47 protein-coding genes and 3 pseudogenes are annotated in these 48,863 nt (G+C 57.1%); 27 read left to right on the forward strand and 23 right to left on the reverse strand.

Going from position 1 to position 48,863, the window contains the following annotated elements; all coding sequences use genetic code 11:
- Nucleotides 1–16 precede the first annotated feature (16 nt).
- On the forward strand, nt 17–997 hold the full coding sequence (locus HEP89_RS29245) for a murein L,D-transpeptidase family protein (RefSeq protein ID WP_209171781.1): 981 nt from the start codon (nt 17–19) through the stop codon (nt 995–997).
- Nucleotides 998–1,036: 39 nt separating this feature from the next.
- Here HEP89_RS29245 and HEP89_RS29250 read toward each other — a convergent pair whose 3' ends face one another.
- Together HEP89_RS29250 and HEP89_RS29255 are read right to left on the reverse strand one after the other, a co-directional pair.
- Nucleotides 1,037–1,789, reverse strand: a complete 753-nt coding sequence (locus HEP89_RS29250) for a heparan-alpha-glucosaminide N-acetyltransferase (RefSeq protein ID WP_168693788.1) — start codon at nt 1,787–1,789, stop codon at nt 1,037–1,039.
- Between the two features lie 350 nt (nt 1,790–2,139).
- Nucleotides 2,140–4,323 carry a heavy metal translocating P-type ATPase gene (locus HEP89_RS29255; protein WP_168693789.1) on the reverse strand — a complete coding sequence of 728 codons (2,184 nt, stop codon included), beginning with the start codon at nt 4,321–4,323 and terminating at the stop codon, nt 2,140–2,142.
- A gap of 606 nt (nt 4,324–4,929) precedes the next feature.
- Here HEP89_RS29255 and HEP89_RS29260 point away from each other — a divergent pair.
- Both HEP89_RS29260 and HEP89_RS29265 read left to right on the forward strand, forming a co-directional pair.
- Nucleotides 4,930–5,490, forward strand: a complete 561-nt coding sequence (locus tag HEP89_RS29260; protein WP_197923324.1) for a L,D-transpeptidase — start codon at nt 4,930–4,932, stop codon at nt 5,488–5,490.
- Between the two features lie 234 nt (nt 5,491–5,724).
- Nucleotides 5,725–6,393: a L,D-transpeptidase gene (locus HEP89_RS29265; protein WP_209171670.1), complete on the forward strand. Its 669-nt coding sequence runs from the start codon at nt 5,725–5,727 to the stop codon at nt 6,391–6,393.
- Nucleotides 6,394–6,570: 177 nt separating this feature from the next.
- Here the strand turns inward: HEP89_RS29265 and HEP89_RS29270 are convergent, their stop codons facing one another.
- The 3 genes from HEP89_RS29270 to HEP89_RS29280 form a co-directional block, all read right to left on the reverse strand.
- Nucleotides 6,571–7,512, reverse strand: coding sequence for a cation diffusion facilitator family transporter (locus tag HEP89_RS29270; RefSeq protein WP_168693790.1), 942 nt, complete (start codon nt 7,510–7,512; stop codon nt 6,571–6,573).
- Nucleotides 7,502–8,263 carry a transglutaminase family protein gene (locus tag HEP89_RS29275; protein ID WP_168693791.1) on the reverse strand — a complete coding sequence of 254 codons (762 nt, stop codon included), beginning with the start codon at nt 8,261–8,263 and terminating at the stop codon, nt 7,502–7,504. Before HEP89_RS29275 ends, HEP89_RS29270 begins: the two co-directional genes overlap by 11 nt.
- Nucleotides 8,264–8,596: 333 nt before the next feature.
- Nucleotides 8,597–9,025 carry a helix-turn-helix domain-containing protein gene (locus tag HEP89_RS29280; RefSeq protein ID WP_168693792.1) on the reverse strand — a complete coding sequence of 143 codons (429 nt, stop codon included), beginning with the start codon at nt 9,023–9,025 and terminating at the stop codon, nt 8,597–8,599.
- Nucleotides 9,026–9,267: 242 nt separating this feature from the next.
- Here HEP89_RS29280 and HEP89_RS29285 point away from each other — a divergent pair, with 242 nt between their 5' ends.
- From HEP89_RS29285 to HEP89_RS29960, 14 genes and pseudogenes are all read left to right on the forward strand, one after another.
- On the forward strand, nt 9,268–9,507 hold the full coding sequence (locus tag HEP89_RS29285) for a hypothetical protein (RefSeq protein ID WP_168693793.1): 240 nt from the start codon (nt 9,268–9,270) through the stop codon (nt 9,505–9,507).
- A 4-nt stretch (nt 9,508–9,511) separates the two neighbouring features.
- Entirely contained in the window at nt 9,512–9,934 is a 423-nt protein-coding gene (locus tag HEP89_RS29290) for a disulfide bond formation protein B (RefSeq protein ID WP_168693794.1), read from the forward strand.
- On the forward strand, nt 9,931–10,590 hold the full coding sequence (locus tag HEP89_RS29295; protein ID WP_168693795.1) for a thioredoxin domain-containing protein: 660 nt from the start codon (nt 9,931–9,933) through the stop codon (nt 10,588–10,590). Before HEP89_RS29290 ends, HEP89_RS29295 begins: the two co-directional genes overlap by 4 nt.
- Nucleotides 10,591–10,617: 27 nt before the next feature.
- Nucleotides 10,618–11,082 carry a copper chaperone PCu(A)C gene (locus HEP89_RS29300; protein WP_168693796.1) on the forward strand — a complete coding sequence of 155 codons (465 nt, stop codon included), beginning with the start codon at nt 10,618–10,620 and terminating at the stop codon, nt 11,080–11,082.
- A complete protein-coding gene (locus HEP89_RS29305) occupies nt 11,082–11,708 on the forward strand; it encodes an SCO family protein (protein WP_168693797.1) in 627 nt (208 codons plus the stop codon). The genes HEP89_RS29300 and HEP89_RS29305 overlap by 1 nt, the downstream gene beginning before the upstream one ends.
- A 183-nt stretch (nt 11,709–11,891) precedes the next feature.
- Nucleotides 11,892–12,347, forward strand: coding sequence for a DUF411 domain-containing protein (locus tag HEP89_RS29310; RefSeq protein WP_168693798.1), 456 nt, complete (start codon nt 11,892–11,894; stop codon nt 12,345–12,347).
- A 22-nt stretch (nt 12,348–12,369) separates the two neighbouring features.
- Nucleotides 12,370–12,843 (forward strand): signal peptidase II, encoded by a 474-nt coding sequence (gene lspA, locus HEP89_RS29315; RefSeq protein ID WP_168693799.1) that lies wholly within the window; start codon nt 12,370–12,372, stop codon nt 12,841–12,843.
- Between the two features lie 283 nt (nt 12,844–13,126).
- Nucleotides 13,127–13,648 (forward strand): annotated as a pseudogene (locus HEP89_RS29320) (helix-turn-helix domain-containing protein); the annotation flags it as partial.
- Nucleotides 13,649–13,726: 78 nt separating this feature from the next.
- Nucleotides 13,727–14,164, forward strand: coding sequence for a transposase (locus HEP89_RS29325; protein WP_168693800.1), 438 nt, complete (start codon nt 13,727–13,729; stop codon nt 14,162–14,164).
- Nucleotides 14,161–14,508, forward strand: coding sequence for an IS66 family insertion sequence element accessory protein TnpB (gene tnpB, locus HEP89_RS29330; RefSeq protein ID WP_168693801.1), 348 nt, complete (start codon nt 14,161–14,163; stop codon nt 14,506–14,508). The genes HEP89_RS29325 and tnpB overlap by 4 nt, the downstream gene beginning before the upstream one ends.
- A gap of 96 nt (nt 14,509–14,604) precedes the next feature.
- On the forward strand, nt 14,605–16,185 hold the full coding sequence (locus tag HEP89_RS29335) for an IS66 family transposase (RefSeq protein ID WP_286201100.1): 1,581 nt from the start codon (nt 14,605–14,607) through the stop codon (nt 16,183–16,185).
- Nucleotides 16,146–16,826 carry a plasmid pRiA4b ORF-3 family protein gene (locus tag HEP89_RS29340; protein WP_353622323.1) on the forward strand — a complete coding sequence of 227 codons (681 nt, stop codon included), beginning with the start codon at nt 16,146–16,148 and terminating at the stop codon, nt 16,824–16,826. The genes HEP89_RS29335 and HEP89_RS29340 overlap by 40 nt, the downstream gene beginning before the upstream one ends.
- 25 nt (nt 16,827–16,851) lie before the next feature.
- Nucleotides 16,852–17,663 (forward strand): annotated as a pseudogene (locus HEP89_RS29345) (ISNCY family transposase); the annotation flags it as partial.
- Nucleotides 17,605–17,946 (forward strand): annotated as a pseudogene (locus tag HEP89_RS29960) (integrase core domain-containing protein); the annotation flags it as partial. The pseudogenes HEP89_RS29345 and HEP89_RS29960, both read left to right, overlap by 59 nt.
- 111 nt (nt 17,947–18,057) lie before the next feature.
- Here HEP89_RS29960 and trbI read toward each other — a convergent pair.
- The 11 genes from trbI to trbB all read right to left on the reverse strand — a co-directional run bounded on the left by trbI (nt 18,058) and on the right by trbB (nt 27,634).
- Nucleotides 18,058–19,401 carry an IncP-type conjugal transfer protein TrbI gene (trbI, locus tag HEP89_RS29360; protein WP_168693804.1) on the reverse strand — a complete coding sequence of 448 codons (1,344 nt, stop codon included), beginning with the start codon at nt 19,399–19,401 and terminating at the stop codon, nt 18,058–18,060.
- Between the two features lie 11 nt (nt 19,402–19,412).
- The gene (locus HEP89_RS29365) at nt 19,413–19,880 is read right to left on the reverse strand and encodes a conjugal transfer protein TrbH (protein WP_075284010.1); all 468 of its coding nucleotides are present in this window, start codon (nt 19,878–19,880) and stop codon (nt 19,413–19,415) included.
- A 2-nt stretch (nt 19,881–19,882) separates the two neighbouring features.
- Complete coding sequence (gene trbG, locus HEP89_RS29370) at nt 19,883–20,680, reverse strand: P-type conjugative transfer protein TrbG (protein ID WP_139314253.1); 798 nt, start codon at nt 20,678–20,680, stop codon at nt 19,883–19,885.
- Nucleotides 20,681–20,745: 65 nt separating this feature from the next.
- Nucleotides 20,746–21,408 (reverse strand): conjugal transfer protein TrbF, encoded by a 663-nt coding sequence (trbF, locus tag HEP89_RS29375; protein WP_168693805.1) that lies wholly within the window; start codon nt 21,406–21,408, stop codon nt 20,746–20,748.
- 15 nt (nt 21,409–21,423) lie between these two features.
- Nucleotides 21,424–22,578: a P-type conjugative transfer protein TrbL gene (trbL, locus tag HEP89_RS29380; RefSeq protein ID WP_168693806.1), complete on the reverse strand. Its 1,155-nt coding sequence runs from the start codon at nt 22,576–22,578 to the stop codon at nt 21,424–21,426.
- Nucleotides 22,575–22,769 (reverse strand): hypothetical protein, encoded by a 195-nt coding sequence (locus HEP89_RS29385; protein ID WP_168693807.1) that lies wholly within the window; start codon nt 22,767–22,769, stop codon nt 22,575–22,577. Before HEP89_RS29385 ends, trbL begins: the two co-directional genes overlap by 4 nt.
- A 3-nt stretch (nt 22,770–22,772) precedes the next feature.
- Entirely contained in the window at nt 22,773–23,564 is a 792-nt protein-coding gene (gene trbJ / locus HEP89_RS29390) for a P-type conjugative transfer protein TrbJ (protein ID WP_168693808.1), read from the reverse strand.
- Nucleotides 23,542–25,989, reverse strand: a complete 2,448-nt coding sequence (locus tag HEP89_RS29395) for a conjugal transfer protein TrbE (protein ID WP_168693809.1) — start codon at nt 25,987–25,989, stop codon at nt 23,542–23,544. Before HEP89_RS29395 ends, trbJ begins: the two co-directional genes overlap by 23 nt.
- Before the next feature lie 2 nt (nt 25,990–25,991).
- Nucleotides 25,992–26,288: a conjugal transfer protein TrbD gene (locus tag HEP89_RS29400; RefSeq protein WP_075284017.1), complete on the reverse strand. Its 297-nt coding sequence runs from the start codon at nt 26,286–26,288 to the stop codon at nt 25,992–25,994.
- Nucleotides 26,281–26,640, reverse strand: coding sequence for a TrbC/VirB2 family protein (locus tag HEP89_RS29405; RefSeq protein ID WP_075284018.1), 360 nt, complete (start codon nt 26,638–26,640; stop codon nt 26,281–26,283). Before HEP89_RS29405 ends, HEP89_RS29400 begins: the two co-directional genes overlap by 8 nt.
- Complete coding sequence (trbB, locus tag HEP89_RS29410) at nt 26,630–27,634, reverse strand: P-type conjugative transfer ATPase TrbB (RefSeq protein ID WP_075284019.1); 1,005 nt, start codon at nt 27,632–27,634, stop codon at nt 26,630–26,632. The genes HEP89_RS29405 and trbB overlap by 11 nt, the downstream gene beginning before the upstream one ends.
- 779 nt (nt 27,635–28,413) lie before the next feature.
- Here trbB and HEP89_RS29415 point away from each other — a divergent pair.
- Nucleotides 28,414–29,436 (forward strand): GSU2403 family nucleotidyltransferase fold protein, encoded by a 1,023-nt coding sequence (locus HEP89_RS29415; protein ID WP_075284020.1) that lies wholly within the window; start codon nt 28,414–28,416, stop codon nt 29,434–29,436.
- Between the two features lie 118 nt (nt 29,437–29,554).
- On the opposite strand, the gene HEP89_RS29420 is transcribed toward HEP89_RS29415, so the two are convergent.
- Nucleotides 29,555–30,004 carry a MucR family transcriptional regulator gene (locus HEP89_RS29420; RefSeq protein WP_075284021.1) on the reverse strand — a complete coding sequence of 150 codons (450 nt, stop codon included), beginning with the start codon at nt 30,002–30,004 and terminating at the stop codon, nt 29,555–29,557.
- 1,736 nt (nt 30,005–31,740) lie between these two features.
- On the opposite strand from HEP89_RS29420, the gene repA reads away from it, so the two are divergent.
- The 3 genes from repA (at nt 31,741) to repC (ending at nt 35,488) form a co-directional block, all read left to right on the forward strand.
- Nucleotides 31,741–32,964 (forward strand): plasmid partitioning protein RepA, encoded by a 1,224-nt coding sequence (repA, locus tag HEP89_RS29425; RefSeq protein ID WP_075284022.1) that lies wholly within the window; start codon nt 31,741–31,743, stop codon nt 32,962–32,964.
- Nucleotides 32,961–34,013, forward strand: a complete 1,053-nt coding sequence (repB, locus tag HEP89_RS29430; RefSeq protein WP_083660788.1) for a plasmid partitioning protein RepB — start codon at nt 32,961–32,963, stop codon at nt 34,011–34,013. The genes repA and repB overlap by 4 nt, the downstream gene beginning before the upstream one ends.
- Nucleotides 34,014–34,231: 218 nt before the next feature.
- Nucleotides 34,232–35,488 (forward strand): plasmid replication protein RepC, encoded by a 1,257-nt coding sequence (gene repC / locus HEP89_RS29435; RefSeq protein WP_075284023.1) that lies wholly within the window; start codon nt 34,232–34,234, stop codon nt 35,486–35,488.
- A gap of 127 nt (nt 35,489–35,615) precedes the next feature.
- Here repC and HEP89_RS29440 read toward each other — a convergent pair whose 3' ends face one another.
- Together HEP89_RS29440 and HEP89_RS29445 are read right to left on the reverse strand one after the other, a co-directional pair.
- Entirely contained in the window at nt 35,616–36,539 is a 924-nt protein-coding gene (locus HEP89_RS29440; RefSeq protein ID WP_075284024.1) for a recombinase family protein, read from the reverse strand.
- Nucleotides 36,540–36,986: 447 nt separating this feature from the next.
- Complete coding sequence (locus HEP89_RS29445) at nt 36,987–38,123, reverse strand: site-specific integrase (RefSeq protein ID WP_168693825.1); 1,137 nt, start codon at nt 38,121–38,123, stop codon at nt 36,987–36,989.
- Nucleotides 38,124–38,247: 124 nt separating this feature from the next.
- Between HEP89_RS29445 and HEP89_RS29450 the strand changes: the two genes are divergently transcribed.
- Both HEP89_RS29450 and HEP89_RS29455 read left to right on the forward strand, forming a co-directional pair.
- Nucleotides 38,248–39,201, forward strand: coding sequence for a DUF1403 family protein (locus tag HEP89_RS29450; RefSeq protein ID WP_168693810.1), 954 nt, complete (start codon nt 38,248–38,250; stop codon nt 39,199–39,201).
- 13 nt (nt 39,202–39,214) lie between these two features.
- A complete protein-coding gene (locus HEP89_RS29455; RefSeq protein ID WP_168693811.1) occupies nt 39,215–39,910 on the forward strand; it encodes an SMC-Scp complex subunit ScpB in 696 nt (231 codons plus the stop codon).
- On the opposite strand, the gene HEP89_RS29460 is transcribed toward HEP89_RS29455, so the two are convergent.
- From HEP89_RS29460 to HEP89_RS29470, 3 genes are read right to left on the reverse strand one after another with little or no spacing between them, the layout of a single operon-like run.
- Nucleotides 39,828–40,928 carry a TniQ family protein gene (locus tag HEP89_RS29460; protein ID WP_168693812.1) on the reverse strand — a complete coding sequence of 367 codons (1,101 nt, stop codon included), beginning with the start codon at nt 40,926–40,928 and terminating at the stop codon, nt 39,828–39,830. The two genes, HEP89_RS29455 and HEP89_RS29460, sit on opposite strands and share 83 nt — an antisense overlap.
- The gene (locus HEP89_RS29465) at nt 40,925–41,803 is read right to left on the reverse strand and encodes a TniB family NTP-binding protein (RefSeq protein ID WP_168693813.1); all 879 of its coding nucleotides are present in this window, start codon (nt 41,801–41,803) and stop codon (nt 40,925–40,927) included. Before HEP89_RS29465 ends, HEP89_RS29460 begins: the two co-directional genes overlap by 4 nt.
- 6 nt (nt 41,804–41,809) lie before the next feature.
- Nucleotides 41,810–43,462 carry a Mu transposase C-terminal domain-containing protein gene (locus tag HEP89_RS29470; protein WP_168693814.1) on the reverse strand — a complete coding sequence of 551 codons (1,653 nt, stop codon included), beginning with the start codon at nt 43,460–43,462 and terminating at the stop codon, nt 41,810–41,812.
- A 68-nt stretch (nt 43,463–43,530) separates the two neighbouring features.
- Between HEP89_RS29470 and HEP89_RS29475 the strand changes: the two genes are divergently transcribed.
- The 4 genes from HEP89_RS29475 to HEP89_RS29490 all read left to right on the forward strand — a co-directional run bounded on the left by HEP89_RS29475 (nt 43,531) and on the right by HEP89_RS29490 (nt 48,136).
- Nucleotides 43,531–44,616 (forward strand): RHE_PE00001 family protein, encoded by a 1,086-nt coding sequence (locus HEP89_RS29475; RefSeq protein WP_168693815.1) that lies wholly within the window; start codon nt 43,531–43,533, stop codon nt 44,614–44,616.
- 103 nt (nt 44,617–44,719) lie between these two features.
- Complete coding sequence (locus tag HEP89_RS29480; RefSeq protein ID WP_075284026.1) at nt 44,720–45,637, forward strand: hypothetical protein; 918 nt, start codon at nt 44,720–44,722, stop codon at nt 45,635–45,637.
- Nucleotides 45,627–46,115, forward strand: coding sequence for a hypothetical protein (locus HEP89_RS29485; RefSeq protein WP_075284027.1), 489 nt, complete (start codon nt 45,627–45,629; stop codon nt 46,113–46,115). The genes HEP89_RS29480 and HEP89_RS29485 overlap by 11 nt, the downstream gene beginning before the upstream one ends.
- Nucleotides 46,112–48,136 carry a hypothetical protein gene (locus HEP89_RS29490; protein WP_075284028.1) on the forward strand — a complete coding sequence of 675 codons (2,025 nt, stop codon included), beginning with the start codon at nt 46,112–46,114 and terminating at the stop codon, nt 48,134–48,136. Before HEP89_RS29485 ends, HEP89_RS29490 begins: the two co-directional genes overlap by 4 nt.
- 65 nt (nt 48,137–48,201) lie before the next feature.
- On the opposite strand, the gene HEP89_RS29495 is transcribed toward HEP89_RS29490, so the two are convergent.
- Nucleotides 48,202–48,831, reverse strand: coding sequence for a TIGR02391 family protein (locus HEP89_RS29495; RefSeq protein WP_228873471.1), 630 nt, complete (start codon nt 48,829–48,831; stop codon nt 48,202–48,204).
- Nucleotides 48,832–48,863: the final 32 nt, after the last annotated feature.

Genomic DNA, 48,863 nt, shown 5'->3' on the forward strand with positions numbered 1-48,863 from the left:
GATCCTGAGTGTGAGCATGACAATTTTCATGCTTCTGCTCGCGGGATGTGTAGGTTCGTCAATTGAAATGGAATCGCGCGGAGAAATTGCAATTCCACATGAGGTCAAGGCGTTGATGCGCAACAAAGGGGTCGAGGGATCAGATCCCGTCTTCATCCGAATTTTCAAACAGGAAAGTGAGCTTGAGGTTTGGAAAAAAAGGCGCGCCGGTGATTATGTTCTTCTAAAAACATACGAGATGTGTCGTTGGTCCGGCGATCTGGGTCCCAAACGAGCCGAGGGTGATCGCCAGGCACCTGAAGGCATATATGAAGTCACGCTGGGGAGGCTTAATCCCAACTCCAAGTATTTCCTTTCATTTGATTTGGGGTATCCGAACAAACTTGAACGCGCGAAGGGTTACTCTGGAACTGCGCTCATGGTCCACGGAGCCTGCTCGTCTTCCGGGTGCTTCGCAATCACAGACGAGCAAATCACCGAAGTGTATGCTCTAGTTCGGGACGCATTGCGCGCCGGGCAACCTTCCGTGCAGGTGCAATCACTCCCTTTTCGTATGACACCTGAAAATCTTGCGAGGCACTACGACAATCCAAACCTCAGTTTCTGGCTGGATCTCAAAGAAGCTTCCACCACGTTCGAAGTCCTGCGGCGTCCGCCAGAATTCCGGTTTTGTGAAGGAAGATATCGTTTTGGCGCAGCAAAAAACCCAGGAGCTGACTACGGCCCCCTTGGACAGTGCCCGCAGTTGGAACCACCACCGCAAAAAGTTTCAGAAAAGATCGCTGCTGACCTAAGCTCAGTTGAACAACTTCGGGAAGGGGGCGGCAATATCGTAAGTTCTTACGCCGACGGTGGAATGCACTCTAGGTTTCGAAATGTTCTTTTGGAAAAGGGAGCTGAATTCCTCGCGAGGAAAACATCGAGTAGCGCCGTACCGGTTAGCAGACCAAAGGCAGCACTGTCCGACCCATACAGACCTTTGCTGTCGCAGCAATGACTTTTTGGTGTTGTGAAGGACGTAATCGGAGCCTCGGCCTTAGCGAAGCATTCGCGCAACGGGCAGAATGATAACGAGGAGCAATGGCTGGTGAACCAAGTATATCAATAAACTGTTTCGCCCCATCCAAGACAGGATCCTGGTCAGTTTGGTATTGTGCAGATCAGGAAATGAGCGTGAATCGCCGTTTTTGTTATAAATAATCTTGGCTAGAAAAATGCCGATCAAGGTCAATCCGGCCCATGGCAGAATTGGAACGAAATCGTTGCTGGGTGGGGGGGAACTAGACACGCCAATCCATGCGAGCCACCGGGTGTTGAACAGTTCCAATTTTACGAACTGCGGCAGGATGAGTAAGCCGGTTCCCGAGATTAGTGAGAGCAGGGCGGGCAAATTTAGAAATAAAACACCAAAAAGAGAAGAAACCGCAATCGCGTGCAAGATGCCGAAAAAAATGTAAGTCTGCGGAAACGCGATCCACGTGACCAATGAAATCGAAATCGCAGCTGCACCGATCATCGTCACACGTCTTACAAATCTGCTAAACTTGAGCCCTTTTTTGTGCGCAAGGACAAGGCTCACGCCGACCAGAAACATGAAGGTTCCGGCGAGCAAGCGGCCGAATGCAAGCCATACAGGATGGAACGCGAATCCGTCGATTAATCCCGAAAACTCCAGATCCCAAACAATATGAAAAAGCACAACGCCAAAAATAGCGATACCTCGCACGGTATCGATCAGCAAAACTCGCTGATTTGATAGACTTTCGTAATCATTGTCTGGACTAATCATTTCGCTCGTAGTTAAACCTTTTTCGGCCTCATAAAACGTGCGTAGTTAATCATTTTTCCTAACCGGCAAGACCTGCAATCCCAGTTTGGTGGACCGACTCAGAATCCCAAGTCAACGAGTGGTGCTGAAAAACCCCGATCAATTTTGGCTACGATTGCTTAACTATTCTGGGTCGTCAAAGTCCACCAAGCACCTGACGATGGCCAAAGATACAGTTATGTCGCAAAGTTTTCTTCGGCGATTTTGATTGGTCTGATATCCTGCATGGCGCCTATTTAGTCTAGACAATATCGGTTAGAGCTGATTCAGTCGTCCAAAATGCAGCGCATCCAGCTCCAGCTCGCTCGAGTTCAGGTTTCCCCTTTCCATGCCAGAAGCCGCATAGCATTTGCGGTGACGAGTACTGTTGCGCCTGTGTCGGCAAGGATTGCTGGCCAAAGACCGGTTACACCTGCGACGGTCGTCACCAAAAACAACGCTTTCAGGCCCAGAGCCATCCCCACGTTCAGTTTAATGTTCCTCATCACCGCATGAGACAGGCTTATCATCTGGGCAACGTCCATCACCCGCCCATGCAATATGGCTGCGTCGGCAGTTTCAAGTGCCACATCCGTGCCGCCTCCCATGGCGATACCGATATCCGCGGCGGCCAGAGCCGGCGCGTCGTTGATGCCGTCTCCCACCTTGGCAACTTTTAGGCCGTCCGCGCGTAGTTCATCGACGATCCGTTGCTTGTCCTGCGGTAGAAGGTCCGCGCGCGGCTCGATGCCGAGCGCGTCTGCAATTGCCGTGGCCGTTCGGGTGTTATCACCCGTCAGCATCAGCGTGCGAATTCCCCGCGCCTTTAAGGAAGCGAGACCGTCTATCGCATCTGTCCTTGGTTCGTCACGCATGGCGAAAAGAGCGGAAACCTTGTTGTCTACAAGCAGCACTGAAACAGTTTTGCCCTCGGCATTGAACGCATCGGCAACCGCAATCTGATTGTCAGTCATGCTGACCCGGTCGCGAGCAGCGGTCGCGGATCCAAGAAAAACCGACACACCGCCGACTCGACCTTCGACGCCCTTTCCGGGAACCGCGCGTGCTTGGGTTGCAGGCGGAATGGGTGCCTTCTCGGAGTCAGCCTTTTGCAGAATTGCGAGAGCAAGCGGATGGTTCGATCCTTGCTCCAACGCGGCTGCAAGGCTCAGCGACTGCTGATCGCTGCTCCCAAACGACCTGATGTCAGTAACCACAGGCCGGCCTTCTGTGAGGGTTCCGGTTTTGTCGAAAGCCACCGCCGTTATCGCTGAAAAACCCTCAAGCACGGCGCCGCCTTTCATCAGCAGGCCGCGCCGGGCCCCGCTCGCCAGACCGGCGGCAACCGCCGCAGGGGTGGAAATGACCAGGGCGCAAGGGCAGCCAATCAGGAGAATGGCGAGCCCCTTGTAGATCCAGTCGCTCCAGTCGGCGCCGGCCAAGACCGGCGGCACCGACGCAATCAACGCTCCCAGGACAAGAACTCCTGGCGTGTAGTAGCGCGAGAAACGCTCAATGAACCGCTCGGTCGGCGCCTTGCTTTCCTGCGCCTGCTCGACCAGCCGGACCACCCGGGCGATCGTATTGTCCTCGGCGGTGGCGGCGACCCTGACGCGCAACACTCCGTCAATGCTGATCGTGCCAGCAAAAACCATGTCACCCTCCGCCTTCCGCCCGGGCACACTCTCGCCGGTAACCGGCGCCTCGTTTATCTCGGACGAACCCTCAAGGATTTTCCCGTCTGCGGGAATTCGATCGCCTGGCCTCACAACGATGACGTCGCCAACCGAAAGACTATCTGCGGGCACTTCCGAGATCGCATTGCCCTGTTCGAGTTGGGCAGTCTTCGGCACCAAATCGGCGAGGTCAGCGATACTCGCGCGCGCACGCCCGGCGGCAACGCCCTCCAGCATCTCACCGACCAGAAACAACAAGACGACAACGGCAGCTTCCTCGGTGGCCCCAATCAGCACCGCTCCAACCGCCGCTACAGTCATCAGCGTTTCGATTGAAAACGGGCTGCCCAAGGTCGCGGCCACATACGCACGGCGCGCCACCGGGACGAGGCCGACTAGCATGGCCAGCAGGAAAACCCAGGGCCCCGCTGCCGGTATGAGTCGCCCGATAGAAAAAGCGGCGACAAGGAGAATGCCGCAGGCCATCGTCAGCAAGGCCTTGCGCGTCCGCCACCATGGCCGCTCTGTGTTGTGGCTCGCATGGTTCCGCGAAACGGCTTCTACCGTCGGCGCCTCGGGGTCTACGTCCCTTAAGGCCGGGGATTCGTCAAACGGCGTGATGCCGTAGCCGAGGCGTCTCACTCGTTGCATGACCTGATTGTCGGAAACCGTGCCGTCATGGCTGATCACCAAACTTGCTCCAGGCACGGACACGGCCACCTCCCCGATGCCGGGCAAGCGGCGTAAAGCGGTGTCGATCTTTGACGCACACGAGGCACAATCCATGCCCTCGACTCGGAAACGGGTTATCAGATTTGAACTGTCGGGGGTAATAGTCATTTTCGACCTCTTGCATTTTCGCTCTACAAGATAGTCTCTCTAGTAGCTAGAGCTTCAAGAGGTGTAGACGGACTTTTCTCAATCAGTCAGCTTTGTCGTAGTGCAAGCGTCAAAGTGCCAGCATTTCAACCTTCATTTTCCGTTTTCGCAATTATGGATTTCTTGAGAATTTTTCTGTACACACCTCGGATGCGTAAATGGGTGTTAACCTTCCTAATCGTGATATACGCGGCGCTTCATTCCGTTGCCGTAATTGGTGCTGCCCAGGCTGCCGGGGAGCTAGTGCTTCCAGACCAAAAAGCAATTCAAACCGCCTCGATCGTGTCCGAAACACTAACGTCGCATAACATCAGGTGCTGCAATCACACGAGCAAGCAAGCAAAGTCCCAAAAACCCGCCAAGTGTGGAGCCGATTGCGTGTCAATTGCGGGTCCGTTGGAGGCGAGATTTCTGAAGTTGGAATTGGCATTGGGAGATACTGAGTTGCTTGGCCCTTTTTCCAGAGATCCAAAGCCTGAAAACAGGCCTCCAAGAAGTTACTGACACAAGGCAGCTACTTCGCTGCAAAGCTTCCTGCAATCGTCAGTATCACTCTGGAGAAAAGAGATGATTTCCCGTCGTAATTTACTTATTGGCTCCATCGGAGCAGTTGGAGCCGTTGTCGTACCTGCTTATGCACATGACAAAAAACCGTTCAAGATTGACCCCAAATTCGAACCGCAATCCGTACGATACTTTTCCTATCCTTCTGGGACGATAGTTGTCGATACGAAAAATCATTTCCTCTACCTCGTTCAGAGTTTCGGCAGGGCGAGACGCTATGGAATTGGTGTCGGCAAAGCGGGGTTGTCGCTGAAAGGAGAGGCAATTATTAGACGTAAAGCGGAGTGGCCTAGCTGGCGTCCAACCGCAAACATGATAAGCCGTGATCCCGGTAAATATCGGAGATACGCAAATGGGGTCCCTGGTGGGCCGAACAATCCCCTTGGATCAAGGGCGCTTTATCTTTATCGAAACGGTCGGGACACCATGTACCGGATCCATGGAACCACCGAACCTTCCTCGATCGGGCGATCCGTCTCTAACGGCTGCGTTCGGATGATCAATGCTCATGTTGAAGATCTCTATGAACGCGTTCCTTTAGGCACAAGAGTGGTCGTTTTGTGAGCACCCAATAGCGGCAAACTCCGGTCAGGCACGCGGCTGCATCCGGCGCGTGCCTTCACAAATGAGGGCTGCATTGGCCCAAGAAGACAGAAACCCAAGTGCGAGCTTTGGACGATCATGTGTCGAGCGTTTCATCTGACCGTTTTGATCGGCTTTTACGTATGGATAGAAAAGCCTTATTCGGTTGATCTGAAATGTCTTGGCTATTTCCCAAAAAGGACAAGTAGTATCTGAATGACTTACCTCTCAAGAAGATCCTTTCTTTCAGGATCGGCATGCTTTGCTAGCGTCGTTGTTAGCGGATGTGCCTCTGACAGGGCACAAATAAAACCAGTGCCTTATTCTGATGACCCAGCCTACATATCGATGTATGGCGCTATGCCAACCGAGCGGTTTCCGCTACCGGCAATTAACTTGAAAAAAGTTCCAAAGCGTTTCTACCGCCAGCAAGTTGATTACAACACTCCTGAAAAAGTGGGCACACTTGTTGTCGATACGCAAAACTTTTATCTCTACCTGGTTCAGGAAAACAAAAAGGCAATGCGATATGGAGTGGGGCTAGGTCGGGCCGGATTCGAATGGTCAGGACGGGCTCGGATTGCGCGCAAAACTGAGTGGCCCAAATGGACGCCGCCGGACGAAATGATCGAGCGGGAACCGGAACTCGAGAAATGGAGTTGGCAGAATGGTGGCATGCCTCCCGGGTTGGAAAATCCTCTAGGTGCACGCGCGCTTTATATTTTTCAGGGAAACCGCGACACGCTCTATCGCCTACATGGAACTGCGGAATACTGGACAATTGGCACGGCGGTTTCCAGTGGATGCGTCAGATTGATGAACCAAGACATTATCGATCTTTATGGACGCGTACCGGTTGGCTCACCGATTGTAGTTTTGTCGTGAAATGACAACCGACAAGCAATCCAGGATACCGGGGGCAATTTATGACAAATTGTCAGATTGTCCCTGATTACTTTGGGATCCGTTGTTCAGCCGCATGGCCTTAACACCTCACTAAGCCGCGGTTGCTAAACATCGCGGCGACCCGATTTAATTGCACGATGCGTTCACTGCGGAATGTCACGTTTCTTTAAAAGATTGATCATGCCCAAACAACGGAACATCCACTTCGCACACGCCCTCGCGCTCAAACTCCAGAGTGGTATGAACGATGCCGAAGGAATCTGATAGTTTTTCTTTCAGCTCCAACTTGATTGCCTCCAATTGGTTCCACTCAACTTCTTCGACGACTACATGAGCGTCCAGAGCTGGAGCGTTCTCTTCCATCTGCCATAGGTGTACATGATGTACCTCGCGAACCCCAGATGTTGCGCGCAGTAGATCTACGACATCATGTCCTGCGATGTCCAGGGGACTACCCAACATCAACGTTCTGACCGGTCCGCCAATCTCCGCCACTGCCAGATAGAGGATGTAGCCCGCAATACCGATGGTAACAGCGGGGTCGACCCATCGCATATCGAATAGGATGATCAAGGTCCCGCCGACGATTACCGCGACGGACGCCAGAGCATCCGATAAGTTGTGCAAGAACAGGGCACGAATGTTCTGACTTCCCTTTTGCATCGACCAGGTCAGTGCTGCTGTCAAAGCATCTACGCCGAGAGCAAACCCTGCGATAATCACGACCGTCCAGCCCTGGACGTCTGGTGGTTCAATCAGGCGCATTCCTCCTTCATAAATTAGGTAAAGGCCGACGATAATAAGGGTCGTATAATTGATGAGCGCAGCTACTGTTTCTATGCGTCCGTAGCCGAATGTCATACGCTCATCCGCAGGGCGTCGCGCAATCTTGCGGGCAGCGAAGGCAATAATCAGCGCGGCCATGTCTGAAAAATTGTGCAAGGCGTCTGCAATCAGTGCAAGGCTTCCGGCAAGGAGGCCGCCCACTATTTGTGCGATCGTCAGAAGGCCATTTGCCCAAATTGCCACGCCGACTCTGCGGTCGCCGCTTTGAGGATCGAGGTGCACGTGACTATGCCCGTGGTGGTCATGCGGCATCTGCGATACCTCCGTGATCATGGATTGCAGATCTACTGGGCTTTAATCGTCCTGATCGAATGGCACGGACGCGAGTGTTCATCCAGTGACGTATGATGAACCGGTAAAGCAAGCCTCTCACTCGTCCGAATTTTTGCATGTGCTCTGAATAGAATTGATCCGGCGTTTCAAACACACCAAAGTCCTGCTCGATGCCCGTCTCTTGAATGTAGGTGTCATGCCCCTCCCAGCGAACCGGTGGCGCGTCAAGGCAATCGGTGCCCGCACCGAAGCCACACAGGCTCTTGGTTCCGGAAAAGTTTTGCTGGAGAACGCTCAAGAATTTGTCATCTAGAATGAAGCCTTCGAGATTAATCCATTTCCCGTCGAACTCGACCTCGACCCAGGAGTGAAGGATTTCTTGCGGTGCGATCGGAAAGATCAAATCCGGGACGACACCACGTTGCAGCTCCTTGTGAATCATGAACCCTCGCAGGCGGCAAGTGATACCAACACCGCGCAATAGCGCCATTAGGAGCGTTCCCTTGGTGTTGCACTGGCCGTATCCATCTCGAAGTACTTCAGACGCGGGAATGTTGTCCGCCCGATTGTAGCCGAAGGCGATTTCGTTTCGAACAAAGTCGTAGATCGCGCCTATGCGATCGTACTGAGGCAAACGACGCCAGCTCCGATCTTCAGTCAGACGGACAATGGATGGTGCCCTGTAATCGAGTAACTGCGAGGCGGCAAGAAGGGGGGCAGCATCGGGCATATGATTGTTCCTCGTATCGACTGAGGATGAATGTAATTTCTATAGTCACTATAGGTTCAAGAGGTGATCACAAAAAAATCTAGGCTCTAAGCGACGACTGTTGCTCCCTGTCGACGGACAAAATTCCGACGACGCCCATCACTCTGGCTGTTCCACCGTCTCAGCCAGCTAGGAATCCGCGCGTTGTGATGTCTTCGGAATACAGTTTGCGAACTCACCGCCCCGATATCGGTCTCGACCGACGAAAGCCGTTAGGGTGAGACATTGGACTATCATCAGAGCCAAGTAATCAAAAGGCGGGCAAGTTCGGTGAAATGACCGTCAAAGTAATACCTACGCTCCGATCTCGTCGTGATCAGTTAGGCACTCGGAGTGGTCTCGAAGCACCTCAAGTACCCGGCAGTCAGCTGTGCGGCCACCGCTGCATTCATAGACCATTCGCTTCAATTCTGTGTGAAGTGCCTGTAAACGCGCTATGCGCTGCTCCACCTGCTTAAGCTGCCGACGTGCAATGGCATCTGCCATGTCGCAGGGCCGGTTGGGATGATCGCAGAGGTCCAGGAGCTCCCGGATTGCTTCCAATGAAAAACCAAGCTGCCGCGAATGGCGAATAAATGAAAGTTTGTCGAGTTGCTCATTACTATAGCGTCTCTGTCCCCCTTCAGTACGGTCCGGTTCTGGTAGAAGCCCGATCTGTTCGTAATAGCGAATAGTCTGCACTTTCGTGCCTGTTTTCTTTGCAAGACCGCCGATCGAGAGCATGGGTTAGTTATCCAAATACCAAAGTGTACGGGCCAAAAAGGACTTTCAGCAGCGCCGAACCTAAGCCAATTGCATCCGCGCGACAATCAAGCACGTCCCCAAAAGAGAGCTTGAACCTCTAGTGGCTTTAGGAATTATACGAGTACCGAAAAAGGTAAAATCAGTAGTCAGGTTCGCTTGCCGCATTCGAACTGTTTGACCTCCAAACGTGTCCAAACTCTGAGGTTTTCAGGGCGTGCCGGATGCTGGAGGTCGTGTTTTTTGGCAACCAAAGTCTTGCTGCTCCATCGGAAGCCCACGCAATGATAGACATTCTTGCACCGGTGTTAACCAAGGTACAAACGATCAACACCTCGATCGGTTCTGACCGGAACGCGCCTTTGAAACCGGCAATTGATTTACCGCCATTTGTCAGGGATAGCATTTGGTTCAACGACATGCCCGGCGAAGAGGTCTCCACCAATCTAGAAGAGGGGATCTGACTTTATGGCCCGCTTTTCCGGAGAGATGGCCCTAGTCCTTGCCTGGATCGTTTCACTCGTCGCCACACTCGCAGTATTGTTCATCGGCGAAGTGTTGGGCCAGACGCCTTGCGTGCTCTGTTGGTTTCAGCGTGCCTTTATGTTTCCGCTGGTTGTTGTCCTTGGTTTTGGTCTTTGGTGGCATGACCGCCGAGTTGGACGCTACGGTTTAGTGTTGGCAGTTGGAGGCGGAGCCGTCGCACTCTGGCACCTAGGCCTTTATACAGGCCTAATTCCTGAGCCCATTCAACCATGCTCTGCAACCGGTCCTTCCTGCACTGACTCCGACCAATTGTTCCTCGGCGTTCCCATCCCGTTGATGGCGCTCGTTGCGTTCGCTCTCATCGGCCTGTTGTCCGCCCTGTCACTCAAGGAGACACATAAATGAAACGCCGCGCCTTGATCTTGTCTGTGCTCGCACTTGGCAGTGCCAGCTTCGTCGGTGCCGCCTGGTATGTGAAACGCCAAGCGCCTTTGGAGAGTGCCCAATCTCTCGTCTCAGAGGGCAACGAGGTCCTTGTTCGGCCCTACTCACCAGTCCTTGGGCCAGAAAACGCACCGGTCACAATTGTCGAGTTCTTCGACCCCGCCTGTGAGGCCTGTCGCGCGTTTCATCCAATTGTGAAAGACCTCTTGGCGCAGCATGAACCCGCGGTTCGTGTCGTGATGCGTTACACGCCATTTCACGGTGCGGCATCAGAAGAAGCAATCCGAATCCTCGAAGCCGCACGAATGCAAGGTGTCTTCGAGCCTGTGCTGGAGGCTGTTTTGCGCGAACAGCCCAGGTGGGCTTCGCACGGCTCCCCACAGCCAGGTTTGATACTCGGAATTGCCGTGGCCGCAGGTCTTGATGCAGAGGCCGCGCGTACACAAATGCTTGCACCCGACGTCGTTGGGATCCTCAACCAAGACCGTGCGGACGTCGAAGCTGTTGGGGTGCGGCAGACACCAACATTCTTCGTAAACGGAAAGCCGTTGGATCCATTCGGCGATGTTGAGCTGCGGCGCCTGGTTTCGGCGGAAGTTGCTGCGGTTCAAAACTGAACAGCGATCTACAAAGGAAGAACGGCAATGAGAATGGTACTGTCCCAAACGCTGGCCGCACTCGTAATAATCATAGGGTTCTCTGCCGCCTCCGTGGCAGGCTCAGACAAAGTGCTAATTGAGGATGCATGGTCTCGCGCATCCATCGGTACCAGTCGTCCCGGTGTGGCCTACATGAAAATCCGTAATACCGGCGACCTTGCAGTAACGCTGAGAAGCATTGGTACGGATATTGCGCTGAAACCTGAAATTCACCGGACATCAACGACTAACCAAGGTGTGAGCTCCATGACGCCTGTCGGCGAAATCGAAATTGCTCCGGGAAAAGCAGTGATTCTGGAACCAGGAGGACTTCATGCGATGCTGATGGGGCTGCAACGGAAAATGACCGAGGGTGAAAGTTTCCTTATGACCCTGGCTTTTTCCGATGGTGGTGAAGTAACAGTCGAGATTCCAATCCTTGGCATCGCCGCACGTGGACCCGAGAGCTGATGCGGCAACGGCGTTTGCTTGAGTATGGCGTGCTTGGCGTCGCGGCAATCAGCTTTATTCTTTTCGTCGGCTGGTGGCGTGTCGATGGTCCGGGTGCACCGGAACCTTCCGATCGGCGTCCCCTTGATTTTCCTGCGATGGAGTTTCGGCTCACTGACCACGCAGGAAACGCGGTGGGCCCTGAAGTCCTAACCGGCCGCGCGACGATGGTGTTTTTCGGTTTCACTTTCTGTCCCGACGTTTGCCCCACCACGCTCTCGGACATATCGAGTTGGCTTGAGATGATGGGCGAGGACTCGGACCAACTTAATGTGATTTTCATTACAGTTGACCCCGAACGCGATACCGTCGACGCAATGGCTGAGTATGTGGGTTACTTTGACGCGAACATCCGGGGTTGGACCGGAACGAATGAGCAAATCGCGGTAGCGGCAGATATGTTCCGGGTCACCTATGAAAAGGTACCGACAGACGGTGAAGACTACACCATGAACCATACCGCGAGCGTCTTCTTGTTCAAAGCAGACGGTCAGTTTTCTGGGGCTATCGACTACCACGAGACCCGAGAAACCGCAGTGCCCAAAATTCGCCGCGCAATGACTGAAAAAGAGGAAGTGCCTCAATGAGCAAGAGGTATCTGATGAATGTCGGTGTGGCTTCAACGGTCCACTCGCCAAACTGATCCATACTCAAGGAGCGTCTTAACGGATGCTCCCCGGGCTGCAAGCGAACAGTGCCGGCATCCCCAAACCGCATCACCGCTTCTTGGCTATAAGTGCATTCGATCCATAACGAAAAGGCTCTGCTCCATGAAAAAATGTCTCACTGCTCTCATGTTCACTCTTGCATTGTCGTCATCTACGCAGGCTTTCGCTGACCAAAGTCTAGTCGAGGTCCGCAAGACCAACGGTTGCGGCTGTTGCCTGGCTTGGATGGAGCATCTTGAGGAAAATGGTTTCAATACGACCGGCGAGGACATGTTTGCCGGACCGTTGACGCGGTTCAAGATCGACAATGGCGTGCCCCAGCGAATGGCCTCTTGCCACACGGCACTTGTTGACGGCTATGTAATCGAGGGTCATGTGCCAGCGACCGATATTGGCCGTCTGCTATCAGAACGTACAGACGCGATTGGTCTCGCCGTGCCCGAGATGCCGCTCGGCTCACCGGGCATGGACCAGAGTGACGTGCGAGAAGCCTATGATGTGTTCCTCATTCAGCGGGACGGTTCGACGGAAATCTTCGCGAGTTATGCCAGCAATTGAGTGCACCTAAAGGATAGCAAAGATGAGACCAATTCTGCTGGTCGGGTTGGCAGGCGTTGCAATTGCGTTCTTTGTGGATCAGGTATCGAAGTCGATTATCGTCGCAAACAAAGCTAGTTTGACACCCAGTGTCTCCGTCTTTCCTGGTTTCAATCTTACTTACTTGCAGAACAGCGGCGTGTCATTTGGACTGCTGGGTGAAGCGCCCTGGTTTGTTCTTGTCGGGCTGGCGATTGCCGTTTGCGTCTGGTTGTCGGTGCTTTTGATCCGTGCAGAAAGCAGGTTCGAGGCCCTGGCTTATGGAATGATCATTGGTGGTGCTCTCGGAAATGTCACGGATCGGCTGCGATATCGCGCAGTGACTGACTTCCTTGACTTCTACTTACGCGCAGCACATTGGCCGTCCTTCAATATGGCCGATGTTTTCGTGGTCGGCGGCGTGGGATTGTTACTTCTTTCTCCGTGGTTGGCCGCTCGACATGCTGGTTCCAGCTGAGACAGTGTAGCGTTCTTTCAATAGAATTTACGCGACCCGCATACATAAAATCAGCAGGCATGAGGTCCCGAATAAGATGCGCATTTGATCTGGTCGAGGTTGTTGCGGCTGCAAAGCTCTCAAAAAAGAGCATTCGCATTTCTATCGGGCTACGCATGTCGCACGCCTATTTAGCTTTGACATCATTTGTAAGCGCCAAGTTAGAATTTCACGGTCGGTCTATTCAGGATGTCACACTTCCCGCTTTGTTGAGCGTTGGGAGTTTGGGCATGGATGGGTTTTGATGAGTGAGCGAGATTTGAATCGGGTCGAGATCCTGGCGCAGGTTGATGACGGCCATATCAACGTCACGACTGCGGCCAATCTAATGAACATGTCCAGGCGGCACGTTTATCGTCTGTTGGCCCGGTTCCGCTCCGAAGGTCCTGGCGGGATCCGTCATCGTGCCAGAGGCCGCCGCCCAAACATCGCCATCCATCCCGTCAAGCGTGAGTATGCGATGACATTGGTGCGCGAGCGCGACGAAGACTTTGGCCCGACGCTGGCGGCCGAGATGCTTTTGGAACATCACGGTTTCAAGGTCGGCCGGGAGACGCTGCGCCAGTGGATGATCGAGCATGGTCTGTGGCTGTCCCGCAAGCAGCGCCGGCGGTTCCATCAGCCACGGCTGCGCCGGGAATGCTTTGGCGAGCTGGTGCAGATCGACGGCAGCGAGCACCGCTGGTTCGAGGAGCGTGGCGACCCGTGCACGTTGCTGGTGTTCATCGACGATGCCACCAGCACCTTGATGGAACTGCGGTTTGTCGTACCCCTCCGGTGAAGGCCGTCTTGCTGGCGTAGGCTGAAGACTGTCAGTCCTAGTGGTAGCACTAGGAGTAGTCATATGACCAAGCAGCATATTGAGGTGATCACGTCAGTGGAGCGGCGCCGGCGATGGTCGCAGGAAGACAAGGAGCAACTTGTAGCGGCGTGCCTCGAACCGGGCGCAAGCGTGTCGGAGATTGCCCGGGCGGCGGGTTGCCACGTGAGCCAGTTATTTCGGTGGCGCAAACAACTCTGCACGATCTCTGACGGCCGGACGGCTGCTGATCACGGGACACCCGCACCGACATCTTCACCTGAGTTTGTCCCGGTAACGATCTCCGATGCCGGGTCTTTGCCGGCCCCTTGTCAATCACCGGAACCAACTCCGCCACCACGTTCGCGGCGTAAGCCGAGCGTTGTGACGATCGAGTTGGGCCGGGGTAAACGGGTCCGGGTCGACAGTGATATCGACACGGAAGCTCTGGGACGCATTCTCGATCTTCTGGAGCGGCGATGATCCCGGTCCCGAGCGGTGTGAAGGTCTGGCTCGCGACAGGCCATACGGATATGCGCAGAGGCTTTCCCGGCCTGTCGCTAATGGTTCAGGAGACACTGAGGCTGGATCCGATGAGCGGGCACCTGTTTGTTTTCCGCGGCCGGAGCGGAGGCTTGATCAAGGTGATCTGGCACGATGGCCAGGGAGCATGCCTGTTCACGAAGAAGTTGGAACGCGGACGGTTTATCTGGCCATCGGCCGCGGACGGGACGGTATCCATCACCCCGGCTCAGCTCGGTTATCTGCTGGAAGGCATCGACTGGCGCATGCCGCAAAAAACCTGGCGGCCAAGCGCGGCGGGATAGTGGATAGCGCTGGCATGGTGGGAGCGAATATGATTCCATCCCGCCATGCTCGATGCGGCCGAACACCTTCCCGACGACCTTGCCAGTGCGCACGCGATGATCCTCGCGGAGCGTGCGGCCCGCCGTGAAGCTGAGGCACTCGCGGCCCGTGCCCAGGCGGTAAACTCGCACTCGGAAGCCCTGATCGCCCGGCTGAAGCTGGAGATCGAGAAGCTCAAGCGGGAGATCTACGGACACCGTTCGGAGCGCAAGGCCCGCCTTCTAGAGCAGTTGGAATTGCAGCTCGAAGAGCTAGAGGCCGATGCAGCCCAGGACGAGCTGGCGGCGGAAGCCGCGGCACGTTCATCGACCGTCAAGGCGTTTGAACGCAGGCGCCCGTCAAAGAATCCGTTTCCGGAGCATTTGCCGCGCGAGCGTGTGGTTGTCGCCGCGCCGGAGAGTTGCCCGTGCTGCGGGTCCGCAAAGCTGGCCAAGCTCGGTGAGGATGTCACCGAGACGCTGGAAGTGATCCCGCGCCAGTGGAAGGTGATCCAGACCGTTCGCGAGAAGTTCACCTGCCGGGACTGCGAGAAGATCACTCAGCCGCCAGCTCCGTTCCATGTGACGCCGCGCGGCTTTGCGGGTCCGAACCTTCTGGCAATGATCCTCTTCGAGAAGTTTGCCCAGCATCAGCCGCTGAACCGGCAGAGCGAGCGTTACTCGCGCGAGGGCATCGATCTCAGTCTGTCGACGCTGGCCGACCAGGTCGGAGCCTGCGCGGCGGCTCTTAAGCCGGTGCATTCGCTGATCGAGGCGCATGTACTGAGTGCCGAGAGGTTGCACGGCGACGACACCACCGTGCCGATCCTTGCCAAGGGTAAGACTGATACCGGTCGCATCTGGACCTATGTCCGCGACGATCGCCCGTTCGGAGGGCAATCTCCGCCGGCAGCCCTTTACTATGCCTCTCGCAACCGGCGCCAGGAACACCCCGAGCGCCATCTGAGGAGCTTCGCCGGTATTCTGCAAGCTGACGCCTACAGCGGCTACAATCCGCTGTTCAAGGTGGACCGTGATCCTGGTCCGCTGACCCAGGCGCTGTGCTGGTCACATGCGCGCCGCAAGTTCTTCGTGCTTGCCGACATCGCCACCAACGCCAGGCGCAGAAAGAACGCCGCACCGATCTCACCGATTGCGCTGGAGGCAGTCACGCGCATCGATGCCTTGTTCGACATCGAGCGCGAGATCAACGGGCTCGCTGCCGGTGAACGCCTGGAGCGGCGGCTCAGGGACAGCGTTCCGCTTGTCGAAGGTCTTGAGGAATGGCTGCGGGCCGAGCGGAACAAGCTGTCGCGCAGCTCCCCGGTTGCCGAGGCGATCGATTACATGCTGAAGCGTTGGGACGGCTTCACCACCTTCCTGCACGACGGCCGGATCTGCCTGACGAACAATGCGGCCGAACGGGCACTGCGCGGCTTTGCCCTCGGCAGGAAGTCATGGCTGTTCGCGGGATCGGATCGCGGTGCCGACCGCGCCGCCTTCATGGCGACACTGCTCAACTCGGCGAAGCTCAACGCCGTCGACCCGCAAGCCTGGCTTGCCGATGTCCTCGCCCGCATCGCCGAAACGCCTGTTTCCCAGGTCGAGGGACTGCTGCCTTGGAACTGGAAGGCGAAATCTGCGAGATCGGCGGCATGAGCAAATCACCGAAAACCGCAGCATCCGACAGCATAAACGAGATCGCAACGGTCCGCATCGAATTGCAGGATACCGATCCCCTGATCTGGCGCGAGGTCGAAGTGCCGACCTCGATCACGTTGAAAGTGCTGCACGACGTCATCCAGGCCGTGATGGGCTGGTTCGACCACCATCTCTGGGAGTTCACTGTCGGCAAGCAAAGATACGGTCTGCCGACGGGCAAGGATTGGGGGACGGAGCCACGCAAGGAGGCGGCGAAGGTGCGTCTGCGCGACATCCTGAAGCCTCGCAAGACGATGATCGATTACCTCTACGACTTCGGTGACAGCTGGGAGCATCGGCTCACGGTGACCGACGTCAGAACCGGCGATCCGGACGCCTCCTATCCCCGCTATGTCGGCGGCAACAGAAACGCACCGCCGGAGGATTGCGGCGGAACCCCTGGCTTCTACGACATGCTCGACGCGCTGGCCGATCCGAGCCATCCCAATCACGCCGACGCAACTGAATGGGCCGACGAATACAACCCGGTCACAATCGACGAACTTCCGATCAAATATGCGCTTTTGCGCATCGCAAACCGCCGCAATGCCGCCAAAGTGCGATTGACCAAGAATACCCGCTCGAAACCCAACAACTGATCAAACCGCAATCGCCGCGGTGCTCACCGGACGGTTACGGTTTGTCCGCTCGGAAAGCGCCTTCAGCTATTTCGAGGCACTGGAATCCTATCTGACCCATCACGGCCGACCTGTTGCATTCTACTCCGACAAGCATTCCGTTTTCCGGGTCAACAAGGCAGATTCCAAAGGCGGCCAGGGCATGACCCAGTTCGGCCGGGCCTTGTCGGAGCTCAACATTGAGATTCTGTGTGCAAACTCAAGCCAGGCCAAGGGCCGTGTCGAGCGCGCCAACCGTACCCTTCAGGACAGGCTCGTGAAGGCCCTGAGACTGGCTGACATCGGAACGATCGAAGACGCCAACCGATCCTGCCAACATACATCGAACGCTACAACGCGCAGTTTTCCAAGGTTCCTGCCCGGCCTGACAATCTTCATCGGGGGCTCAAGGTGGAGCCGGACCGTCTTCAGGACATCCTGTGCTGGAAGGAGAAGCGGTATGTGACAGCACAGCTGGCTGTTTCCTACGAGCGCAAGCGGCTGATCCTGGAAGAGAACGAGGTGACAACAGCCCTGCCCGGCAAATATGTCGAGACACGTCAGTTTGCCGACGGCCGTCTTGATGTTCTCTGGAACGGGGTTTGCCTGCCGTTCAAGGTGTTCGACACGGGCCAGCGGGTTTCGCATGCGGCAATTACCGAGAATAAGCGTCTCGGTGATGTCCTATCCTGGATGAAGGAACAACAGGAAGCCAACCTGCGACCGCCGAAGGTCAAGTCGTCGAGCGAGAAAGGCGGATACCCGCAAGGTTCTGTCCTGGCGCATCTCCAACACGCTGGAGGCGGACTTTTGCGTTGAAGCGTTGAACGAAGCAATCCACCGGTTCGGCACCCAGATCTCGATGGACGGTAAGGGCCGTTGCCTCGACAACATCTTCATCAAGCGCTTGTGACGGTCCTTGAAGTATGAATGTGTCAATCTGCACGCTTGGGAGACAGGATCGCAGGCCAAAGCCGGCGTGGCAAAATGGATCTCCTTTTACTATCACCAGCGGCCTCACGCCGCCCATGGCGCACAGCCGCCCGCCGTGGTCTACTTCACTCAAACCGAAACCGACCAGCAGGGACAGAGAGTAGCTTAATCTATCCCGGAAACTGTCCAAGGGTTGGGACGTACCTCACTTATGGCCGAGCCCAACCAGTCCCGGAAACTTTTGGCCATCGAACGGTCGCCTTCTCACATTCCAGAATTTTCAGCCATATTTTCCCGGAAAGATGATGTCCTGATCGACCAAGATGTTGAAATTATGCCCCGGTCGGATCTGCAGTGTCGGCTGGACATCGAGGTTCTTGCTAATAGTCCGCTCAACCACCCTGCCGAACACTTCCGCAAAGTTTCGGCGGGCAGCATCGGACGCAGTCTCCTGGGTGGCAAGCGTAGAGCTTTCCGGTACTGCCATATCGATCCCCGTTCCGATAATCGCAAGAAGTGCTGCGGATCCAAAAGTCCGAAGGTAATGATTGTTCACCTTGTCCTTGAAACCGCCATAGCCTTCACCATCGACTCCCCCCATTGAGCCGATCTGCAAGGTGGCGCCGTTCGGGAAGACAACATCCGTCCAGACGACCAACACACGGTTCTGACCGAACGACACGTCGGAATCGTACCGGCCGAACAGCTTGGTTCCCTGGGGGATCAGAAGATGGTGTCCGGTTGCGCTGTCATAGACGTTCTGTCGGACCTGGCCAGTGATCCGGCCAGGGAGGTCTGAATTGATGCCGGTAATCAACGTTGCCGGGATCACGGATCCACGCTTCAGTTCATAAGGCGATTGCTGTGGAACCACGCGGTTCGCGAGATATCCAGCCTCGGCAATGTCTTGGTTGAAAAAGGCTTGTTTGCCGTATTGTCCGTTTGGATCAGCATTGGCAGTCCCGCCTTGAGCCGCCTGCAAGGCAGCCGACAGGAGATCAGGTGATGTTGGACCTCGTGTAAAGGTGCCGTTGCCCGTTTGATTGCCCTGGGTGGTTTGAATCCCCTGCCCCTGGCCTTGTAGTTCGCCGAGGTTCACGGTGGTGGGGCTGTCATTGGCGGCATCGATTGATTGAAGCCGCTTCATCCGCTGCCGATGCATCTCCTGGAGTTGTTGTTCCTCAAACCGCTGGTCCAGTTGAGCACGCCAATCCGGTTCTGATTGCTGCGGAGCCGAGACCTCGTCGGGTTTGCCTGGTTCCGGTTGAAACGGGTTCCCGAAAGGTCTCTGCTGTTGAACCTTCTCCGGAACCGCGGCTCTGACCGGGTCTGGTTGAACCCCTGCAATAAGCTGACTGGGGGGATCTATGACGCCATTGCTGATTCCGGCTTTGAGCTGATCCGCAAAGCCACTCGCCGGCGCGCCGCCTTCGTCTCCGGCAAAATTGTCCCCGGAGTTGATGCCACGGTTGGCAAGGCCGATGATGATCACGACGCCGAACACGACGATAAGCCCGACGAACAAGACAATGGGAAGTTTGTTCAGGCGCCGTATCTTGGGAGCTTCGTCATCGGGCCGGATATCGCCACCCGCCAGATGCACGTTCGATTCCGAATTGCTCATGAGTGCCGCCTCTAGACAGTTCTGGTCAAAACGGAAACCGGGCTCGTCGGTGATGCTCCGGTTGGCGTTGCCTGATAGGTCCGTGCCAATTCGACAGTTGGCGTGGTGAGACGAGCGAAGATTTGCCCCGCATCGGAGTCGATCGTGTAGGCCAGGGGAATGATGGTATCGCCCGATGGCTGTTGATCCGCTTCGGCTACCGCATACCCCCATTCCCGCAGAGAGCTTTCCAGGGCCAGGGCGAACTCTGAATTGTCGGCTTTTAGGAAGATGGTTCCCGTTCCTGCTCCGACATGCTCGGAGAGTTTCGCCACTATGTCGCCGGCGACGATGCTCGCAGCGGAAGGAGACAGATTGGCGGCGTCAATGCTTGTTGTTGGGTTGAACCAACCGCTTTGTGATGTCATGCAGCCAGCCATCGGAGTTGCGAGGGCCGAAATGCTGATGGCTTTCAAAATTGAGCGGCGCGTGTACAACATGGTCACCCTCCCCTGTTGATACGGATTTTTTGCTGGCTGTAGCCAACACCGGAAACGAGCACCGCCTGGTCGATCATGTAGTCCACGATCATGAGGCTGCCCTTCAGGCGATAATTGACGATCTGGTTCTGTCCACCGGCGGTGATATAAAGAACCGGGGCATCACCGGACGCCATTCCATTTGGAAATTGGATGTAGGTCTTGAGACCGTCCGAATAGACGCGGGTCGGCCGCCAGCGCGCTTGACCATGAATATTGAATTTGAAGTCCAGGTTTTCGGCCGGGACGCCGGCGCCCGGGATGATGCTCGTCTCAAGCTGACGATTGGCAGCTTCGAACTTGGCCTGGATATCTTCCGGGTAATCGAAGCCTACCCGGGCCATGTAACGGTGACTGTCGCTTTGAAGTTTGATCTGATAGGTGCGCCTCGATGTCGTCACCACCATCGATGTGACGAGCCCGGGTTCTGTCGGCTTGATGATCAGGTGAACCGAGTTTCCGGTGGGGCCCCCGGATGTTGCAGGATCCACTTTCCAGCGAACCGTATCCCCGACCATGACATTGCGAACAGCTTCCCCGGGCTGCAATTCGATGTCGCAGACCTGCAGGGGAGCACAGACAACGGTTGGCTGGACCTGGCCATAGAGATAGATCACCTTGCCGTCCGGACCTTTGGTGATGACGCCGCGGCCGTTACGCCAGTCGCTCGACAGACCGAGGGCCCGCAGTTCCTTTGCTGTGTAGTCAGCAGCCAAGGATTGAACAGGCAAGGCGGTGATGGCAGCTGCGGCCGCGAACAAGCATAAGCCCGCGTGCCGTCTGGTTTTCCGAAACATTCTTCTTACTTTCTGAGCGCGTGGATTGCTTACAGTTGAGCGGTCCAGTCGAAGTCCTTGAGATAAAGGCCGATCGGATTAAGCCGGATGATCGCTTCGTCCTGTGGAGGCGAGAGCGTGACATTTGCTACCCCGCGCCAGCGCTTCGTTTGAAGCTCCTTGCCCTTCCGGTCCCGTTCGATCTCGGTCCAGTCGATCTGATAGGATTGATTGGAGAGCGGCACGATGCTGGTCACCTCGACGGACACGGTGCGGGACTGCGCCCGATCGAACGGAGAGTTCGTCCGGTAGAAGTTGTTGACCTTCTGGGTGGCGACATCTGTCTGCCGGAGCATTGCGTAGACCCGGTCGATGTAGCCCTTCGCAACGACCGTATCCGGCGTGACAGAACGGAAGTTAGCAATCCAGGCTCCGAGCATGGAGCGAACGACGCGTTCGTCGGCATATTCGATCTGAGCCGGGAACCCGCCGATCGCAGGCGTGCCGAGTTTGTCCACCTCGACGATATACGGGACCAGTTTGACCTGGGTGCTCTGGTAGAGTGCGAAGCCGAAGCCGATTGTCGCCATCGCCAGGGAAATAAGACCGACACCTTGCCAGACGCGGGCAGTGCGGATGTAGGAGCCGTATCGTTCGTTCCATTCCATCCGTGCGGCAAGATAGGGATTATCAATTGGAGTATGTTTTGCCATCTAACTGCCTATTGCTCAGGAGGATTTGGGCGAAGATCCGCCAGTTGGCTTGTTCGGCAGGGATTGCCGCAGTTTGTGATTGGCGAGGCCTAGAGCCGAGGCATTTCCTGCATGAGGGGCGCCAGAGAGCTTGTCTGCGGCTGCCGATGAAAGGGCTGCAAAGGGAGCCATGGCTGCTTGAGCCGCAGCTTGCCCTCTCGACGATCCATCGTTCCTGGCGGTTTCGTAGGCTGCCTTCGCACCAGCGGCCATTTGAGCGCTGCCGATAGCGGTTCCGGCGGCGAAAGTGCTGGTCTGGGTGCCGTGACGAATGACTTCCATTCCGTTGCCGACCGAAACGCCCTGGACAACACCTTGCAGGATCTGTGGGACGTACATCGCGATCATAAAGACAACCACTGAAATCCCCGCAATTGTCAACGTTGCAAGGAATTGATCATCCGCTGTTGAACTGTTGGAAAGGCCGATCAGAACTTGAGAGCCGATACGCGCGATCATTACCAGCGCCATCAGTTTCATGCCGACTGAGAACGCATAAACCAGGTATTTGATTGGAAATTCTTTCGTAAAGGACGTGCCACCAAGGCCGAGCATGATGACGCCTGCCAGGAGGCCGACATACATTTCGATCCAAACTGCAATGAAGATCGCGGCCACAAGCGAGAAGCAGATAATCACCACAACCATTGCCAGCACGGACGCAATAGCCAACCCATTGTCTTCGAACAGACCGAACTGCGCATTCTGCGAAAGGTTGGCGGCAACTTCGACGCCGGCGTTAAAGATATTTGCCGGAGAAGCCGAGCCCCCGCCCGCTCCAATCTGGAAAAGGCTGTCTACGACGGCTTGAGCGAATTGTGGCCCATTCGTCAAAATGAACGCGAAGAGGCCGACAAACATAATGCGCCGAACCAACTCGCTAACCCAGGCTTCAAGCGCAGCGGCCTGAATCGCCAACCAGACAGCGGCAATTCCAAATTCGATGCCAGCGAGGATCCAGAACAGCGACTGAGCTGCGTTCGTGATCGTTCCTTCCCAGCCTTTCGCCGCGGAAATGACCTGATCTTTCAGGTTGTCCAACACAGCACCATCCGCGGCGAGAACCGGTCCCGCCAACAATAGCAACACAACTGGCGACAAAGCTGAGATCGCTCGAGGTTTTGGTTTCATTTGCCGAAATCCACGCTGATTTCATCGCCGCCCGTTGTCGGGTAATCCTTCGGGTCCGTTTGAATGAATTGTTCTTGTGTATCGACGTTGGTTTGTTTCTCGGCTGGTGCGGAGAAAACGAAGATGTAAGTGACGGACGCAGCTCCAAACAAAAGGAGGGCGAGCAGTAAGTACAAATAAGTCTTTGCCATCTTTCAGAAGTCCACGCTGAGTTCGTCGCCGCCGGTGGTCGAGGATTTTGTCGCACCGAAGAACTTTTCCCTTTTTGACTGAGCAAGGTCGCTCTTCGTCTGCTCGGACTGGTACCAGGTCCCCATCATGGTCATCTGCTGAGAGACAAGACCTCGAAGCTTCTGCATCTGCTCGACTTGCTGGGCTGCAATCTCATGACCCACCTGCAAGGCCTGCTTTTGGCCCTCCGCGGACTGAGAATGCTGCCGGAGCTGGCGCATGGTGTCCTCTTCCGTCGCGAACTGGTCCGAGGTGTATCCGGCCGCTTTCAAGGTCGAGGAGATCGTGTCCCGGTTGGTGTCGGACCAGCCTTGGTACATGGTCGAGAACGACTGCGCTTCCGGCAGGCCGTTCTTGGCGAAATCGGCGTAGCTCTGGAACCGCTGTTTCAGCGTGTCGTCGAGGTTGCCCATTGAGAACGCCATGGCCTGACCCTTCTGAACCAAGCTCTGCAGTTGGCCGAGGTTCTGTTCAACCTCACCCCAAACCTGCATCGGCAGGGAGAGCGTGTTCTGCAGCATGTTCTCGTAGATGCTGATCTGGTTTTCGATCATCTGGATCTGGTTGCCGATCTGCTGCACCTGATTGGCAATCTGCTCGGCGTTCTGACCGCCGAGGGCGATGAGCTCACTGTTGTTGAGGATCTGGGTGAACTCTGTCGCACCGGTGACCGCGCCACCGGCCTGGACCGGTCCTGCAATTCCGATTACACAAAGAACGCTGGCGAGCGATCTAGCCAAGAAGCTGTTCGGCATTGGCAATTCCTCTTTGCTTGAGCCATTCGGCGGGCCATTTGTCGCCGTGGTGGAGGTGAAGGTCTTCGATGCGCTTGAGATCGTCCTTCGCGGACGCGCCAACGAAGGACAGCGTGATCGGGCCGAGCGCCATGTCGAAGAGCCGGCGCCCATCCGGAGACGTGACGTAGTACTCGCGCTTCGGGATCGCCGAGGCGATGATTTCGATCTGCTGGTCGTTGAAGCCGAGCTTTTCGTAAAACGCGCGCGTTCCGGAAACTCGGGCCTCACCATTTGGCAGGCAAACCTTTGTCGGGCAGCTTTCCTTCAGAACGTCGATGATGCCGGATCTGTCGGCATCCGAGATCGATTGTGTTGCCAGGACCACCGCGCAATTCGCCTTGCGGAGAACTTTCAGCCATTCCCGGATCTTGTCGCGAAAGACTGGGTGACCGAGCATCAACCAGGCCTCATCAAGAATAAGCAGGCTCGGTTCACCGGTCAGGCGTTTTTCGATCCGGCGGAACATATACAGCAGGACCGGGATCAGGTTCCGGTCGCCCATGTTCATCAGCTCTTCAATCTCGAAGGTCTGGAACCTGGAAAGCGACAGGCCGTCTTGTTCGGCATCGAGGAGCGAACCCATGGGACCGTCCACCGTGTAATATTGCAGCGCGTCCTTGATCTCCCGGTTCTGGACACCCGACACGAAATCGGTGAGCGACCGGCGCTGAGACTTCGACATCAGGTCGATCTGCGTCGTGATCGCGTTGCGGTGCTCTGGCAGAACCTTCACACCCTGCATTTCGATGAGGGTTTCCAGCCACTCGGCAGCAAACGCCTTGTCGGTGGGATCCTCGAGAGAGGAGAGCGGTGCAAAGGCCAGTGTGTCCGACTTGCCGACGTCATATTGATCCGCGCCAACGGCAAGCGTCAGTGGATACATCGACTTGCCTTTGTCGAAGACGAACACCTGCGCATTCAGATAGCGAAAGAATTGAGCCACGATCAGCGCGAGAAGCGTCGATTTACCCGAACCGGTCGGTCCGAAGATCAGCGTATGCCCCAAATCCCCGACATGAAGATTGAAACGGAAGGGTGATGAGCCAGAGGCCACCTGCATGAGCGGCGGCGATCCAACAGGATAGAACGGGCAAGGCGCTTCCGGCGATCCGGCCCAGACAGAATTCAGCGGAGCCAGGTCGGCAAGGTTGCGCGTGCTCACCAGAGGTTCGCGAACGTTGGCATAGGACACGCCCGGCAGACTTCCCAGGAACGCTTCGGTCGTATTCAGGGTTTCGATGCGCCCGCCAAAGCCTTCACTCTGCACGAGCCGGCGCACCGCCTCACATTTTTCCTGAAGCCGCGCCTGGTTCGTGTCGAAGAGCACGATGACAGGCGTGTAGTGGCCGAAGGCGACGAGCTGCGAGCTTGCCTCGGCAATCGCGTCTTCGGTTTCCCCGACCATCAACATGGCATCCTGATCGAGCGATCCGGAGTTGGTCTTGAAGAGCTGATCCATCAGCGGCCGCACCTTCTGCAGCCACTTCTTGCGGGTCTTTTCCAGCACCGAGCGCGCCTCGATCGGATCGAGAAATATGAACCGGCTCGACCAGCGATAGGTGATCGGCATCAGATCGAGCGCGTTGAGGATCCCCGGCCAGCTTTCGGCCGGGAACCCGTCGATCGCCACGACACCGACATAGGTGCCGTCGATGATGGGGTTGAGACCGTGATGGAATTCCGCCGTCACCAGATAGTCGAGATACATCGCAATGTCAGGCAAGCGGATCGGATGGTTTTCTCCGATCAGCGCGAAGCGTGCGAACTGCAGGAGATCATCGTAACGGCCACGCCTCTCCCCTGCCCTCCCCGCTTCTATTTCCGGCACTTCATGGGTTTCCATGCGCCGGATCGAGACGACATTCGCCATATACTGCTCAAATTCCCGGATCGTCGTCTTGAAGTGCTCAAGCGTCCGGGAGGCAATAGACGTGTTGCGGCTGGCGTCGTCCGAATAGATGTATTTCACCAGTTTGGACTTGTTTTTCTCCGGCGGCCGGTAGGTCAGGATGATGGCGTGCTGGCTCTCAAAATGCCCCTCCCCGGCTTCGAACCGCTGGCGGCGCTCGTCATCGATCAAAGCCGTGACGGGGTCCGGAAAATGCGAGCTTTCCCTGTCCGGATATCCGGTTGAGGGAATGCGAACCGCTTCCATCTGGATCATCCAGCCGTTGCCGAGGCGGGCGAGAACCGAGTTGATCTGTCTGGAAACTTCGTTCCGCTCAGACGCGGTCGAACTCTCGCTGTCCGGCCCGGCAAAATACCAGCCGGCCATCAGGCCCCCGTCCTTCAGGAGCACAATGCCGTTGTCGACCAGCGCCGCGTAAGGGAGCAGGTCGGAAAAGGACGGCGCAACGTGCCGGAATTTTTTGAGGGCAACCATGTTCAGTATTTCCGCCAGGGCGTGGATGTCGGCCGGTAATAGGCGCGGTATTTGACGTGCCGCAGATAGACAGCGCGCATCAGAGGGTCCGCCTTGGCCATCATCCGCAGCACGCCAACCACCACGATCCAGATCGCGATGCCGAGCACGGCGGCATAGGGCTTCAGGATCACGAAAATCAGAATGACCGAGGCAAGACCGGTCACGAGCACCAGCTCGCGGTCTGCCCCGAACAGCAATGTCGGGCGAGAAAGAGCGCGGTGGATCCGCGCTCTGTTGAGGCCCGGCGCGTCAGTCACGAGCCGGGTCCACGGTTGCCGCGTTCCCTTCCGGAGCAATGCCGATGGAGGCACCGGAGGAACCAAACAGGCCGACGATAGTGGACGCGCCGAGCAGGACCCCGAGAACCAGAACCACGTAGGCCAGGCGGCGGGCAAAGTCGTTGAGTTCACCGCCGAAGATCAGCATCGCGCCGGCGATCGCCACCGCGATCAGGCCAACGGCGCCAGCGACAGGACCGTTGATGGAGGCCTGGATTTGCTGAAGCGGGCCTTCCCAGGGAAGCGAGCCGCCGCCGGAGGCGAAGGCTGGTTCAATTAGGTACAGTCCTGCACCGGCGAGAAAGAGAAGAAATACAAAATTACGCGACATGAAGAGTCCCTTGTCTGTCGTTGGAATTTTTGTTGAGGAACTGAGATGCAACTGCTGAGCGGATGTCATAGGTGCCGTCCCGAAAGCCGGACACAGTCACGATGTCCCGAACGATGCGCCCGTGTTCGGGGGAGCGCTCGATCGAGACGATGAGGTCAACCGCTTCCGCTATGACTTGGGGCATCGGCTGCTGAGACACTTCGGCGATCAACTGTTCAAGGCGCGTCAGTGCGGTGAAGGCATTGTCGGAGTGAACCGTGGCGATGCCGCCCGGGTGGCCCGTGTTCCATGCCTTGAGCAGTGTCAGAGCCGCACCGTCGCGCACTTCGCCGACAATGATCCGGTCTGGTCGCAAGCGCATGGTCGATTTCAGGAGCCGTTGCATGTCCACGGTGTCGGACGTGTGCAGGATCACGGCGTTCCTGGCCGCACACTGGATTTCCGCTGTGTCTTCCAGAATGACAAGGCGGTGATCCGGAGCAACGGACACCATTTCGCCAATGATCGCGTTCGTCAGGGTCGTTTTGCCGGTGCCAGTGCCGCCCGAAACCAGAATGTTTTTCCGGCCGGCAACCGCATCACGGATCACGGTGGCTTGGCCGTCCGTCATCACGCCATCCTCGACGTACCTGGAAAGCGGGATGAGCAGCGATGCCTTCTTGCGGATCGTGAAGGACGGCTTGGAAACGACCGGTGGCAGAAGACCCTCAAAACGATGACCGCCTATCGGCAGCTCGCCGGAAATGATCGGCTTGTCAGAGGTGATTTCCGTGCCGAGCGCATGGGCGACCTTGCCCATGATGATCTGGGCGTCATGGGGCGTCATCTCGCCGGAGGGCTCCATTCCCTTCCCGACGCGTTCGATGAACAACTGTCCGTCCGGGTTGAGCATGATCTCAACGACAGTGTCGTCCGACAGCGCCGACAGGATCGTAGACCCCAGCGAGTCTCCCAGCCCGGCGATAAGCCTGCGACGGCTTTCACCGTTCCTCAATGTCCCCTCCCCTACCGGTGAAAGCTGAGATGTTCAGGGGATCGTGCGGCCTCGCCGAGACAGCATTTATCGGACCGGGCATGAGGGTATGCCCAGGCTCTCCGGAGGTCATTCGGAGTGTCCTTTTATATTTGAGATCAATAAGATACGACTACAGCAATCAGTGGTTGATTACCTTGCGAGAGGGCGCAACCCAACACGGAACGAAGTGTCATCGCAAGGTTGAGAAAAAGTTTTCCACACCTAAGGAGAGTTATTTGAATTGGGAAATATAACACTCAAATTGGGCTACGTTGCCGTCCGTTCATCTAGGTCTTAGCTAAAGAGATATTCGACGTTACGAAGCTTCGTGATCACAGATCCTTATGGCCGGGGCCAAACGTGGACCTATCAGCCGTGTCAAAAAAACAGGCGCATCTCTGCGCCTGTAGAAAGGTTCAATGCACGGGCTTGAACGACCACGAAGTGCCGCCTCCTGAAAAACTCTGCAATTGTGCGAATGGATTTTTTTATTGAACGCGGATAAAAGGGAAAAGTGACCCAGCGTCACGTGCGCACCTTTCCAGGCGCGTCCAAGTGTCTTCCTCCCAAGGCTCAACACGTGCGCGCTATTTTTTTGAAGCAGCTGCTCTTTGGTTTTTCGTTGGCGTTCCACACCAAGGACAAGGCGGTTCGGAAGGTTCTCCGAGATTGTGTTCCTTGTTTACCCCACAAAATAATTTCTGTGGGATAGAAAATCTGCTAGTCTTACCCCACGAGAAAAAATATGTGGGGTACATATGACCATCGACTATCACAGTGCAATCGGCACAGCCGCCTGGACGGACTTGCGGCGGTCCCTGCGTGACAGCGAGGTGTCGGAGCTGCGCGGCGCGCCACGGTCGAAGGTGGTCGCCTCCAAGACCTATTGGTACGATCACTTTCGCGTCGGGCAGAAAACCATCGACCGGTATATCGGCGAAGACACGCCAGAACTGCGGAACCGCCTGGAGCGGCAATCGGAGATCGCCAGGGCGGCGAAACTTGCCGAACGGGAACGGGCGAGACTGATGCGGGTGCTGCGGGCCGAAGGCTATCTGTTCGCCGATGTCGGTTCCGGCCAGGTGGTTTCGGCCATGGCCAAAGCCGGCGTCTTTCGGCTCGGTGGAACGATCGTCGGTACGCAGGCCTTCCGCTGTTATGAAGGCGAACTCGGCATCCGGATCGGGTTCGACCAGTCGGCCACGACAGATGACATCGACATTGCAAGTTTCGAGCGGTTGTCACTGGCTCTCGCGGACACGGTCGACCCTCCCCTTGCAGAGGTTTTTTCCGAGCTTCAGTTCGATCCCGTGCCTGCGATCGAAGACGGCAAGACCTGGCGCTGGCGGCAAACACATCGCCAGACCCTGGTCGAGTTTCTGACGCCGTCCTTCGAAGAGGATGAGGCCATCCGCGATCTTGCCGCCCTTGGCGTCAGTGCGCAAAGTCTGCATTTTCTCAATTACCTGATTGCCGATCCGATCAGTGTCCCCTTTTTGTATCGCTCGGGCGTGCTGGTGCAGATCCCGCGCCCGGAACGCTATGCGGTGCACAAGCTCATCGTCGCGGACCGGAGGCAAGGAGGGGCAGATGCACTCAAGGCGCACAAGGATCGGGCCCAGGCGGCATTTCTGTTCGAGGCGTTGACCGAGACCAGGCCGGGCGACCTTGCCGAAGCCTACCAGAGCGCATTGGAAACCGGTCCGGAATGGCGCAAGCGCATTGCGGCAAGCCTGAAACGCATGCCGGCAACTTCGGCCTTGCTCGATCAGCTTTCTTGACAGGCGGACTTGCCGGCAGGGAACCGGTCGCTGCAGGCACCTGCTTCAGAGTGATCGAATTGTGCCCCGCGCGCCGGAACTTCAGCTCCGGCGGGGTCTTGTCCAGGCGGGAAGAAGACTAGCTCTTGTTCGCCAGTTTGCTTCTGCGACCCTGTTTCTGACCCAGTCCCATTTTCCTGGCGAGATCCGACCGCGCCGCGGCGTAGTTCGGGGCAACCATCGGATAATCCGCAGGCAGGTTCCACTTGGCCCGGTAGTCTTCCGGCGTCATATCGAAATGCGTTCGCAGGTGACGCTTCAGCGATTTGAATCTTTTGCCGTCCTCGAGACAGATGATGTAGTCGCCCAAGACGGACTTCTTGACCGGTACAGCCGGGACAAGTTCTTCAGCGGCTGGTTCCTGTGCCGTTTGTGCGGCCGAAACGAGAGCCGAATGAACCGTCGCTATCAAGGCTGCCAGATCACCCGAAGCAATCGTGTTGTTGCTCACATATGCGGAGACGATGTCGGCAGTCAGATCAACATATACGGGCTCAATAGTTGTGTTGTTTTCGGGTGTCTCAGACATTGGGTTCCTTGCCGGGCGATACTGGGATCTGGGTGCGCGCTGGTTCTAAACTTGTTCCCCTGTGAAGTAAAATCATCGCTTCGGACAGCCAGTGGTCGCTTTACGTTCACCATTGCTCTTGAGCACACCGCGATCGAGCTTTTCGGCCATCCGAACCTGATGTTCACTTCTTTAGGTTGGAGGCCCCTGCCCTCGTAATGAATATCTCTTACGGTCGGCATCTTCCGGCTGGTCACTTCCTACCTTAGTGCTCGACGGTTGCCATTTAGCATCAGTTGTCTGGGCGGTTCAAAATCGCCGTCGCAATCATTCGCTAGCGTTTACGGTCCTGTTGTATTTTTTGATGGGATTGCCCTGTGGGACCTCAATACTTCTTTGGTAGGAAAAGGGAGACGATGTTTTCACCGCGGGATTCAATTGTTCTCGTGGCCGCAAATCGGGGGAGGGGAGTTCAAGAATTGTTCGCATTCGATTGGAAGGAATGACGTCTCGGAAAAAAAACATCGAAAAAACAATTTCTTGACCCGGTGTCATCTGACACCCCACTCGGAACTAGGTGTTCAGAAACGTATCAAGTCAACAGGTTTGCGGATTCCACTACATCGCAGACGGAACTTCATCTGCGGTGTTTGAGTTGATTGCGTTCTGTGTTGCCGATAATGCAGAGTCTGGTCTCGTAGACGGAACCGAGCTCTTGGTCGCCAAGCTGCGTCCAAATGCCGATTTGGCGTGGGTTGGAAATCAATTTCTGGTCATCCAACATAGGAACTTCAAATCGTTGATCCGGGGCTGGAGGTTGGATATTGCCCAGCGGAGAGGAGGGGGCTTGGAAATCCAATTGGTCGAATTGTCTCACAACAATTTGGCACGACGCAGTGCTGGTAAATTCATACGATGAACGATGTCAGTACGAACCTTTTGGAAAGAAGGGTTGTTAAAATCTCGTGGCGCCACCTTCTGGAATTGCTTTGCCCGGCCTGTCCTAAAAGAAATGCATTTCGACCTAACACAATTGTTTGACGAATGGGTCTACAGGTAGCCGTGAGCGCGGCTCATGTCTGAATAGAACTTGTCATTCAGGGTTGTCGTCGATGTTGGTCTTCTTCGTTCACGCCGCAATTCGTAGGCAACAAGCTTTAAGATGGCGAAAGCTTTTCTGAGGTCTCCTAGCGCAATAACATTGCACCGAGAGACCTCACTCGAGAACTTGAGTGTCAGTTCGGCAAGAAGACATTTTAGAATTAGACCCCGAATGCGGCGATCCAATAAAAGACCTCTACTTTTTATGGAGTTTCAAAGTGGACATTTGTCATGAAAACGGTGGTGGATACACTGGGCGTCAATCTGACTGCCGTGCGTGAGTGGGCGAAAGGGAATACGAAACCGAGTCATAGCTATCAAAAAACACAGGAAGCAACGCGGTCTCCGCGCATCAAAACTTAGACGCCGAACGCCTGATCTCAGGATACATTCGGGTCTTCGCTGATCTGAATCGAATATTATGAGGCGTACATCATTGTTTAGCTCGCTCTGCACTTCTGAACAAATGCACCATGAGCAGAGTCTGCCTGCAAGTACTAGTGTGGTCCATTTTCTCTAGGCACACGATATCGTGTCGACGGTGGAAAAGTTAACGGGCGTTAACTAAAAAGCCATTGACAGGAATCACTAATTCGCTCTTAGTTCGCTCTGACGCTTATTTCCGTGTTTTTCAAATTTTTGCGTCGGAGTGGATAATGACAGAAGAAGCCGCAATTTCTGACAAGGAATTGGACCCCAACTCAACAAGGGGAAAAATTGCGCGTTTTTCGTCACTATTGAGCCAGCAAATCAAAAACAACTGGCAACAGAATTATCCTCCGGAGTCGCGTAAGCACTTGCGATCGTTTTCCTCATCTGAAGTTTCGGACCTGATTGGCATCGCGCCCGCAACCTTGCGGCAAATGTCGCTCGACAATGAAGGTCCGCAACCGGCGCGGTCTGATGGGAACCGGCGCATGTACACACTCGATCAGATCAATGAACTTCGATCGTTCCTGGCCGAAAAACGTCCCGGACAGTCCCTACAGTTTGATCCGCGTCGTCGTAAAGATGACGGAATGCAAATTGTCGCGATCGCCAATTTCAAAGGTGGCTGCGCGAAAACGACGACTGCTTTGCACTTGGCTCAGTTTCTCGCGTTGCAAGGCCTCCGCGTTCTCGCAATCGACCTTGATACACAAGCAAGTCTGACGGAGATGCTGGGTGTTCAGCCGGTCTTGGAAGTAGGCGACAACGAAACGGTGTTTGGCGTTCTGCGTTACGATGATGAACGTCGGCCACTTCCGGAGGTAATTCGACCGACCTACTTTGCGGGCCTGGATCTTGTTCCAGGCCAGAGCGAGCTGCAGTATTTCGATTACGAAACGCCAGCCGCCATCATCAGCAACAAATACGTGGGAGACGAATACTTTATTCGCCGGTTGGCGACTGCACTGAGAAGCGTGGAGGATCGTTACGATGTAGTCGTAATCGATGCGCCACCGCAATTGTCGTATCTGACATTAAACGCTGTATTTGCCGCTACCGGGCTAATTATCCCTGTACAGTCCGCGATGATCGACGTCGCAAGTATGAACCAGTTTTTGTACATGATGGACGAAATGCTGGAACAAATGGCTCACTTTGGTGCGCCTGTCGATCATGAGTTCATGCGGTTTCTTTTGACCAGACATATTCCCCACGATGTTCCACAGGTGAATATTGCAGCGATGCTTCGGTCTCTCTTTGGAGAAAGCGTCTTGACTGCTGCAGTTGTAGAGACCACTGCGATCACAAATGCCGGTCTGGAAAACAAAACGTTGTACGAACTCGAAAAAGGGTCTGTCGGACGCGACACGTACAATCGCGCCATAGAATCCGTAAATGCTGCCAACACTGAGATCTTCCAAGAGATCCTGAAAGTCTGGGGACGCTCATGAACAAAGCATCCAACCGGGCGAAACGCCTTGCCGGCATGTTTGGTGCCGTAGACCCGAACGAACTTGCCAAACAAGCTGAAGCCGAGAAATCGGACAAGACTACGAGTCGGCCCATGACGACTGCTCCGACGAAAGCACTGCAGGCGAGTTTTGCAAGCATCGAAGAAGAAAACCTGCGGCTGAAAGCCGAGCTTGAAAAATCCCAAACCGTTGAACTCGACCCCATCACCGTGCGGGCTTCCATCATTCAAGACCGTCTTGAATGGACCGACGATGACCCGGATTTTCGAAGCCTGGTGACTTCCATTAAGGAAGAAGGCCAACGACTCCCCATCCTTGTCCGTCCACATCCGGCAGAAAATGGTCAGTACCAACTGGCGTATGGAGCGCGGCGCAATCGTGCTTGCATGGTTCTTGGGCAAAAGGTGAAAGCTTACGTTCAAGAACTTTCTGACGAAGAGCTTGTCATTGCTCAAGGTCTTGAAAATAATGAACGAAAGAACCTGTCCTTCATTGAGCAGGCGGTATACGCAGTCGCCCTTTTGGAAGCCGGTTTCACGCGTAAGCTTGTAGCCAAGTCTGTTGGAGTTGCCTCTGACACAACGATTTCGAAAATGTCTGCAATCGTCGCTTTGGTGCCAGCTGATATCTTTCGTTTGATTGGACCTGCCCCCAAGATCGGCCGAAATCGTTGGGAGGCTTTTGCGAGCCTCGCTGATCGAGGTGCAAAGAAGTCTTCGATTCTCGAAGCGGTGCGTGCTCTACCCGAAAGCGCAGTGTGGAAAGGGGCTGACTCCAACAAGCGTTTCGAACTGGCTTATCGGACAGCTGAAAAAGCAGACAAGTTCAGGACGACGAAATCCAGAGCTGAAAAGTCTCGATTGGAGAACGAAGGTCGCTCGTTCGGAACGATGGAGCAGTCCAGCAACGCTGTCAAAATCTTCCTAGATGCGAAGAAAGAGCCGGCTTTTGCTCAGTTTGTCGCAGACAAGATGACGGCGTTGATTGAAGAGTTCAAAAAAGGCGAAGGGAAACAAGCGAGCAAATAAAAGCATGAAACAAAGAACCCGCCACGTGGGCGGGTCCTCGTTGAGATAAGCACGAGTGCCTATGATCTCGGTCTAGCAGCTCTGATTCTAGAATCACTCGCAGCGCAACGCAAGTTCTGTCTCGCAGCAGAGCACGATTTCTTGCGTCTTCCAGCTTGTCTCGCATCTGAAAATTCAGTGCTCGGTCGCGTTTATGCGCTTCCGGCAAAGGAGGACTTATGTCTTCGACCCAGCAGATTGCGAGTTTTCGCAAGGTGTCTGCCGGGATTCTTGCGAGCGCGCATCTGGCGTCCCAGGAAGACCGGCCGAAGGTCACCAAAAAGGAAATCTCCCTGGTTCTGAAACGCGTTGCGCCGGCGCTTGGTATCGATGGCACGGCTTATCATGTCCTGGATATTCTCCTGGGTCTTGTGCAGCCCGACGATTTCCAGGCCGGAAAGCGGCCGGTAGTGGCGATCTCAAATCAGCGTCTTGCCGAATACACTCGGCGCACCACGCGCACTGTCACGCGCTGCCTGAAGAAACTCGTCGAAGCCGGAGTGCTTGCCTATCGGGACAGTCCGACCGGGCGACGCTATGTCTATCGCGGTTCAGAAGGGGCTCTGGAGCAGGCCTACGGTCTGGACTTTAGCCCTGCGTGCTTCAATCTGGAGGCCTTCAAGGTTCAGGCGGATGCATTCCAGCGCCGTATCAAGGCCGAGCAGGAAGCCAGGCGGGCTGTTACACGGTTTTCACGGGCGATCGCCGACATGGCCGAACTGGAGCCTGCAGAATTTCACGGGTTTGCTGCCCGAGCCCAGGCGATTGTGATCCGGGACGAATTGAATGTGGTGGAGAAGGCGGCACTTCTGGAATCGCTCTATGCGCAGGTCCTGGCTCTCCATGAAGCACATTCGTTGAAAAATAAGGATAAAATGTCATGCGCGGGTGACATTGATGTCAGCCCTTTATTTATTACAACCCCAACCGACTCCCTTGAAAGTAATCCTCAACGGACTTGCTCTAACGAGCAAGACATTGAATTTACTTCTGACAACGGCTTCGCCGTTGAAATGGCTCTTGAAAAAGAGCCTTGCGGCGGGCGCACGGAAACACAACAGCCGAAATCACAAGTGGGAAGGGGAGGCGCAGGCAAGTTTCCCGAAACCAACCTGGATGGTGTTTCCATAGGGCTCATTCAGTCGGCATGTTCATCGGTACAGGCAGAATTGGGGGTCGGTCTGAGCAGTTGGCCGGCTCTTTGTGGAGCTGCCGAGCAGTTGCGCATGCTGATCGGCCTCAGTCCGTCCGGATATCAGCTCGCTGTCGAGCGGCAAGGCAGATATCTGGCCGCGGCCTGCCTTGCGGTTGTCGCCGAAAAGGCGCTGCGGGATCCGGAGCACATTGCCTCGCCCGGCGGATATTTCCGCGCCATGATCGACAGGGCTGGGGAGGGCAAACTCCACCTCCACAAATCCCTGCATGGGCTGGTGTGAGACCATGGTGAGGTCTGAACGGAGATCAGTGCCGGCGCCAGTTTTCCGACCGGTTGAAATCAAACGCACGGAGACTTCGTCCGCAGGGTCTGGGCGGGCAATTTGCGCCGGAGTTCCGATCTGGGACTCAAACTGCTTCGAGCAAACCAGTCCGCTTTGCCCGGTCGATGAGGTTCTTGACGGAAGAAGGCGACCATTTTGTCCCACCGCGGGGTGTACGCTCGTGCAGGCGTTCGAGCTGACCGGCGATTTCGCGCAATGTCAGCTCCGGATTGGACGAATGAATGCCGGCGACCAGCGTCATCAGCCGGTCTTCCGGCGGGCGCGGAGGCGACTTGCTGAGCAGGGCCTTGTCCGCCATTCCCTCTGTGACCATCCACTTCACCGCGCGCCGAAGCCGTTCGGGCGTCCAGTCAAATCCACGGTTTTTGAGAAACCGTGAGATATCGTCCCAGGTGTGATAGGGACGCATGCGCCGGACAATTGGAAGCCACTGACTTGCACTTGCCTGGATGCGTGCACCATAGGCCGCCTTTTGAGCGGCCGTCATCTTGGCAAGCGCTTCAGGTCTGCGCTCTCGAATTCCTGGATTGCCGGGTAACTTCCCCTTCGCCTTTGCGGCCTTGATGCCGGCCTTGGTGCGCTCGGAGATCAAGGCGCGCTCGAGCTGCGCGACAGCACCCAGAACCTGCAGCGAGAACATGCCCTGAGGTGTCGTCGTGTCGATCGGGTCGCTCAGTGAGCGAAAATGCGCTCCCTTTGCATTCAGATCGTCGATCACTTCTAAAAGATGGTTCACTGAGCGGGCGAGACGGTCAAGCCGGACGACGACCAGCGTCTCGCCGGCATCGATCTCCCGAACGAGCCTGGCGAGGGCAGGACGAGCGCGTGAGGCGCCGGAACCGTATTCCTCCACGATTATCTCGCAGCCCGCCGAACGCAATTCCAGTTCCTGCGCCTCTGTCGCCTGTTCCTCCGTGGAGACGCGCGCGTAGCCAATAAGCCGTCCCTCAGGTCGATGAGAAGACTGTTTGAGCGCTGATTTGGCCATTTGGGACGCCTGAGAGCCGATAAGAGAGGAAGTTTCCAATTAAAGAAGATACGGATAACCGATCGTTTGTAAACGTCTTTTGAGTGCCTTTTCCACGACCCGAACCGTCAAAACCCCAGGAAAACCGGGCCCTCTCGTCGACCTGAGCGCGGACTGCCGGGCATTTGTTCAATTCAGAAGGCCTCAGACTGCATATCGGCGAACGCGAGTTTACGGGGCAGTCTATGACGGAAGTTAAATTCGTGGTAGCTTCCGCATAAATGCGTAAGACACGAAAAAACAATGCCTTATGAAATTGGAAAGTTGAGCCTCGAGGCTCTCTTGAAGCCGATATCGGCGGCTGAAGATTGTGGCTTTTAGCTGCCGATTTCAATTGAAGCCGTAAGCTGAACGCCAGACCGCCGAATTTTACTTTGCGGTTTCATGCGGAGAGCAGGGCAGGGGCGTTCACAATCCGGCCGCTTTGGTGAGGTTGACCCGGAAGCGGTCCCGCCGGCGCTGGTATTTGCGGGTCATTTCCGCCGAGGCATGACCGAGCTGCTTCTGCACATAGCGTTCTTCAACCTCGGCGGACGAGGCGAGGCCAGCGCGCAGCGAGTGACCCGCGAACTTTCCGGCACGATCCGCCTCGCTGAGATCGCCGCGCACGCCGGCGGCCAGGGCCGCTTTCTTGACGAGGCGCGCGACCTCCTGGTCATGCAGCCGATCCGGCCCGACGTCCTTGCCCTGGCGGCGCACCCGCCGGAACAGCGGGCCCTTTTCGATCCTGGCGAAGCGGATCCAGGTCTCCAGCGCCACGACCGGGCAGGTGGCATCGGAGGATCCGCGGCCGATTTCGACCTCGCGCCAGCCGGTCTTTCCGCGCAGCGTCAGCAGCAGGCCCTTGTCCAGGACCTCGATCCAGCCGCGGCCGTCTTCGGTCTGGTCGCGGCCAAGGTCGAGGCCGGTGAGTTCCGAGCGGCGCAATCCGCCGGCAAAGCCGATCAGCAGCATGGCGCGGTCCCTGAGACCGCGCAGACTGTCGCGATCGAGCGTTTCCAGCATGGCGATCAGGTCTTCCGGCGTGAGGGCCTCCTTTTGGCGGGGAGGGGAAGCGTGCTTGTTGCGGATGCCGGCGAGCACGGTGGCGATCGCGCGATCCTTGCGGTCGAGTCTTGCGCCGCCGCGCTGCGCGTAGTTCCAGGACAGCGACGACAGCCGCCGCTCGATGGTGGCGACCGAACCGGGTTTGCCGCTGCGGTCCACGGTGCCGGAGGCGCAGGCCGTGATGTACAGCCCGACCACGTGCGGATCCGGGGGCAGGGGCGCAAAATTCTGGCGCCGGCACCAGGCGGTAAAATGCTTCCAGTCGGAGGCGTAGGCGCGGCGCGTGTTGGCGGAGGACGCGGCTTCGACATAGCCGCGCGCGCGCTCGGTGAGTTCCTGCAGGTGGCTCGGCAGTCCGGCGGTAGCTTCGGCGAGAGGGGAGGGGAGCCCGGCTGACGTCTGTGCTTTGGCTTCCTCAGTGGACACTGCCGACCCGTCAGACGGCGCGGCGTCCTCCTGGGCGTGATTTTCGGGGTTCTGGTCGCTGATTTGGGCCATTTCTTCTATAAAGAGCAAAACGAACGATAAGGCAACATTATCGTTCTTTTTTATCCACCGACAGGTGGTGCGGTTTTGTGCCTTTTTATCGCCATAACCGCACGCGCCGTGTAAGCTTGCGGCCATGGATTCGCTTGCCCTTCCGCCCGCCGCCCGCTCTGCACCCCCCGGCCCTCTGCCTGGCTGGGCCGTGCCGCGGGGATCCCCCGTCTCTGAAGCCGACGCCGCCTTTGCCGCCGGCATTGCCTTGAAATCCCTCGACGATTTGGTCCGCTTGGATCCTGCCTGGGCCGGCTGCTGGCGCGCCCGGCAAGCGCTAGAGTGTGCGGCCGCCGCCGTCCGGCTCTCGGGCCGCAGCGAGGAACAGGCAGAGCTCATGGACGCGGCCCTGCTGACCGCCCCCGGCGACGACCCGGGCCCGGCCGGCCGGATTTTTGGGGCGTTCAACAAACTGGCCAACAGGAATGGCGCCCTCACCACGCCGTTCCTGGCCGATCTCGCCGAGCTGATGGGGTTTTCCTGGGACGAGCACCTGGCCCAGTCCCTCGATCAGGTCGACGCCGCGCTGCAATCGGGCCGGGCGGCGCCATTCGCCGCCGCCGAGCTGATAACAGCGATCTGGTCCGCCCGCCCCGATGCCGAAATCCTCGCCTTCGCGCTCGCCGACTGGCTGATCGCCCAAAAACTGTCCTGGGTTTCTTGCGTACCGCTGCTGATGGGCCAGCGTTACGGCGCTTCCTTCCGCACGCCAGGGGGCCGGGGACGGTTACGTCCGGGCGAGGCCGGTTTTCCGGCGGCCCTTTGCCAGGCGCTCGTCGAGGCCACCCGGACAGCCTTGCGCTCGGCCGGCGACATCGCCCGGCGGACCGATCGTTTGTTAGAAGTCGCCCCGAAGATCCGGACGAAAGGCGCTGACGCCGTCTACCAGAAATTGCTCGAGGAGGCGGCGGTTGCCGGGACTGCGCCCGGCACGGGTCTTTCCCGGTGGGCAAGCTCACGCCTGTTCGACCGGCTGGAAAGCTTTGGAGCCGTCCGAGAGCTCTCGGGCCGCGCTACCTTCCGGATCTACGGGCTTTGAAGGGACGAGGGTGATGTCTTCAACCACGGCCCGGGGCCGGACAGCAAAGCAAAAAGCAGAAATACCCCTGGACAGGGAGCTCGCTGACCTGCCGCCGGAGCTGCGCTGGCGCGAGTGGATGCTGCGGGCGGAAGCGGTGATTTTTGCCTCCGCCGAGCCGGTCTCCCGCGAAGTCCTCGCCCGGGTCGTCGGCAAGGAGGTCAGCATCGACCTGTTGATCGACGACCTGAAGGAAGATTTACGTGATCGCCCCTACGAACTTGTCGCGGTCGCCGGCGGCTGGCAGCACCGCACGCGGAGCCCCTTCGGCCCGGTGATCCGCGCCGCACAGGCGCCGGTACGGTCCCCCGCCCAAAAACTCTCCAGGACCGAGGCCGCGGTCCTGACGGCGATCGCCTATCTGCAGCCGGTCACCCGCGGCGAGCTCACCCAGTTGTTCGGCAAGGAGGTCAGCCGCGACACCATCGCCGGCCTGCGTAGCGCCGGCTTCCTCGGCACCGGTCCCCGCAGTCCGACGCCCGGCGCGCCTTATACCTATGTCACGACCAAACACTTCCTGTCGGCGTTCAGCCTGAACACGCTACGCGACCTGCCAGACATCGAGCGGCTTGAGGACGCCGGCCTGCTTAGCCGTCAGGTGCCCGAGACGGACCTGCTCGCGCAGCAAGAGGATGGAGACGAAGATCGGGACGGGGAGGCTGAACCTTAAGGTCAAGATAGGCGGCCAGCAGGGCGGGCAGGTCCGCTTTCGGTACGCTGCGGGACGGTGACGCCTGAAGGTGCCTGCCCCGCTCCAACGCCTTCACGAGCTGCCCCATCAAGGCGCCGGTTCCACCCGCCGCCAGGATCAGGCGCCGCCAATGCACGACGACACCATCGTCGCCGGCCGTCAGCCAGGTGCAGGGCGTCCGGGCGAGCTGCTCGAAGCAGCGCCTGCGCGCCGAGGTGGACAGACCTGATAAAGGCGATGTTGGGGCAAGGCCAGCGATGGCGGGAAGACGCTGGAGGCTCTGGACGAGCGGGCTGCCGCCCAGATTTCCAGTCAGAGTTCCTGTCAGTCTTCCGGTCACCGCCTCCAGGCGGCAGATGTCGTCGATACATCGCTCCAGCCGCCGCGCCGACGTGCTGACGGCAACCTTCGGCGCGCGGCGCAGATCGAACCCGCAGCGGACGCACAGATGCTGCGGGGCGAGGTCGGGCTGGTCGGACGCCGCAATGCCGCTGCCGCAGGACCGGCATCGGTCGCGCAAGCCGCAACCATGGTCCGGACAGGAAATCCACGTCGCCAGCCGCCAGCGACGGCGGAAATACGGCTGGGCGTCCTCGGCCAGACAGCAAGGGCAGTATTGCAGCCAGGTCGACCTGCCGCGGCGTCCGCGGCTGCGAAGCGGCAGGAGCAGGGGACGCCAGGCAGAGCGCTTCAGCGACATTGCCACGAGCTTCTGCCGCGAGACCCCGGTATGCGTGAGGAGGCAGGCCGCAACGGGCGCGGGAAGCCGGAGGTCGAGAGAGGCCGTCCACAATCCTGATCCTGGCCCTGATCCTGGCCCGAGCACCCGGGCGAAGTCCCGGGGCGCAACACCGTTGGCAATGGCCAGACGATGCAGCCAGCTCGACAGCAACTCCTCGGACTGCGGCGCGACGATGACCGGCCACCGCTGCGAGACGACATCACGGTAGTGCGCACCGATGCCTATCTCCAGACCGCGGCCGCCGGTCACCGTCACAGCAGGGTCTCGCGCAGCAACGGATTGCGACGCTGCGAGATCGGCACATGGCGCAGAGCATCGATTCCGGCCGGCGTCATCCGCTCCTCTCCGGATCGGATGGCTGCAACCGCCGCCTTGGTGACGATCGCGACGATCTCACCGATCAATCCCTCCGAAAGGCCGAAGATCCGCCGCGCCAACGGTTCGTTCGACAGGTTCGACGGTCGTGCCAGCGGCAAGGCCGCCTCGAGACTGTCCAGAAGCGTGAGATAGGCCTCGTCATAGGACCAGCGCGGCACGGCGAGAAGATCGAACCGGCTCGCCATCTCGCTGGTGGCGTTGACGAAGTCGTAGACGGCCACCTCTCCGATCAGAACCGGAGAGACATCATATTGGCGGCCGATCCGCCGCAGGAACGCAAACACCGCCTCGATGTCCCGTGTCCGGCCGCGCAGCGCATTATGGAACTCGTCGAAGATCAGCACCTTCGGTTTGAGACTGGCCAGCAAATGATCGGTTTGCTCGGCTTGCCGGCGGTGAGGCCGACAGTCGCCGAAGGGCGCCCGCAGGGCCTGAAGAAGACCGGCGTAAAAGTGACCAAGACCGGCCCCCTCGCGTGTCTGAACGACCCATACCTTCTGAACCGGCGAGGTTCTCAGATGCTCGACCGCGAAGCGCTCGGCGATCATTGTCTTGCCATTGGCATAGGGCCCGACCAACATCAGTCCCTGGGTTCGCAACGACAGCGGTCGCAAGAGCAACTCCTCCAGCCGCCGGTGGGCGTCCCTGGCAACCTGGTGCCCGATCCAGCGCGGCGCGCGGACATAGGCAACCCGCTGCTCCGGGTCCCGGTCAAGATACGGCCGGACATGGTCGAGCAGATGATCGGCCATGGCCGGCTACCAATCCTCCACCGGCAGTGTCCGCTTCCGGCGCACGGGATGGTCGGCGGGACCCGGTGCCGGCTCCTGCAGGGCGTCATAGGGCTTTGTCGCCGCGCCGGCGTGGGCGCTGCGGACGGCATCGCGCAACTGGCGCTTCGACGGTTTTGCGGCTTGGACAACGGTTGCGATTTCCCGGCGGAGCGCCACTTTTGCCACGCTTGAACGGTGGTTTGCCGCACGCCGGCGGACGCGCTCGCCCTGATGCTCCCACAGGGTCAGGGATGCAAGCGCGCCATCGCGCCGGCCGACGGGCCGAAACCGCCTTGTGTCCGGATCCCGGACATAGACATGGCTGATGTCACGGGGATCGTAGCGCACGTCCAGCTTTCCCAACCGGTCGCGCTGTGGAACGAAACTGCCGAGCCACGGTGCGTAGTAGTGCAAGGCAAACAGGCTGATCCCCTGCGGTGACAATTGCCGTTCTGTTCCGGGCAGGAACGACAGGAGCACGCCCTGCGGATCGTCCCTGAAGTGCGGCAGCCTTGCAGCGTTACGGTGCCATTCCGTCATCGGCACCTTCAGCGTCTTGGAATTTTCCTGGCAGTTGTGATCGAGCACGGCGAGCGCCACGCACCGCTCCAGCTCCGCGAAGGTCAGCCGGGCGCGCCGCGCGCACGGATAGTCGTCGCGATCGGCAATCGAGCGCCCGGACGACCCTGGACAGGCGGCGAGAACCGCGTTCAGCTTGCCCAGCAGCCGCTCGACCACACCGCCCTGATGAACCCGGCCCCGATCGCGATAGCGAATGCGGATAGAATAGTCGTCACAGCCGCGTTGGAATGCGTGTCCCTTGAACTCCCGGGCGGAATCCGTAACGAGCAGCCGAGGCCGGCCGAACATGGGCCAGGCATGATCGAGACGGCGGGCGGCCAGCCATGTGTCTTTCGGGCACAACGCCTGGGCGAGGCAAAGCGCGACGGACAGGACCGAAGGCTTTTCCAGAGTGAGGCAGAAGCCGAGAATGCAACGGGTCGCCACGTCAGTGACGATCGTCAGGTAGGGCCGGCCGACGAACAGCCCGCTGCCGTCGACAACCTCCACGAAATGAATATCGGCCGGCGTATGGTCGATCTGGCAGACGTCGAGCGGACGCGCTGCCTGAATATAGCCCGGCCGCGGCTTCAGCCGGTGCAGGTGCTTCGGATTGGCCGACCGCTTCCCGGCGATCTCTTCGGGCGAAAACAACACCGGGATCCGCCGGGCGACCGTAACATAGGAGGGTTGGGGAAGTCCGGCTTCCTCACAACGGGCGCGGATCTCGGCGACGGCCGGGGCAAGGGGCGGCGCCTCCAGCGTCAGCCACTGCGCACGCAGCGTCGCGGCGATGATGGCCTCGATCTCTTCCGAAAGCCGCTTGCGCCGGGTTGCGGCACTGCGCGGTACCAGCGCGCTCACCCGGCGTTCGCCGCGATAGCGGGCGAGCAGATTGTAGACCTGACGCGTCGACAGGCGCAGCTCCGCCGCAGCCCGCGCAATGGCTGGCTGCCTTGGACCTGAGCCATCGAGAATCCTGTCAAGTTCACGGGCGATCCGACGCGCCGTCGTCCATTGCGCGTCCGAAACCGACCGGATGGCCGTTGACGCCTGATCGTGCAATCGTTTTGACAAAACCGGAGGGTCACTGAAATCGTTAGCGAAAAAACACGTCACATCTAGACGCTAAACCTAACAGACCAATGACATTTGCCCGATTGAAATGCCAAAGCAAAAGCCACAAAGATGCACTCGCACGGCTTGATGAGCGTGTTGCCCGATCTGAGGTCGGACATGGCTTTGCAGAGCGGGCTGATTTCTTCGAGGCCGTCTCCAACATGTGGGTGGCCGGCGAACTTGTCCATCTGGAAGACTTGGTTCTGCACGACGCCAAGATGGACGTTCGCGCACCAAGCCACGAGCTTGTCATTGCGCACCGGATCGTCCGGGCGAGACGACGGGCGATGAGAAACAATCCAGGTTGGGCGATCTCGCGGGCTGGGATCATTGCCTTTGCGGGGATTGCCGAACAGGAGGATGAACTTCCCAGAAAACTCAAGAGGAGAGGAGAGGGGAGGGATCTCGAAACGGACGAGCACGATGCGCTTCCTCCGGAATTGGCAGAGTTCGACGAGGTGCTTGCGGAAACCAGCTGGCTGGTAGAAGCCGTTCCCCCCGGATCTACCAGAACCCGGCAACCAGACCTCATTGTGGGCGAGTTGGTCATCAGGGATCCTGATTGGGACGAAGCCGAACGGATCTCTGAATGGCTCGAGTTGGTCAGAAAAGTTGACACACTTCCGGCAACCCTGGCCGCAGCGGTTCTTTGGGATGGCTGGGAGCAGCTCGAACCGCTTCAGCGGCAGCATTGGCTTGGGCAGGTGCTCGTTTCGGATTTCTTAAGATCGCGAGGAAAGGTTCAATCACATCTCCTGGCTTTCTCCGTCGGGCTGCGAGAGATGCCTCGTGAGCGGCGGCGTGCGCGGGATAGAACAACCAGGCTGAGTGCCTTCCTCGAAGCAATGATCGCTGCGGTTGGTGCGGGAATGAAGGAACTTGATCGTTTGACGCTAGCAAAGCATCAGCTCGAGCGGCGTGCTGTCGGCAAGAGATCTACAAGTAGTTTGCCCGTCGCCATTGAGCAACTGTTGTCACGGCCGATCGTGTCGGCACAGATGCTCGCCAACGCGGCCAGGATCACGCCGCGTGGCGCTCTGAACCTTATTGGCCAACTCGGCGTGCGCGAGATTACGGGAAGGGGACGTTATCGAGCATGGGGTGTGTTGTGAGCTAGACGTCGTCTAGGGTCGATATACCTACGATTGCACGTATTGAAATATCCTCGATCACAGATAGACTTGCCGAATTCGGGGCGGGGGCATATTCGTGACAATGTTGAGTGCAGTTCAGGTTTGGAACCCAGACGATTGGGAGCACTTTGCACTCAGTCTTCTTCAAGGCCGTCATGGTCCCTTAAATGTGCAGAAAATACCAGCCGCACACCAAGGTGATTATGGAGTCGACTATTACTGCACGACGGATGCTGTCGCCTATCAATGCTACGCCGTCGAAGAGCCAGTTGATATCGCCACGCGTGCGGACAGGCAAAAGAAGAAGATAACAACCGACCTCGGAAAGCTGATTGCAAATCACGTTGAGGTTGGAAAGTTGTTTCACGGCACGCTGATCAAGCATTGGGTGCTAATGTCGCCTTTGCACGATAGCAAAGACGTAAATCTCCACTGCGCAAAGAAGACGAAAGACCTCAGGGAGGCAGGTTGCGTTTCGCTGGACCCAGCTTTCGAGGTGACAATTCAGGATCCAGGCGCCTTTCCATCGGAAGCAGTTGCGAGTGGTATGGCGTCGCTTTCCAAGGTTACGCTTTCGATTCCTTCCCCGACCCAATCGGAGGTCGATAGCTGGTCTGTCGGGTCTACAAACCTTTTGACCAACGCGACCGAAAAGCTGAAAAAGCGCGCCTCACCAGATCAATTGGACGAGTTCGTGGCTGAAGCTGTTCGCTCGTTCTTACAAGGCAACGCGTTGCTTGATGCGTTGCGGTCAAGTTCGCCCGAACTTCACGAAAAGGTCATTACAGCGGTCAAAAGCCGAGCCCGCCGCCTTCAGTTCGCTGGCCCACAAGCGGGCGACACAGCTGGACAGGTTTTGAATGCAGAGCTTGACGCGCTCATCTCTGCAATGCGGACAGCTGCCCCGAGCCTTTCTGCCGAGAATGCCGAACAAATTGCCTACGGGTCAATTTGCGAATGGATCATGCGGTGTCCACTGGATTTCCCCAATGTCCAGTGAAACACGATTTCGCACCGCCATCCTGGGCGGATCATTCACATTTACAGCTCGACCGGACCCTGTTCCTGGCGACCTTCGAATGTCATGGGGAATCGCGGTCCTGATGCTCGCGCTGTTTTACAGTCGCGGGAAGAAGTCCAACTTTCAAAAGCTTCAGTTTCTTGCCCATTCTGTGCGATTGCCAGAAGGCCGGGAAGAGGTTCGAGGCCTTCTTTCGGGAGAGTATCGCCCAAACGAGGTTTCGGTGCGTGTCGAGCCCTCTCTGAATAGAGCTGTGGCGTTTGCGCACGCTCTGGGCATGGTCAAGATCGACAAAGGAACGTCGATCTCACTTACCGACAAGGGAGTGAAAGTGGCGCAGGCAATCGTCAAGCAAGGAGAAACGCTCGCCGAGGAAGCGAAGTTTTTGAGCGAGGTGGCGCCTCGAATGACTGATGCGTTGATGAAGCGGGTCTGGCGTTTGGAGGATTTGATATGACGTTGCGCTTTCGACACCTGAGGTTGCGGGCTGTCACAACGGATGGCGTTTATGGTGCCGACGTTCCTTTTACTTCCGGATTGACCGTCCTCTGGGCGGACAACACCAAGGGCAAATCGACGTGTATGCAAGGGATGTTATACGCGTTGGGTCTGGAACGAATGTTGAGCCCTCGGAGAGAAATTCCGTTACCGCACGCGATGACAAGCTACCTCAATACAGACGAGGAGAAGCGTGTTGAGGTGATCGAGTCGAGCGTTTCGCTCGAAATCGCCAATGGTGAGGAACAAATCATCACCGTTCATCGCGGCGTGAAAGTGGCGACAGATACTAGATTGGTATCAGTAGATTTCGGAGCGGCCTTGTCAGAGGGCACCAATGATCTCAGACGGCAAAACTTCTTCGTGCTGGATCCAGGAGCCGCCCAAAGGGAAGACGGATTTCATCATTTTCTGGAAGGCTTCCTCGGATGGCATTTGCCGCAGGTCCGAAGGTATGATGCGCCAGAAACGAAGCTCTATCTGGAGACGGTGTTCCCACTTTTCTGGGTGGAACAGAAATTTGGCTGGACGGCAATCCCGGCTGCTATCCCCACCTACATGAGAATTCGAGAGGTCCACAAACGGGCTGTCGAATTCATCATGGACCTCGATGTTTACAAGCTTGAAGTGCAGCGCGAGCGATTGGCGGAGCGCGTCGCAGCCAATTCGAAGGTATGGTCGGTTACCAGGCAAGATCTGGAGCGGTTCGTAGCGCGAGGCGGCGGCAGGATCGCTTCACTCAGCGAGACGCCTATTGCGGATCTCGGTGCGTTGTCAAATGCTCACATTCAATTGGCCGATGGGACGAATTGGGTACCGCTAAACGCGGTTGCTTCCAAGCTCAGAGGTAGCATAGCAGACCTGGCCGCCACGGCAGTACCAGACGTCGAAGACCAGTCGGAGGAAGTTACGCAAAAACTGCAGCAGATGACCCAGCGGGTCGATGATTTGAACGCTGAGAGAATTCGGCTTCACGGACTGCAGCAACTGAAATTAGCTGACTTACAATCTCTGCGAAGGCGAATTGCTTCACTCGACGAAGACCTTCAGAAGAACCTCGACGTCCAAAGACTGCAAAGGTACTCGGGTGTCACTGCCGCATTGACGCCGGATCGATGCCCGACCTGCGAACAGGCTCTCGCGGATACATTGCTGGCGCAGGAAGCCCTCTCCGTCATAATGCCGGTTTCGGACAACATCGAGTACATCCGATCGCAGAAAAAAATGTTCGAAGATATTCTCGTTAGGGAGGAAAGGGACGAGAACGACCGGAGGGAGCAACTCTCTGCTGTCGGCCGGCAACTGTCGGATCACTACACCCAAATCCGACTTCTTCGTTCGGAGTTGGTAGCGCCAGGTACCAACCCCTCGGCTGCCGTTATCGAGGAACGCATACGGGCAGAAGCGAGATTGAGGGACCTAGAGGCGCTGCAGGCCGTTTTTGATGATGCGCTGGATCGGTTTCGGGGTTTGCAGGAGGCCTATACTGAGCTTCTGCGAGAGCAAGCGGAGATTCCTAAAGAGAAGCTCTCTCCGCTCGACAAAGATAAGCTTGGTCGCTTGACGCGGCTGGTGCAGGGCCGAGCTGCAGACTTCGGATTTAGTACATTTTCACCCTCCGAACTGTCGATCTCTGAGGACAGCTACAGGCCCGAGAAGGAAGGATTTGAAATTGGGTTTGAGACTTCCGCGAGCGATGCGATTCGTCTGAAATGGGCCTACCAAATGGGCCTGCTCGAGCTATCCAGCGAACAGACGACCAACCACCCGGGTCTGCTCGTATTCGATGAACCGCGTCAACAGTCATCGTCACGTCCAAGTTTCAAAAACTTGTTGGGTCGTGCTGCTGGCGCAAAAGAACGCGGGCAACAGGTGATCTTCTCTACCAGCGAAGACATTGAAATCTTAAGGCCCATCACGGCCGGAATCGATTGCAATGAAGTAATCTTCCCTGGATACATTCTTCAAAAAATCGACTGATTCGCTCTGCTTCAGCAACCTCTGTCCACCGGCTGCTGTGGAGCGGAAAACTGCATGACGCTGGATTATAGCCGGGACGGCGTTGTGGCTGCATCAATTCGCCGATGCATCAGCGAAACCATGGAAAGCAGGTCTTCTGCGTCTTTCTTTGACATCTTCCAATAGATTCGCGGCGCGTGCGCGGTCGTGTTGCGAAACATACCGAAAGTGCCCTTCAGGAGATTGCAGAAGCCCTTTTGCTCGCTCTTCTCGCTTTCCGTTGACAGCGCGTTGATCGCCAACATCGGCCTGTCACCGCCGAAGGCGCGATCGACGAGAACTCCTCCGTCATCAGTTAGACCCGTTCGAGTTCTAATTTTTTCCGCGACGCTTTTTACAGCCTCGAGGACGGCGTGGAAGTAGTTGTCAGCGAGAAGTTCTTCGCGGCAGAAACTGAGAACGTCCGGGTGGACACCTCGGCTCGCAAGGTCTTCTCGCAGTTCTCTGGCGCGCTTGCTGGCTTCCGAAAGTGTCTGAACGGCGCTGGCCGAGACGAGTTGGCCCGATGCTTCAATCGCCAAGCCTGCGAATGCCAAAGCACGGTTCAGATTCTGGCGCATAGGGGCCAGAACAAGATTTGCAATAAATCCTGCGCTTAGCTGGAACGAACACCGAACTTTCGATTCGACCAGTCTGATAATCGCGACCTGCCACAACAACAGTCTTCATTTAAGGAGAAATTCGCACA

The sequence above is a fragment of the Labrenzia sp. 5N genome (assembly GCF_012395805.1).
GTDB classification, from domain to species: domain Bacteria; phylum Pseudomonadota; class Alphaproteobacteria; order Rhizobiales; family Stappiaceae; genus Roseibium; species Roseibium algicola.

Bases quoted from the DNA above. Each gene is read 5' to 3' on its own strand.
- HEP89_RS29270 (WP_168693790.1), bottom strand. From the start codon at position 7,512: ATGCCGCATGACCACCACGGGCATAGTCACGTGCACCTCGATCCTCAA.
- HEP89_RS29405 (WP_075284018.1), bottom strand. From the start codon at position 26,640: ATGTCGCGTAATTTTGTATTTCTTCTCTTTCTCGCCGGTGCAGGACTG.
- HEP89_RS29480 (WP_075284026.1), top strand. From the start codon at position 44,720: ATGTTGAGTGCAGTTCAGGTTTGGAACCCAGACGATTGGGAGCACTTT.
- HEP89_RS29420 (WP_075284021.1), bottom strand. From the start codon at position 30,004: ATGTCTGAGACACCCGAAAACAACACAACTATTGAGCCCGTATATGTT.
- HEP89_RS29455 (WP_168693811.1), top strand. From the start codon at position 39,215: ATGTCTTCAACCACGGCCCGGGGCCGGACAGCAAAGCAAAAAGCAGAA.
- HEP89_RS29305 (WP_168693797.1), top strand. From the start codon at position 11,082: ATGCGGCAACGGCGTTTGCTTGAGTATGGCGTGCTTGGCGTCGCGGCA.
- HEP89_RS29385 (WP_168693807.1), bottom strand. From the start codon at position 22,769: ATGGCAAAGACTTATTTGTACTTACTGCTCGCCCTCCTTTTGTTTGGA.
- HEP89_RS29440 (WP_075284024.1), bottom strand. From the start codon at position 36,539: ATGGCCAAATCAGCGCTCAAACAGTCTTCTCATCGACCTGAGGGACGG.
- HEP89_RS29490 (WP_075284028.1), top strand. From the start codon at position 46,112: ATGACGTTGCGCTTTCGACACCTGAGGTTGCGGGCTGTCACAACGGAT.
- HEP89_RS29275 (WP_168693791.1), bottom strand. From the start codon at position 8,263: ATGCCCGATGCTGCCCCCCTTCTTGCCGCCTCGCAGTTACTCGATTAC.
- HEP89_RS29325 (WP_168693800.1), top strand. From the start codon at position 13,727: ATGACCAAGCAGCATATTGAGGTGATCACGTCAGTGGAGCGGCGCCGG.
- HEP89_RS29300 (WP_168693796.1), top strand. From the start codon at position 10,618: ATGAGAATGGTACTGTCCCAAACGCTGGCCGCACTCGTAATAATCATA.
- HEP89_RS29265 (WP_209171670.1), top strand. From the start codon at position 5,725: ATGACTTACCTCTCAAGAAGATCCTTTCTTTCAGGATCGGCATGCTTT.
- trbF (WP_168693805.1), bottom strand. From the start codon at position 21,408: ATGGCAAAACATACTCCAATTGATAATCCCTATCTTGCCGCACGGATG.
- HEP89_RS29255 (WP_168693789.1), bottom strand. From the start codon at position 4,323: ATGACTATTACCCCCGACAGTTCAAATCTGATAACCCGTTTCCGAGTC.
- HEP89_RS29260 (WP_197923324.1), top strand. From the start codon at position 4,930: ATGATTTCCCGTCGTAATTTACTTATTGGCTCCATCGGAGCAGTTGGA.
- HEP89_RS29335 (WP_286201100.1), top strand. From the start codon at position 14,605: ATGATCCTCGCGGAGCGTGCGGCCCGCCGTGAAGCTGAGGCACTCGCG.
- HEP89_RS29290 (WP_168693794.1), top strand. From the start codon at position 9,512: ATGGCCCGCTTTTCCGGAGAGATGGCCCTAGTCCTTGCCTGGATCGTT.
- HEP89_RS29250 (WP_168693788.1), bottom strand. From the start codon at position 1,789: ATGATTAGTCCAGACAATGATTACGAAAGTCTATCAAATCAGCGAGTT.
- trbI (WP_168693804.1), bottom strand. From the start codon at position 19,401: ATGAGCAATTCGGAATCGAACGTGCATCTGGCGGGTGGCGATATCCGG.
- HEP89_RS29280 (WP_168693792.1), bottom strand. From the start codon at position 9,025: ATGCTCTCGATCGGCGGTCTTGCAAAGAAAACAGGCACGAAAGTGCAG.
- HEP89_RS29475 (WP_168693815.1), top strand. From the start codon at position 43,531: ATGACATTTGCCCGATTGAAATGCCAAAGCAAAAGCCACAAAGATGCA.
- HEP89_RS29245 (WP_209171781.1), top strand. From the start codon at position 17: ATGACAATTTTCATGCTTCTGCTCGCGGGATGTGTAGGTTCGTCAATT.
- HEP89_RS29285 (WP_168693793.1), top strand. From the start codon at position 9,268: ATGCTGGAGGTCGTGTTTTTTGGCAACCAAAGTCTTGCTGCTCCATCG.
- trbJ (WP_168693808.1), bottom strand. From the start codon at position 23,564: ATGCCGAACAGCTTCTTGGCTAGATCGCTCGCCAGCGTTCTTTGTGTA.
- tnpB (WP_168693801.1), top strand. From the start codon at position 14,161: ATGATCCCGGTCCCGAGCGGTGTGAAGGTCTGGCTCGCGACAGGCCAT.
- trbL (WP_168693806.1), bottom strand. From the start codon at position 22,578: ATGAAACCAAAACCTCGAGCGATCTCAGCTTTGTCGCCAGTTGTGTTG.
- repB (WP_083660788.1), top strand. From the start codon at position 32,961: ATGAACAAAGCATCCAACCGGGCGAAACGCCTTGCCGGCATGTTTGGT.
- repC (WP_075284023.1), top strand. From the start codon at position 34,232: ATGTCTTCGACCCAGCAGATTGCGAGTTTTCGCAAGGTGTCTGCCGGG.
- HEP89_RS29465 (WP_168693813.1), bottom strand. From the start codon at position 41,803: ATGGCCGATCATCTGCTCGACCATGTCCGGCCGTATCTTGACCGGGAC.
- HEP89_RS29295 (WP_168693795.1), top strand. From the start codon at position 9,931: ATGAAACGCCGCGCCTTGATCTTGTCTGTGCTCGCACTTGGCAGTGCC.
- HEP89_RS29310 (WP_168693798.1), top strand. From the start codon at position 11,892: ATGAAAAAATGTCTCACTGCTCTCATGTTCACTCTTGCATTGTCGTCA.
- HEP89_RS29415 (WP_075284020.1), top strand. From the start codon at position 28,414: ATGACCATCGACTATCACAGTGCAATCGGCACAGCCGCCTGGACGGAC.
- lspA (WP_168693799.1), top strand. From the start codon at position 12,370: ATGAGACCAATTCTGCTGGTCGGGTTGGCAGGCGTTGCAATTGCGTTC.
- HEP89_RS29445 (WP_168693825.1), bottom strand. From the start codon at position 38,123: ATGGCCCAAATCAGCGACCAGAACCCCGAAAATCACGCCCAGGAGGAC.
- repA (WP_075284022.1), top strand. From the start codon at position 31,741: ATGACAGAAGAAGCCGCAATTTCTGACAAGGAATTGGACCCCAACTCA.
- HEP89_RS29485 (WP_075284027.1), top strand. From the start codon at position 45,627: ATGTCCAGTGAAACACGATTTCGCACCGCCATCCTGGGCGGATCATTC.
- HEP89_RS29450 (WP_168693810.1), top strand. From the start codon at position 38,248: ATGGATTCGCTTGCCCTTCCGCCCGCCGCCCGCTCTGCACCCCCCGGC.
- HEP89_RS29395 (WP_168693809.1), bottom strand. From the start codon at position 25,989: ATGGTTGCCCTCAAAAAATTCCGGCACGTTGCGCCGTCCTTTTCCGAC.
- HEP89_RS29365 (WP_075284010.1), bottom strand. From the start codon at position 19,880: ATGTTGTACACGCGCCGCTCAATTTTGAAAGCCATCAGCATTTCGGCC.